Below are 57671 nucleotides of genomic sequence, written 5' to 3'. Positions count from 1 at the left end.
CGAGACGATGACGGTGCGCATCGACGAAGGCGCGCCCTTCCCCAAGTCCGGCGAGACCATGCGCGTGCGTCCTTCCGAAGAGCGTCGCCTGCACTGGTTCGACGCAGAATCCGGAAAGCGGATCTGATCCCCTGAAGGCCGGATCTCCGACCTTTTCCAAGAGAGCCCCAGAGGCTCTCTTTTTCCATCCAAGTTCCCTTCTTTTGACGGACTCGCCATGACCGAGAACCTGAAATCCTGGCCCTACCCCCTGTGGGTGGCCCACCGCGGCGCTGGCAAGCTGGCGCCCGAGAACACCATGGCCGCCTTCCGCCTGGGCGCCGCGCACGGCTATCGCATGTTCGAGTGCGATGCCAAGCTGTCTGCCGACGGCGTGCTGTTCCTGATGCACGACGCCACGCTGGAGCGCACCACCAACGGCCACGGCACGGGTGGCGACCTGTCCATGGGCGAGATCGCCCAGCTGGACGCCGGCAGCTGGCACTCGCGCGCATATGCGGGCGAGGCCCTGCCCACGCTGGAAGCCCTGGCGCGCTGGTGCCTGGCCAACCACTTCTTCCTGAACGTGGAGATCAAGCCCACGCCCGGCCAGGAAGAGGCCACGGGCCGCGCCACGGGCGAGCTGATGAACCGCATCTGGCCCAGGGACCGCATCCAGCCGCTGTTCACCTCGTTCAAGACCGATGCGCTCAAGGGCGCACGCGACACGGCACCGCACATTCCGCGGGGCCTGCTGGTGGACAAGCTGGCCGATGCCACGGGCGATGCCGACCTGCGCACCGCGCTGGACCTGGGCTGCGCGGCCATGGTGCTCAACCATGCGCTGTGGGATGCGGCTCTGGTCGCCAAGGTGCATGGCGCGGGCCTGCGCTGCAGCAGCTATACGGTCAACGATGAATGGGCCGCGCAACGCCTGATCGACCTGGGCACGGACGGCGTCATCACCGACCGTGTCGATATGTTCAGTCCCGCATCGCGCTGAGGCCGCTGCCGGCTGGCGGGCCGGACCTTTGGAAACAACCGTCGCGGCGGCCCGCCGCACAATGTGCGTCCATGACACCGCCCCGCCCGTGCCCTCTCCCGCTGCGCCCTAGGTGGGCGCAGGCCTTGCGCCAATGCCTGGCCACCGGCCTGATGGTCCTGGCCATGCTGGTCCTCACTACGCCCGCTCCGGCCCATGCGCAGGACCGCACGGCAGCGGAGGCCACGGCGGCGCCCGACGGCCGGCCCGCCCTGCCCAGCGTGGACGATCTGCGCAAGCAGCTGGACGCCATTCCCCGCAAGCTGGCCGAGGACGATGACGGCCGCAAGCTGCTGGACGAGGCTGCGGCCATAGGCACTGCGGCCGACCAGGTGGCGGCCCGCCGCACCGAGGAACTGGCCGACATCGATTCGCGCCTGGCCGGCCTGGGCCCCGCGCCCGAAAAAGGCGCCCCTGCCGATGCGCCCGATGTGGCCGAGCAGCGCGCCAGCCTGGCCAGGCAGCGCAGCGCCGTGGATTCCGAACTCAAACTCGCGCGGCTGGTGTCGGTCGATGCCGACCAGCGCGGCAACGAGCTGATACGCCAGCGCCGCGAACAATTCCAGGCCGCGCTGACGGCCCGCACCGACTCGCCGCTGGGCCGGCCCTTCTGGCGCAACCTGCGCGCTGCCGCGCCTTTGGACGCGGCGCGCCTGCAGGGCCTGGGGCGCGAGCTGCGCCAGGCCGTCGCCTCCACCATGGCGTCCGATCGCCGGGGCGGCTTCATCGCCAGCCTGTCCGCCGCCTTGCTGATCGCCCTGCTCGGCCCCTGGCTGGCCGAGCGTCTGCTTGTGCGCGCCGCGCCCGCGCGCCTGCCCAGCGGCCGCCTGCGCCGCTCGTTGCGCGCGGCGGCCACCGTGCTGATCAACACGCTGCTGATCGGCCTGGCAGCGCAACTGGCCTGGAGCGTGCTCAAGGCCGGCGATGGCTTCAGCGAATCGCTGGACGCGCTGGCCAAGGCCAGTGTGCAGGTCACGCTGTTCGGCGCCTTCGTGGTGTCGCTGGGCCAGACCCTGCTGTCGCGCAGGCGCAGTTCCTGGCGCCTGCCCGGCGTGTCGGACGAGCTGGCCGAGCGGCTCAGCCCCTATCCCTGGTGGATTGCCGCCGGAGCCGCGCTCAACGGCCTGGTGACCGAGGTCAACGCCATCATCGGCGCCAGCCTGGCCGCCGAGGTCACGGTGCACGCCCTGTCGGCCCTGCTGATTTCGGCCGTGGTCATGCTGGCCCTGCGGCATCTGCGCGCGCCGGCGCCGGTCGCGCAGGACGACGGCGCCCAGGCAGAGCCCGTGCCGCCCCGGCCCTTGTGGGTAGGCCTGCTCGTAGCCTGTGCGGCGGTGGCCAGCATTGCCACCATTGCACTGGCCGTGACCGGCTATGTGGCGCTGGCCGGAACGCTGGCGCGCCAGATGGTGTGGACCGGCGTGGTCTTTGCCACCACCTACCTGCTATTCCAGCTGGGCGACGATCTGTGCGAGGCCCTGCTGTCGTCCAAGGGCAGCTTCGGCATGCGGCTGAACCAGAGCCTGGGCATCGAGGGCCGGCTGCTGGACCAGGCCTCGGTCCTGGTCTCGGGCCTGCTGCGCGTGGCCCTGTTGTTCTACATGGTGATCGCCCTGCTGGCCCCGCTGGGCACGGGGCCGGACGAGGTGTTTCGCCGCGGCAGCACGGTGAACCACAGCCTCAAGGTGGGCGACTTCACCATGGCGCCGCAGGCCCTGTTCACCGCATTCGCCGTGATCGTCACGGGCCTGATCGTGATCCGCGTGATCAAGCGCTGGCTGACGGACCGCTACTTCCCCAACACCTCGCTGGAGCCGGGCATGCGCAGCTCCATCACCACGCTGCTGGGCTATGTGGGCGGCATCTTCGTGGTGGCCGTGGCGCTGGCGGGGCTGGGCATCAGCGTGGAGCGCATTGCCTGGGTGGCCAGCGCGCTGTCGGTGGGCATTGGCTTTGGCCTGCAGGCCATCGTGCAGAACTTCATCTCGGGCCTGATCCTGCTGGCCGAGCGGCCCGTGAAAGTGGGCGACTGGGTGGTGCTGGGCGATACCGAGGGCGACGTGCGCCGCGTCAACGTGCGCGCCACCGAGATCCAGCTGGGCGACCGCTCCACCGTCATCGTGCCCAACTCGGAATTCATCACCAAGACCGTGCGCAACATGACGCTGGCTGGCGCGCCCGGGCGCGTGCTGCTGCGCCTGCCCGCACCGCTGGACACCGATGCCGAACGCATGCGCAACCTGATATTGGAAGCCTTTCGCACGCATGAAGGCATCCTGGACACGCCCGAACCTCTGGTGCAGCTCGAAGGCATTGCCAACGGCACGCTGACCTTCCTGGCCATCGGCTACGTGGGCAACCCGCGCAATGCGGGCGGGGTGCGCAGCGATGTGCTGTTCAGCATCCTGGCCTCGCTCAAGGGCGCGGGCCTGTACCTGTCGCCACCGGCCACCACCTCGGTGGCGGCGCCGGTGGTGGCAGGCATGCCGGGCTCGCCAGGCACGCCGCCCATGCCCGGCGACCCCGCCAGCCCGGCCTAGCCTCGCCCGGCCATTTCAGCGCGCACATGCGCCGCGACCACGGCCATCAGCTCACGCAGATGGCCGCGCAGCGGCTCGAAGCCCGCGTTGGGCTCGCGCGTGTCCTCGTCCATGTAGACCGGCCGGCGGATCTCGATCTGCAGGCTGTGCCGGCCCAAGTGGGGCTGGCCTATACGGCCGATCAGCTCCACGCCCTTGTAGGGCTCGTTGTAGGCCACGCTGTAGCCAAAGCCCGCCAGCGTCTCGCCCACCAGCTGGATGAACTCGGGCGCGCAGGTCGTGCCGTCGCGGTCGCCCAGCACGAAGTCGGCCAGCGGCGGCGCGTCGGTACGGCCCAGGCGCTTGTAGACATCGTTGGGCATGGAGTGCAGGTTCAGGTGCCAGACGCCGCCAAAGCGCTGCACGCTGTCATCGATGGCCTGCGCCAGCGCCGCATGGTAGGGACGCCAGTAGCGCGCGATGCGGTGCTCCACCTCGGCCACCGTGCGCGGGCGTTCATACAGCGGCGTGGCCACGCCGTCGCGGCTGATGCGCTGCCAGATCAGGCCCAGGCCCTGGCGGGTCTTGACGCTGGGCGCCAGGGGCATGGGCCACTGGCCGTCGATCTGGGCGGGGTCCAGGTCGGCCTCGCTGCGGTTGGGGTCGATGTAGGTGCGCGGAAAGGTGGCCTCGATCAGCGTTGCACCATGCGCGGGCCACTGGTCCCAGAGCGCGGCCACATGCGTGTCCTCGCCACGGCGCAGCAGGGACATGGGCACGGCATGGCCGAAATCCTCGGGATAGGACGTGCCGCTGTGCGGCGAGTCGCAGACGATGGGCAGCACCTCGCCGGTGGCGGGATGCACCACGACCGGGGTGTCCGGCCGGGGGCGCAGAAAATCGGTCTGTGCCATGCGGTCCATCAGTCGAGCTTGATGTTGGCGCGCTTGGCCACGGCCGTGTAGCGCTCGATGGCAGCCTTGATCTGCTTGGCAAATTCCTCGGGCGTGTTGCCCATGGACTCGCCCGAGATGGATTTTTGCTTTTCCAGGTAGTCAGGCATGGCCATGGCCTTGTGCGCAGCCGCATTGAGCTTGTCGATGATGGGGCGCGGCGTGCCGGCAGGTGCGACCAGCCCGAACCAGCCGCCATCACCCATCTGCGGGAAGCCCAGCTCGGTGTAGGTGGGCACGTCGGGCAGCACGTCGGCGCGCTTGAAGGCCAGCACCGCCAGGGGGCGCAGCTTGCCGTCCTTGATGTGGGGCAGCGTGGAGGGCAGGTTGTCCGTCATGGCATTGACCTGGCCACCCAGCGCGTCGGTGATGGCCTGGCCCGCGCCCTTGTAGGGGATGTGCAGCAGGTCGATACCGGCCAGGTTCATGAAATTCTCGATGTTGGCGTGGCCCAGGGAACCTGTGCCCGGCGAGGCAAAGCTGTACTTGCCCGGGTTGGCCTTGGCCAGGGCGATGAACTCCTTCATGGTCTTGGCGGGCACGCTGGCGTTGATCACGAACACGCTGGGCACGGACATCACATTGGTGATGGGCGCGAAGTCCTTGATCGGGTCGTAGGGCAGCTTGCGGAAGATGGCCGGGTTGGAGCCATGCGTGCTCACCGTAGCCATGCCGATGGTGTAGCCATCGGCCGCAGCACGCGCAATTTCGGAGGCGCCAATGGAGCCGCCCGCCCCGCCCCGGTTGTCCACCACCACGGACTTGCCCAGGATCACGCTCATCTTCTCGGCCAGCAGACGCGCCACCATGTCGGTGGAGCCGCCCGCGCCAAACGGCACGACCAGGCGGATCGGCCGGCTGGGATAGTCGGCAGCCGGGCCCTGGGCCCAGGCGACGGGAGCCAAAAGAGCAGTGGCGGCGCAGGCGGCCAGGCTGGACAACAGGGTGCGGCGCATTGCCATGGTGTGTTTCCTCTCGTGATGGATGAAAGAGCGGCCTGCTGCAGGGCAGGGCTTCGCGGAACAGGCGCCGATTCTGGACAGCCGCCGCACGCGCGAAAAGAGACAAGACGGCAAGCAACTATGACAAACCGTCATAATTGCGCCCGTCATGCGCATGCACTCCCCCTCGCTTTCCGAGCTGCACGCCTTTGCGGCGGCGGCGCGCCTGGGCAGCTACTCGCTGGCAGCCCAGGAGCTGTATGTCACCCAGGGCGGCATTAGCCGCGCCATCGCCCGGCTGGAAGAGCACCTGGGCTTTGCCCTCTTCGAGCGCCAGGGCCGACGCAGCGTACTGACCGAGGCTGGCCGTGAATACCTGCAAGCCGTGGAGCCCTCCGTACACGCCATCGAATCGGCCTCGGCCGCCGCACGCAGGCGCCACTTCGGCCCGCAACTGCGGTTGTCGGTCGTTCCCACGCTGTTCAGCCACTGGCTGATTCCACGCCTGCCGCGATTCAATGCCCTGCATCCGGGCATCGTCCTTTCGTTCGCCCCCTACCGGCGCGATGACCCGCTGTCCGCCGCCGAGATCGACGGCTGGCTGCGCGTGGGCAGCGAGCCCTGGCCCGCCCATGTGGTGGCCGACTATGTGGTGGGCCGCGATCTGGTGCCCATCTGCCATCCGCGGGAATTGCAGGGCCCGCAAGCCATTCGCAGCGCAGCAGATGTGCTCGCGCGCCCCTTGCTGTTTCACACCAACTATCCGGGCAACTGGGCGCGCTGGATGAGCCACCTCGGCCTGCCCGGGCCGTGCCCCGCGCCTGCGGCGGACTTCGAACTGGTGGCCCTGCTGGTCCAGGCCGTGGCCGCCGGCATGGGCGTGGCCCTGGTGCAGCGCTGCCTGGTGGAGGAAGACCTGGCCGCCGGCCGCGTGGCCCTTGCCTTGCCTGTACCCGTCCACATCGAACGCGGCTACTTTCTGTGCCGCCCGACCGCGCGGGCGCCTTCCGAAGCGTTTGTGCAGTTCCGCGCATGGCTGCTGGAGCAGGCCGCGCCGGGTGCCGTGCCTGCGCAAACGGTGACCCCCTCGCCATGAAAAAGGCCCCGGGGCCCGCCACACATTCGGCGGGCCCCGGGGCTGGCAGGCTCAGTCCAGAGGGCTGGCTTACCCAGGCCGTCGGGCAGACCTGCCGCGCAGTTGCAGCGCGGCAAAGGCTGCCAGCGCCATGCCCAGCAGACCCAGCATGCTGCGCGAGTCCACCGGCACCGGCCTCGCGCCGGGCGCGGGCAGCGAGAAGCTCGCGCTCGCTGAGCAAGGCGATGCCTCGGTACACGCGGGATCTCCGCCGCCCCACACCTGGACCGTATTGCCGCCCGAAGTCGCGCCAGGTGTCACGGTCACGGGAATGGTGAACCTGATCTCTGCCGCCCGGCCAACCGCAGTGACTGCACCTGGCGCCCGCCCAGGCAGGCCCGCAGCGATCTCGCAGCTCACCGTCTGCCCGCTCGCCGTGCAACCGGCAGGCAAGCTGCCGAGAGTCAGCCCTGCAGAGACCACATCCCTCACCTGGATGGGAGCCGTTGTCGCCACCGGCCCGGCATTGCCCACGGTGATGACGTAGTTGACCGTCTTGCCGGGTTCGGAGTGCTTGGCGCTGGCCTCCAGCCCCACCACCAGCTTGGGCGGCCTGGCCGTGCTCACCACGGTGCAGTCCAGCAAATCGCCTGCGGCAGGCGTGATGGAGGGCCATTGCAGCGCGGAGGCCGTCGCCGTGCCGGCCCCGCTCGGCAGCGCCGTGGTGGAGCCTGCCGAGCCGTTGGTGCAGCTCAACTCAGTTACGTAGCCATCTGGCACCAGATCAGGCCCGGAGCCATTGGCCTTGAGCACCTCGGTGAACTGCAGCGCCGCGCCCGCAGGCACCACGATTTGCGCGGTGGATGCGCTGGTAGCAGCACCCGCCGTGGTAGCCATGCCGGCTGTGGCGCCGCCCGAGGTTATCTTCACCTGGAACTGGTCCGTGGATGCGACCCGGCTTGCCACCTGCTGCGTCAGCATGACGCGCGCAGTTGGCGGCGTATCGACGCAGGCCTCGGACTGCACGCTGGCTGGCGTGCCATTGAGAACGGTGGCCGTTGCCAGCCCGAACAAGCCGGTTCCCGCACCCGCGCAGGCCCGCACGCCGGCGGCCGGCAGGACGCTGAAGCGCACGACCAGAGTGTAGGTATCCACAGCCCCGCTCTCCAGTGAGCGCCGCGTCTGGTTCAGCTTCCATGGGCCCGCGCCTGCCGGCAGCTTGCCAGGCAGATTGTCGCCACAACTGGAAACCGAACCCGAGCTGGAACAGGACAAGGACTGCACGCTGACGGAGCCGATGCCGGGATCCGTGGCCAGGGCATCGCTCAGGTCATAGGCCAGTTCGGCACCCGTTGCATTGCTGGCCCTGACCGTGTAGGCAACGTCGTACTGGGACAGCGATCCGGCAACCGGCACAGGCTCGCCAACGGCTCTGGCAAGATCCAGCCCCCCGTCAATAATGGTGTACTCGGACTCCACCACCGGTGCATCGCCGCAGGCCGCATTCGACGCACGCAGGTAGCTGGGAAGCGGGCCGGGAGCTTCCTGGATCGCGAAGCGGATGGTCTTGCCGGGCTCCGCGACCGAATCCTTGATGATGCTCACCGGCAGCGCGATCAGCGATCCGGCGCCGGCGCCGTCGTACAGGCCCGCCGGTATGCGGATGGTCAGCGTATCCGTTCCACTCGGCGTGGAATAGTCCACCGCCGCTCCGGTGGCGCCACCGGGGCCGATGGCCGTTCCGCCCACAATGCGCACGACGACGTCGAAGGCCGTGGTCACGTTGCCGTTGATGCGCAGCCGGGGCAGGTTGTTGCCCTCCGATTCGCGTGCCGCCGTGGCGGCGCTGACGAAGTCGACGAAGGGCGTGATGCCAATCTGCACACCGTCGAGGAAGTTGCCGTAGGCCTTGTCTCCACCGGCAGCGCTGATGGATTCAAATCCCAGGCTTGCCGCGCCCGTCTCCCCTCCATAGGCGAAACTGCCGGCGTAGTCCACCCAGCCAGTGGGGTTGGCGCCTGCCATGTGGGGCTGCGCAGACACATCATGATGGAAAAGCACCAGGTTGTTCTGGTGCTGGGTGGGTACCTCAAACGTGCCGTCCGTTCCGGAAGTGATATCTACCACCGGCTCTGTCGACGAATTGCCACTGGTAATGTTGAGTTGTGCCACATCGGTGCCCAAGCGACCGCGGTGGCTGAATTGCCAGCGGATGGTTTCACCTTTTTGCAGGCAGATGTTCTGATAGATCCGTGATGGCAAGCTCGCATTCAGCTCGGCAAACCCAATCCCTTCGCGCGCTACGACGCCCCCGCCCGAGCTGGCGCCCTTGCGCAGTTCGATCAAGCGGCCGCTCTTGTGACTGGGGCTGGCGCAGTTTCCGCGGCCATTCATATCAGGATGCGTCGTCTCCCAGCCCGGCACCTCGTCGCTGGAGGTTTCCACGAAGCACTCGGCTCCGTCCGTGGCCGAACTCAGTACCGGCAATTCAAAGCCTTCATTGATGAAGCTGCGCTGCACTTGCGCCCAGCCCGGTGACGCCACGCCGGACAAGACCATTGCGAGCGATAGCACACAGCGGCGCGAAGCCGCATTCCCACAAAAATACCGTTGAGGCATTGACCCTCCCATGAGTCGATTCAGATCCAAAAGGAATCCATCGATGAGAGGCTGCGCCCCGCAGTGCGGCATTTGCCCATCCACCCAGTACAGCCTGGCACTACCGAATTCGGGAGAGACGATGCGGGGATGGCAGATAGAAGAGCTGCTGATGTGCAGCAAGCGTGCGCTACTGTGCGCCTAGCGCCACTCATCGATAGAAAAAGGCTTTCGATAATCAATGAGCGGCGCAAGAAAATCTATCAGACTGCTCTGAAAATAACTCTAGGAATGCTCCGGGCCTGCAGTGCTGCGCCATGGACCCGGCAAAGTGGCTGCGGGCGCATGGCCGGCCGCCCCACGGATCCGTTGATCTGGATCAATCTTCTGTGTCGGGGTTTGGTCTCGCTGATCAGCGCCAGCCTCGTGAAAACACCCACTGGCAAAGCGCCATCACCACGACCAGCGCGGCGTAGGTGGCCATCTTTGCATCGCGCCCGAACCACCACAGGCCCGCCAGCAGCACCAGCGCGCCAACAATGAAATTGATAGCAACCTGCAACCACCAGGCCAGGGATTGCTGCGATTTCCCATAGATCAAAAGCGCGCACAACATCAGGGCCGGCGACAGGAAAAGTGCAGGCGCCAGGAAGTTCAGCCAATGATTCGTACTCGCAATCCATCCCATGTGCGGGCTCCGATTCCAGGGTGTTGTGATCAGGGATGCCTGAAACTGCGCGAAATTTTATAATCCCGGGTTATGGCAGTCTGGGCACTCGGCATCAACCACCACACGGCTCCGCTTGATATGCGGGGACGTTTCGCGTTCGCGCTTGACCAGATCGTGCCCACGCTGCAGGGTCTGCGCGAATCGCTGACCGGCCCCGGCCGCCAGCACAGCGCCGTCGAGACCGCCATTCTCTCCACCTGCAACCGTACCGAGATCTACTGCGCGGCCGAAATGCCGGCCATGGACCATACCCTGCACTGGCTGGCCAACAGCGGCGGTATTTCGTCCGAATTGCTGCGCTCGCACTCCTATCTGCTGGAAGACGGCCATGTGGCGCGTCATGCCTTCCGCGTGGCCAGCGGACTCGATTCCATGGTGCTGGGCGAGGCCCAGATCCTGGGCCAGATGAAGAATGCCGTGCGCGCCGCAGAGAACGCAGGCGCCCTGGGCAGCACGCTGAACCAGCTGTTCCAGCGCAGCTTCGCGGTGGCCAAGGAAGTGCGCAGCTCCACCGAGATCGGCGCCCACAGCATCAGCATGGCCGCTGCCGCCGTGCGGCTGGCCGGCCAGCTGTTCGAAGACCTGTCCCAGATCCGCGTGCTGTTCGTGGGCGCGGGCGAGATGATCGAGCTGGTCTCCACCCACTTCGCGGCCCGCCACCCCAAGCAGATCATGATCGCCAACCGCACGCTGGAGCGCGGCGAGAAGCTGGCTGCCCAGTTCGGCGCCGGCACCATGCGGCTGGCCGACCTGCCCGACCATCTGCATGAATACGATGCCGTGATCAGTTGCACGGCGTCCAGCCTGCCCATCATCGGCCTGGGCGCCGTCGAGAGCGCGCTCAAGAAGCGCAAGCACCGTCCCATGTTCATGGTCGATCTGGCCGTGCCGCGCGATATCGAATCCGAGGTCAAGGACCTGCGCGACGTCTACCTCTACACCGTGGACGATCTGGCCACCGTGGTGCGCACGGGCCAGGCCCAGCGCCAGGCAGCGGTCGAGCAGGCCGAAGTCATCATCGACCATGGCGTGCAAAGCTTCATGCACTGGCTGGACCAGCGCCGCCCGCAGGCCGGCGTTGTGCCGCTGATCCGCCAGCTCAACACCCAGACCGATGAATGGCGTGCGCTGGAGATTGCGCGCGCCAAGAAGCTGCTGGCCAAGGGCGAAGACATCGACACCGTGCTGGAGGCCCTGTCGCGCGGCCTCACGCAGAAAATGCTGCACGGCACCCTGGCCGAGCTGCACAAGGGCGATGCCGACCAGCGCAGCCAGACCATGGACACGGTCTCGCGCCTGTTCCTGCGCTCGGCCCAAAGCGGCCCGCGCGGCACGGCCCCCGACAAGGCGCTCTAGCGGCGCTCGCCGCCCCTGCGCAGGGCTGCGTGCCAGCGGGCCTGTGGCGCCCCGGCCGCACTTGAGGCCCCTCCCCGCCCCTCCCGGTTTTTACGGCCCATCCGCCCTTCCAGGCCCCCACGTTTCCCGCCGCAGTGCTGCCCGAGCAGCCCTTCGTATCACCGCCCCACACCATGCAAGACTTTCTGCGCCAACAACTGGAGCGCTACGCCCAGCGCCTTGAAGAACTCAACTTCCTGCTCTCGCGCGAAGACATCATGGGCGACATGAAGCAGTACCGCGCCATCTCGCGCGAGCACGCGGACGTCACCGCCATTGCAGGCCGCTATGCGCGCCACCGCCAGCGCGAGGCCGATCTGGCCGCCGCGCGGGACATGCTCTCCGACCCCGACATGGCCGACATGGCGCAGGAGGAAATCGCCAGCGCCGAGGCCGAGCTGGTCCAGCTGGAGGACGAGCTGCAGCGCCTGCTGCTGCCCAAGGACCCCGATGACGCGCGCAACGCCTACCTCGAAATCCGCGCAGGCACGGGCGGCGACGAATCGGCCCTGTTCGCAGGCGACCTGGCCCGCATGTACACGCGCCACTGCGACGCCGTGGGCTGGAAGGTCGAGATCATGAGCGCCAACGAGAGCGAGCTGGGCGGCTACAAGGAAGTGGTGCTGCGCGTGGAAGGCACGGATGTCTACGGTCGCCTGCGCTTCGAGTCCGGCGGACACCGCGTGCAGCGCGTGCCGGCCACCGAGACCCAGGGCCGCATCCACACCAGCGCCTGCACCGTGGCCGTCATGCCAGAGCCGGACGAAACCCAGGCCATCACGCTCAACCCGGCCGACCTGCGCATCGACACCTTCCGCGCCAGCGGCGCCGGCGGCCAGCACATCAACAAGACCGACTCGGCCGTGCGTGTGGTCCACCTGCCCACGGGCATCGTCGCCGAGTGCCAGGACGGCCGCAGCCAGCACAGCAACAAGGCCAAGGCACTGCAGGTGCTGCAGGCGCGCCTGCAGGAGAAGGAACGCAGCGAGCGCGAAGCCAAGGAGGCCGCACTGCGCAAGGGCCTGATCGGCAGCGGCGACCGCAGCGACCGCATCCGCACCTACAACTTCCCGCAGGGCCGGCTCACGGACCACCGCATCAACCTCACCATCTACAAACTGCTGGCCGTGATGGAAGGCGATCTGGGCGATGTGCTCGACGCGCTGCAGGCCGCACGCGAGGCCGAACTGCTGGCCGAGCTGCAGGTCAACAACTGAGGCCCGGGCCATGGCCAATCCACCCATCGTCAAAGAAGCGCTGCAGCAGGCCCAGGCCCTGGGGCTTGCGCGCATCGACGCGCAAATGCTGCTGCTGCACGTGCTCGGGCGCCAGTCTGGCGGCCGCGCCTGGCTGCTGACCCATGACGAGGACATGCTGACCGGGCCCCAGGCCGAGGCCTATGCCGCGCTGTGCGCACGCCGCCTTGGCGCGGAACCCGTTGCCTACCTGCTCGGCCACAAGGAGTTCTACGGGCTCGATCTGGCCGTGGACGCGCGTGTGCTCGACCCACGCCCCGATACCGAGACCCTGGTGGACTGGGCGCTGGAGCTCATGCCTGCCCAGACCCAGGCAGGCCCCGCTTGCCGCGTGGTGGACCTGGGCACCGGCAGCGGCGCCATAGCCCTGGCCCTGCAAAGCCAGCGCCCCGGCGCCACGGTCTGGGCCGTGGATGCCAGCGCCGACGCACTGGCCGTGGCCAGCGCCAATGCCACGCGCCTGCAACTGGGCGTGCAGTTCGCGCATGGCAGCTGGCTCCAGCCGCTGGCAGGGCAGGCACCGTTCGACCTCATCGTCAGCAACCCGCCCTATATCCGCGACGACGATCCGCACCTGCAGGCCTTGGCGCATGAGCCGCTGTCGGCGCTGGCCAGCGGTGCCGATGGCCTGGCCGATATCCGCGCCATCATCGCCCAGGCGCCCGCGCTGCTGGCCCGGGGCGGCTGGCTGCTGATGGAGCATGGCTGGGACCAGGCCGATGCCGTGGCCGCCCTGCTGCGCCATGCCGGCTTTGGCGACGTGCAGCATCGCCACGACCTGGGCGGCATTGCCCGCTGCACAGGCGGGCAATGGCAAGGGCAGGCCAGAGTTCTGACCTGAGCTCTGGCCTGGGCGCAGCAATCCCGCATGCTTTCAAAGTCCGCGCCGAGAGTGAAATAATCCCATCCATGCCGCCGCGCCTGCGGCGCCCACCACGACCCCGGAGCACCACACAGATGAGCGACACCCAGCAACGCATCGACCAACTGGTCAAGAGCAACAACATCCTGCTGTTCATGAAGGGCAGCGCCAGCTTTCCCATGTGCGGTTTCTCTGGCCGCGCCATCCAGATCCTCAAGGCCTGCGGCGTGGAAACCAAGGACATCTCCACCGTCAACGTGCTGGAAGACCAGGAAATCCGCCAGGGCATCAAGGACTACAGCAACTGGCCCACGATCCCCCAGCTCTACGTGCAGGGCGAGTTCATCGGCGGCTCGGACATCATGATGGAGATGTACGAGTCGGGCGAGCTGCAGCAGCTGCTGGCACCCAAGGCCTGAGCCTTCTCGCACCACGCGCCTTCGGCGCAGCATCGAGCCACCTTCGGGTGGCTTTTTCTCGCCTGTGCCGCGCTGCCGGCGGACTCCCCGGGCATGCCTCAGGGCCAGGGGCATGCGATGTGTGGTCGAATGGTCACATCTTTCACATCCGGAAAAGCGCGCCTGCGCCCGCTTCTCCGCCCTGCCTATGAGCCTGTCCCAAAGTCTGCTGTTGATCGTCGCGCTGATATTGACCAGTGCCTTCTTCTCCGTGGCCGAGATCTCGCTGGCCGCCTCGCGGCGCCTGCGACTGCGGCAGATGATGGAGGACGGCGAACCCCGCGCCGAACTGGTCATGAAGATGCAGGCCCAGCCGGGCGAATATTTCACGGTCACGCAGATTGGGCTCAATGCCGTCGCCATCCTGGGCGGCGTGGTGGGCGAAGGGGCATTGACCCCCTATCTGGCCGAGCTGCTGATGCTCTGGCTGCCCGACAGCCGTGCGCAGACCGTGGGCTTCCTGCTCTCGTTCGCCAGCGTCACCTCCCTGTTCATCCTGTTCGCCGACCTGCTGCCCAAGCGCCTGAGCATGGCCGAGCCCGAGGCCCTGGCCATCCGCGTGCTGCGCCCCATGCTCTGGTGCATGGCGGTGCTCAAGCCCTTGGTCTGGTGCTTCAACCATCTGGCCGACGCCGTTGCCAAGCTGTTCGGCCTGCCCACGGTGCGCGATGACCGTATCACGCACGAAGACATCCTGGCCATGACCGAAGCCGGAGCGCGCGCAGGCGTGCTGGCCGCGAAGGAGCAGCAGGTGATCGCCAACCTGTTCGAGCTGGACTCGCGCACCATCGGCTCGGCCATGACGCAGCGCGACCGCATCGCCTACTTCCACCGCGACGACCCCGATGAACTGATCCGGGTCCGCATTGCCGAGGAGCCTTTTTCCACCTACCCCGTCTGCGACGGCGACATCGACCACATCGTCGGCTATGTCGATGCCAAGGACCTGTTCCAGCGCGCGCTGAACAACCAGTCCCTGTCGCTCATGGACGATTCGCTGGTCCACAAGGTGCTGGTCGTGCCGGACCGCCTGACGCTGGCCGAGGTGCTGGAGCAGTTCCGCCAGGTGCATGAGGACTTTGCCGTCATCGTCAACGAATACAGCCTGGTGGTCGGCGTGGTCACGCTCAATGACGTGATGAGCACGGTGATGGGCGGCCTCGTCAGCCCCGGCGACGAGGAACAGATCCTGCGCCGCGACGAGAACTCCTGGTTGATCGATGGCGTCACGCCGGTCGAGGATGTGATGCAGGCCCTGGAGCTCGACGAGCTGCCGCATTCCGAGGACTACGAAACCCTGGGGGGCTTCCTCATGGTCATGCTTCGGCGCATTCCCAGGCGCACGGACACCGTGCAATGGGGCGGCTACCGCTTCGAGGTCATGGATGTGGACAGCTACCGCATCGACCAAGTCCTGGTCACGCGCATGTCCGGCAGCAGCCCGGCCGCGCCGCCCAATGCAGGCGATACGGCCGCCGCCGTGGCCAAGGTGTCCAGCATGTCGCCGGACACGTCGTCCTGAAAACGCAGCAAGACAGGCCTGCAGGACTGCCGCCAGGCGCCAGCCTGCGGCCCCTCAGGCCGAGCGCGAGGGCTCGATCTCCCAGCGGCGCTGCGCAGCAAACACCGCATTCGGGTATTGGGGCTGCCCCCGGCTGCCGTTGTAGCGGCCCAGCGCCATGTAGGCATCGCCGTTTTCACGGTCCAGATAGTGGCGCAGGATGACGCAGCCAAAGCGCAGATTGGTCTGCATATGGAACAGCTTGCCGATGTCGCCATCGCCGATCAGCCGCATCCAGAACGGCATGATCTGCATGTAGCCGCGCGCGCCCACGCTGGAGATGGCGAACTTGCGGAACGCGCTCTCCACCTGCACCAGTCCCATCACCAGCGAGACTTCCAGGCCGGCACGCTTCGCCTCGTACCAAACGGTCTGCAGGAACTCCAGCCGTGTTGCAAGTTCGGGCTTGCGCGAGCGCAGGCGCTCGCTGCTGGCGGTGAGCCAGCGCAGGTAGTCCATGCGGGCCTCGGTGGAGGCAAAGCGCAGCTCGGGCGGCGCCGATCCCGTGACGGCCGAACTCAGCGCGGTGCGCACCGAATCGGCCAGCGGCTCTTCCAGCTGCCCGCCGGCCCAGGCGGGCGCGGCCACCGCGCCCAGCAACGGCGCAGCACCCAGCGAAGCCGCCAGGCGCAGGCAATCGCGGCGCGCCATCACGGGGGCCTGGCTCACAGACCCAGCCTCTGCTTGAGATGGCCCAGCACATCGGCAGCGGCCATCTTGGTCGCTTCCGTGTCGCGGCGATGCTGGTACTCGACCTGGCCTTCCTTGAGGCCGCGGTCGGACAGCACCACGCGGTGCGGCACGCCAATCAGTTCCCAGTCGGCAAACATGGCGCCCGGGCGTTCGCCGCGGTCGTCCAAGATCACGTCCACGCCCAGTGCCAGCAGCTCGGCATGCAGCTTCTCGGCGGCTTCCTTCACGGGCTCGCTGCGGTCCATGCCGATGGGGCAGACCACCACGGTGAAGGGTGCAATCGCGTCGGGCCAGATGATGCCGCGCTCATCATGGTTCTGCTCGATGGCGGCAGCGGGCAGGCGTGTCACGCCAATGCCGTAGCAACCCATTTCAAACAGCGAGGGCTTGCCGTTCTCGGCCAGGAAGGTGGCGTTCATGGCCTGGGAGTACTTGGTGCCCAGGTAGAACACATGGCCCACTTCAATGCCGCGCTCGATGGCCAGCTCGCCCGCGCCATCGGGGGACTTGTCGCCGGCCACCACATTGCGCAGGTCGGCCACGACATCAGGCTCAGGCAGGTCACGGCCGAAGTTCACGCCGGTGATGTGGAAGTCGGCCTCGTTCGCGCCGCAGACCCAGTCGGCCATCACGGCGACCTCGCGGTCCACGACCAGCTTCACAGGCTGCTTCAGGCCGATGGGGCCCAGGTACCCGGGCTGGCAACCGAAGTGCTCCTCGATCTCGGCCACCGTGGCAAAGCGGAAGCCCACGTCCAGGCCAGGCACCTTGGCCACCTTGATCTCGTTCATCTCATGGTCGCCACGCAGCAGCAGCAACCAGACCTGGCTTCCCGCCACATCGCCCTTGTCGTCGAGCTTGTCGGTGGCCAGCACCAGGGACTTCACCGTCTGCGACAGCGGCAGGCCCAGCTGGGCAGCCACGGATTCGCAGGTGCTGTTGCCCGGCGTTGCCACACGGGCCATGGCCTGGGCTGCAGCGGGACGGGGGCCTACAGGCGCCAGGGCCTCGGCCTTCTCGATATTGGCGGCGTAGTCGCTGCTGGGGCAGTAGACGATGGCGTCTTCGCCCGTGGAGGCGATCACCTGGAATTCCTCGCTCAGATCACCGCCGATGGCGCCGCTGTCGGCACGCACGGCACGGTACTGCAGGCCGAAGCGATCGAAGATGCGCTTGTAGGCCGCGCGCATGGTCTGGTAGCTGATCTGGGCGGTGTCGCGGTCCTTGTCGAAGGAATAGGCGTCCTTCATGATGAACTCGCGGCCGCGCATCAGGCCAAAGCGCGGGCGGCGCTCATCGCGGAACTTGGTCTGGATCTGGTAGAAATTCTTGGGCAGTTGCTTGTAGCTCTTGAGCTCCTGGCGCGCAATGTCCGTCACCACCTCTTCGCTGGTGGGCTGGATCACGAAGTCACGGCCATGGCGGTCCTTGATGCGCAGCAGCTCGGGACCCATCTTCTCGAAGCGGCCGGTCTCCTCCCACATCTCGGCAGGCTGGACCACGGGCATGGTCACTTCCACGGCACCGGCACGGTTCATTTCCTCGCGCACGATGGCCTCGACCTTGCGGATCACGCGCAGCCCCATGGGCATGTAGTTATAGATGCCTGCGCCCAGCTTCTTGATCAGGCCGGCCCGCGTCATGAGCTTGTGGCTGACCACTTCCGCATCGGCCGGAGCTTCCTTGAGAGTGGAGATGAAAAATTGGGAGGCTTTCATGGATCAGGGGCTTCGCGGGAATCGGGGCAGCGTGCTTGCCGCTGGCAAGGCACCGTGCATAATGGACACAATTCAGAAAATTGGGGTTCGATTATGCTTGACCGGGACGGATTTCGCCCGAACGTCGGCATCATCCTGCTCAACCAAAAGAACCAGGTGTTCTGGGGCAAGCGCATCCGCACCCACAGCTGGCAGTTTCCACAGGGCGGCATTGACCGGGGGGAGACACCCGAACAGGCCATGTTCCGGGAACTGCATGAGGAAGTGGGGTTGATGCCCAACCACGTTCGCGTGGTCGCCCGCACCCGGGACTGGTTGCGCTACGAGGTGCCAGACCGGTACATCCGCCGCGATGCGCGCGGACACTACAAAGGCCAGAAGCAGATCTGGTATTTGCTGCAACTCATGGGTCACGACTGGGATTTGAACCTGCGTGCCACCGACCACCCCGAATTCGACGCCTGGCGCTGGAATGACTACTGGGTGCCACTGGATGTGGTGGTGGAGTTCAAACGCGGCGTCTACGAGATGGCCCTGACCGAGCTGGCACGCTTTCTGCCACGGGGCGAGCAGCAGCGCAACCGCTATCTTCGCAGCGGCATGCGCCCCAGGGAAGCCCATGAAACAGGTCCCGAAACCTATGGCGCTCCAGGCTTGCATCCGGCGCGCTCAGGCAGCTTTCGCGTCAATCCCGGTATGGAGTTGCCGCCTGGTGCCTGCTTCGACCCTGATCCACAGTCAGGGCAGCAGCAGATCTTGCACCCCGATCCAGGCAAGGCCTGAAGCCAAAGGCTCCATGCAAAAGCGCACCCGAGGGTGCGCTTTTTCTTTGCCCCGATTGCGCAGGCATCAGTGCCCGGCAATCACCATGTTGTCGCGGTGCACCATCTCCGGGCCTGCGGAATAGCCCAGCAGGCGCTCGATCTCCACCGAGCTCTTACGACAAAGCAGACGCGCCTCGGCACTTGCATAGTTGGCCAGACCACGCGCCACCTCGATGCCCAGCGCATCGCGCACGGCAATCACATCGCCGCGGGCGAATTCGCCATCCACATTCACCATGCCGATGGGCAGCAGGCTCTTGCCTTCGTCGCGCAGCTTGGCCACGGCACCGGCATCCACGGACACGGAACCGCGCAGTTGCAGATGGTCGGCAATCCACTGCTTGCGCGCCTGGTTCTTGTGGGTCTGCGCAACGAGCAGCGTGCCAATGGACTCGCCCGCAGCCAGACGCACCAGCACGTCCTGTTCACGCCCCCAGGCGATGACGGTTGAAGCACCCGAGCCCGCCGCACGCTTGGCCGCGAGGATCTTGGTGATCATCCCACCCTTGCCGATGGACGAGCCCGCGCCGCCCGCCATCTCCTCCAGTGCAGGATCGCCGGCATTTGCCACGTCGACGAAACGCGCATCGGGATTGCTGCGCGGATCGGCGCTGTAAAGGCCTCGCTGATCGGTGAGGATGACCAGGGCATCGGCCTCGATCAGATTGGCAACCAGAGCGCCCAGGGTGTCGTTGTCGCCGAACTTGATCTCATCGTTGACCACGGTGTCGTTCTCGTTGATCACCGGCACGATGCCCAGCTCCAGCAGCGTCAGCAAGGTGTTGCGCGCATTCAGATAGCGCTCGCGGTCCGCCAGGTCGGCATGCGTGAGCAGCACCTGGGCACTGCCCATGCCCTGCTCGCGCAGCTTGGACTCGTACATCTGTATCAGCCCCATCTGGCCCACGGCTGCAGCGGCCTGCAGCTCATGGATCTCCTTGGGCCGCGCGGCCCAGCCAAGGCGCTTCATGCCTTCGGCCACCGCGCCGCTGGAGACCATGATCACCTCGCGCCGCTGACCGCCATGGCTCTCATCCCCGCGCACCAGGGCCGCCAGTTGGCGACTCCATTCCTGGATGGCGGCTTCATCAAGACCGCGACCTTCATTGGTCACCAGGCTGGAGCCGACCTTGACCACGATGCGATGGGCATCACGCAACAAGTTGGAAGACATGGATGGATAGTGATTCTTGCAGCACAGGCCCAGGCAGGCCGCGCCGCTGTTGTGATCAAGGCGATGGGAGCGGCAGGCGACTCTTACTCGGAATCGCGAGGGGCAAAACGCGGATCGGTGAGATCTAAGCCATCACCCTCGACTTCGACGAAGCGCGGATCGATTTCCTTGGGACCGGCCTCGATCTGCTGCTGCTCATGCACATGTTTGTAGATGGTGCGGATCAGCACTTCGCAGCCTTCGCGCGTCAGGGCGGAAATCTCGAAGACCGGCCCCTTCCACTTGAAGCGCTTGACGAAGTCCTTGACGCGTGCAGCGCGCTCCTCGGCCGGCACCATGTCCAGCTTGTTGAGCACCAGCCAGCGCGGCTTGTTGTACAGCTCGGCATCGTACTTCTGCAGCTCGCCCACGATGGCCTTGGCCTGGGCCACAGGATCCACGCTGTCATCGAACGGCGCCAGGTCCACCACATGCAGCAGCAATCGGGTGCGCTGCAGATGGCGCAGGAACTGGTGACCCAGGCCCGCACCTTCCGAGGCGCCTTCGATCAGGCCGGGGATGTCGGCCACCACAAAGCTCTGCTCGGCAGCAACGCGCACCACGCCCAAATTGGGATGCAGCGTGGTGAACGGGTAGTCGGCAATCTTGGGGCGTGCATTGGAGACCGCGGCAATGAAGGTGGACTTGCCCGCATTGGGCATGCCCAGCAGACCAACGTCGGCCAGCACCTTGAGCTCCAGCTTGAGATTCTTGCGCTCGCCAGGCCAGCCCGGTGTCTTTTGCCGAGGCGCGCGGTTGATGGCGCTCTTGAAGCGCAGGTTGCCGTAGCCGCCGTCGCCACCCTTGGCAATGGTGACCACCTCACCGGCCGTCAGCAGCTCGTAGAGCACCTCGCCGGTTTCGGCATCACTGATGATGGTGCCAACCGGCATGCGCAGCGTGATGTCGTTGCCCGCCGCACCAAACATGTCCGAGCCCTTGCCGTGCTCACCGCGCGTGGCATCGTGCCGGCGCGAGAAGCGGTAGTCCACCAGAGTGTTGAGGTTGACATCGGCCACCGCGTAGACATGGCCGCCACGGCCACCGTCTCCACCATCGGGACCGCCAAATTCCTTGTATTTTTCGTGCCGGAATGACACGCAGCCATTGCCGCCGTCACCGGCGGAAATGTCGATATAAGCTTCGTCGACGAACTTCATGAGGCATCCAGTTTACAAAAAGCAGTGTGCACCAGACAGCCCCAGGCCACACCTCAGAGACGGAAAAGAGGGCGAAGGCACGATGCACAACCCTCCTGAAACGACAAAGCCCCGACAGGTCGGGGCTTCGAGCGTCGAAGTGACAGGGCTTAGGCAGCCGTCACATTGACCGTGTGCTTGGACAGTGCACCCTTGACAGCAAACGACACGTGGCCGTCCACCAGAGCGTACAGGGTGTGGTCCTTGCCCACGCCGACGTTGTCGCCGGGATGGAACTTGGTGCCACGTTGGCGCACGATGATCGAGCCGGCCGTGATCAGTTCACCACCGAAAGCCTTCACGCCGAGCATTTTGGGCTTGGAATCGCGCCCGTTTCGCGTAGAGCCGCCGCCTTTTTTCTGTGCCATGACTCAGCTCCTGAATTAAGCAGCGATCGCCACAATCTGCAGCTCTGTGAACTGCTGGCGATGGCCTTGGCGCTTCTGATAATGCTTACGACGGCGCATCTTGAAGATGTGCACTTTGTCGTGCTTGCCGTGAGCAACCACGGTTGCCTTGACAGACGCACCGGACACCAGAGGTGTGCCGACCTTGATTTCAGCGCCGTTGCCGACTGCCAGAACCTGATCGATCACAACTTCTTGGCCTACGTCCGCAGCAATCTGTTCTACCTTGATCTTTTCGCCGGCTGCAACGCGATACTGCTTGCCGCCGGTTTTTATGACTGCGTACATTTAAACCTCTTGAATTTGAGAGTTCCGCGAACGAATTTCCACGGAAGCCGGAGATTCTAGCACGCGCTCACATTCTTTGCATGAAGCGCTCCCACCCCGCGCCCAAACAACCGCCAGAGCGGGCCGCAGGCGGGATCGCTCTTCCTATAATTGCCGATCCACTTGGCGGCCACAGTACCTTGACCACAGCTCTCTCCACCCCCAATCCGCTTGCCCTGATCACTGACGACATGCGCGAGGTGGATCATGTGATCGCCCAGCGCCTGACGACCACCGTCCCGCTGATTGCCCAGATCTCCCAGTACATCATTGCTGCAGGCGGCAAGCGCCTTCGCCCGGCCCTGCTGCTCATGGTCTGCAATGCGCTGGGCTACGAAGGCAGGGACAGGCATGTCCTGGCGGCCGTGGTCGAGCTGATTCATACCGCCACTCTGCTGCACGACGACGTGGTGGACGAGTCCACCCTGCGCCGTGGCCGCCCGACGGCCAACGAGACCTTCGGCAATCCGGCCAGCGTGCTGGTCGGGGACTTCCTGCACTCGCGCTCCTTCCAGATGATGGTGGAAGTGGGCAGCATGCGTGTGCTCAAGATCCTCTCGGACGCCACCAACGTGATCGCCGAGGGCGAGGTGCAGCAGTTAATCAACACGCACGATGCCTCGCTGGATGAAGCCGGCTACCTGCACGTCATCCGCTCCAAGACCGCCCAGTTGTTCGAGGCCAGCGCCCAGCTGGGCGCCGTGCTGGCCGACGCACCCCGCGAGATCGAACAGGCCTGCGCCATCTATGGCCAGGCCCTGGGCACCGCCTTCCAGATCATTGACGACGTGCTCGACTACACAGGCGACACCCAGGAAATGGGCAAGAACCTGGGCGACGACCTGCGCGAAGGCAAGTGCACCCTGCCGCTGATTGCCGCCATGCAGCGCGGCACTCCGGAGCAGGCTGCCATCGTGCGCAACGCCATCGAGCAGGGCTCAACCGAGCAGTTGTCTGCCGTTGTGGATATCGTGCGCAGCACAGGCGCGCTGGATGTGGCACGCGAAGCCGCCCATGCCGAGGCACGCCGCGCCATTGACGCAATAAATGTGCTCCCGAGCAATTTGCATACGGCAAGTTTGCTACAATTAGCCTCTCAGCTTTTGGAGCGACGCACCTGATTTCAGGCTGCATCGCTTTGTCTAAAAAAGCAACGGGGTGTAGCTTAGCCTGGTAGAGCGCTACGTTCGGGACGTAGAGGCCGGAGGTTCGAATCCTCTCACCCCGACCATTTCTGGTCACTTCATCACCACGCCACCATTGAGCCAGGTTCAAGACCTGGGTGCGCAACAGTGCGTCTGGCCTTTCAAGCCTTCAGGGATGATAGGATAAATGTCCTTTCCTCTCAAACGTCTTGCTACATGGCTGTTGCTGACTCCTCGCTCAAGAATGCTTCCGCTGTTGCATCGCTTCCCGGCATCGGGCGAGCCCTGATATCAGCAGGCAAGGTATCGCAGCAGGCAGCGGAAGCCGCCGCCAGCAAGGCCGGCGCCAACCGCACCTCGTTCATTGCCGAGTTGAGCAACGCGGGCATCCTCTCAGCCCTGGAAGTGGCCGAGACGGTCTCCACCATGTTCAGCGCGCCGCTGCTCGATCTTGATGCCATCAACGCCGCGCGCCTGCCGCATGAGTTGCTGGACGCCAAGATCATCAGCTCCTATCGCGTCCTCCCCTTGAGCAAGCGAGGCAACCGCATCACGGTGGCCACGGCCGACCCGACACAGCAGGAAGCTGCAGAGCAGATCAAGTTCACCACCCAGCTAGGCGTGGATTGGATCATCGTCGAGGCCGACAAGCTGGAACGCCTGATAGCTCAGCAGAGCAAAAGCGCCAGCGAAACCATGGAGAGCTACAGCGGGGGCGGCGATTTCGAGTTCGGCGACCTCAAGCCCGACGAGGTTGCCGAGGAGAAGGACAACACGGCGGCAACGGACGTCGAGGACGCGCCCATCGTCAAGTTCCTGCACAAAATGCTGCTCGACGCCTTCAACATGCGCGCGTCGGACCTGCATTTCGAGCCCTACGAACATCAGTACCGCGTGCGCTTCCGGATTGACGGCGAGTTGCGCGAGATTGCATCGCCCCCCATTGCGATCAAGGAGAAGCTGGCCTCGCGCATCAAGGTGATCTCGCGCATGGACATCTCGGAAAAGCGGGTTCCGCAAGACGGGCGCATGAAGCTCAAGGTGGGTCCGGACCGCGTCATCGATTTTCGCGTGAGCACCCTGCCCACGCTCTTCGGCGAGAAGATCGTGATCCGTATCCTTGACCCGAGCTCGGCCAAGATGGGCATTGATGCCCTGGGCTACGAACCCGAGGAAAAGGCACGTCTGATCGAAGCCATCGGGCGCCCCTACGGAATGATTCTGGTGACAGGCCCCACGGGCTCGGGCAAGACGGTGTCGCTGTACACCTGCCTGAACATGCTGAACAAGGCCGGGGTGAACATCGCGACGGCAGAAGACCCCTCGGAAATCAACCTGCCCGGTGTCAACCAGGTCAATGTGAACGAAAAGGCGGGCCTTACCTTTGCGACGGCGCTCAAGGCCTTTCTGCGCCAGGATCCCGACATCATCATGGTCGGTGAAATCCGTGACCTGGAAACCGCCGACATCTCGATCAAGGCCGCGCAGACCGGTCACTTGGTGCTGTCCACGCTGCACACCAACGACGCACCGACCACGTTGACGCGCATGCGCAACATGGGCATTGCCCCCTTCAACATCGCATCGAGCGTGATCCTGATCACCGCCCAGCGGCTGGCCAGGCGCCTGTGCCCCCAGTGCAAGGAGCCTGCGGATATCCCGCGGGAGGCGCTGCTGGAGGCGGGCTATGACGAGGCGGACATCGATGGCAGCTGGGTCACCTACAAGCCCGTGGGCTGCCAGGCATGCAACAACGGCTACAAGGGACGTGTCGGCATCTACCAGGTGATGCCGATCAGCGAAGAAATCCAGCGCATCATCCTGCAGGACGGCAGCGCGCTGGAGATCGCGGCACAGGCCAAGCGGGAAGGCGTTCGGTCTCTGCGCGGATCCGGACTGCACAAGGCCAGACTAGGACTGACCTCGCTCGAAGAAGTGCTGGCAGTTACCAATGAGTAAATAGCGCGGACAGCGCAGACAACAAAAGAGGGAGCACGATGGCCACAGCCGCGTCCAAGGGAATCAAGGAATTTGTCTTCGAGTGGGAAGGCAAGGATCGCAACGGCAAGATCATTCGAGGCGAAACCCGGGCCGGAGGCATCAACCAGGTCCAGGCCATGCTGCGCCGCCAGGGCGTGCTTCCCAGCAAGATCAAGAAGCGCCGTACGCGCGGCGGCAAGAGGATCAAACCCAAGGACATCGCGCTGTTCACGCGCCAGATGGCCACGATGATGAAGGCTGGTGTCCCGCTGCTGCAGGCCTTCGACATCGTCGGGCGCGGCAACACCAACCCCAGTGTCACGCGCCTGCTGGCCGATATCCGCTCCGACGTGGAGACGGGCACCTCGCTGAATGCGGCCTATCGCAAGCACCCCATGTACTTCGATAGCCTCTACTGCAATCTGGTGGAGGCCGGGGAAGCGGCCGGTATCCTGGAGGCCCTGCTCGATCGGCTGGCCACCTATATGGAAAAAACCGAGGCCATCAAGTCCAAGATCAAGTCCGCCTTGATGTATCCGATCTCGGTGATCGTCGTGGCCTTCATCGTCGTGACCATCATCATGATCTTCGTGATTCCCGCCTTCAAGGAAGTGTTCAGCTCCTTCGGCGCGGATCTGCCGGCACCGACGCTGTTCGTGATGGGTATCAGCGACATCTTTGTCCAATGGTGGTGGGTGATCTTCGGCGTGATCGGAGGCGGCTTCTACTTCTTCATGCAGGCCTGGAAGCGCAATGAGCGCATGCAGCAGTTCATGGATCGTGCAATGTTGAAGATGCCGGTCTTTGGCGTGCTGATCGAGAAATCCTGCGTTGCACGCTGGACGCGCACGCTGTCGACAATGTTTGCGGCAGGCGTTCCGCTGGTCGAGGCACTGGATTCCGTCGGCGGCGCCTCCGGGAATGCCGTCTACGCCAATGCCACCGAGAAGATCCAGCAGGAAGTCTCCACCGGCACCAGCCTCACGGTGGCCATGACCAATGCCAACGTCTTTCCCTCCATGGTGCTGCAGATGTGCGCCATCGGCGAGGAATCCGGCTCCATCGACCACATGCTTGGCAAGGCGGCCGATTTCTACGAAGAGGAAGTCGATGACATGGTGGCCGGCCTGTCCAGCCTGATGGAACCCATCATCATCGTCTTCCTGGGCACCCTGATCGGCGGCATCGTGGTTTCCATGTACCTGCCCATCTTCAAGCTGGGCCAGGTGGTTTGATGCCCTTGGATCCCTGGATGCAGGCCGCGTTGGGCGGCCTGCTTGGCCTGCTGGTGGGCAGCTTTCTCAACGTGGTGGTGCACAGGCTGCCACGCATGATGGAACAGCAATGGAACGCGGAATGCGCCCAATGGGCACAGGAGCAGTCCGGTGCCGCACCTCCCTCTGCTGCTGCGACTGACCCTGCCGAGGCTCCCCTGAGCCTGAGCCGCCCCCGCTCGCGCTGCCCGCATTGCGGCCATGCCATCCATTGGTACGAGAACATTCCCGTGCTCAGCTATCTGGCACTGCGGGGCCGGTGCTCGGAATGCAAGGCATCGATCAGCATCCGCTACCCGCTGGTGGAACTGGCCTGCGCTGCGCTATTCGCCTACTGCACGATGCAATGGGGCATCACGCCCACGGGCGCCATCTGGTGCCTGTTCAGCGCCGCCTTGCTGAGCCTGGCATTGATCGACTGGGATACCACACTACTCCCCGACGACATCACCCTGCCCTTGCTGTGGGCCGGGCTGCTTTCATCGGCACTGCACTGGACCGCTGTGCCTCTGGCCGACGCGGTCTGGGGTGCCGCAGCGGGCTATCTTTCGCTGTGGCTGGTCTACTGGGCCTTCAAGCTGGTCACCGGCAAGGAAGGCATGGGCTACGGCGACTTCAAGCTGTTTGCCGCGCTGGGGGCCTGGTTCGGCTGGCAGGCTCTTGTGCCCATCATCCTGATCTCGTCCGTGATTGGCGCCATCGTGGGCATTGCGCTGAAGATCAACAGCCGCCTGCGCGAAGGTGGCTATGTTCCCTTTGGCCCCTTTCTTGCGGGCGCCGGCTTTGCCGCCATGGTGTTCGGACCCCAGCAGATGCTGCAATCCCTGTTGGCGGCCATCGGTCTTTGATCCGACACTGCGGCATGGAATCCAGCAACGCCCCGCCACCACGTCCGCACCCGCGCCCTTTCCGGCTGGGCCTGACCGGCGGCATCGGCAGCGGCAAGAGCACCGTGGCCGCACAGCTTGCCTTGTGCGGAGCAAGCATCATCGATGCCGACCAGATCTCGCGCAGCCTCACCGCCCCGGCAGGCGCCGCATTGCCCGAGATTGCGCGCCGTTTCGGGCCTGAACTGATCGATGCGAACGGTGCTCTGGACCGTGCGCGAATGCGCGAACTGGTCTTCCAGCAGCCTGCCGCACGCCAGCAGTTGGAAGCCATCATCCACCCTCTGGTGGCTCGGCAAACGGCCCTTGAAGTCCAGCAGGCCACCGATGCCGGATGCGCGCTCATCGTGCATGACATCCCGCTGCTTGTGGAGTCCGGCCGCTGGCCTGCCCTGCTCGATGCCGTGCTGGTCGTGGACTGCCGGACGGAAACACAGATCGCACGCGTCATGGCCCGCAACGGATTGCCCCGCGATGCTGTGCAAGCCATCGTCGCCGCCCAGGCCACCCGCGCGGCACGGCTGGCTGCGGCCGACTGGGTGATCTACAACGACGAAGCCATGACGATAGAGGCTTTGCGCGCATGCAGCGATCGAATCTCGGCATGGTTCGGGCTATGATGCACGCCATGGCTTGGCCTGTGCGTGTAATTCAGCATGTGCACGACGTAGACAGCTGATTCCTGAGCACCCCGAGGAGCCCAGCAAGCGTGATCCTGTACGAATATCCTTTCAATGAGCGCCTGAGGACCTACCTCAGGCTGGAGCAGCTGTATCGCCGCCTGGGCGAGCTGCTGTCGCGCGCTCATTCCATCGATCACCATTTCGCGCTGGTCACCATCTTCGAGATCATGGACGTGGCAGCACGCACCGACCTCAAGACGGACGTGCTCAAGGACCTCGAACGCCACAAAAGCCTGCTCGACAGCCTGCGCGGCAACCCCGATATCGCCGAGCACATGCTCGACCAGGTGTCCCGCCATGTGGAGCAGTGCTTTGCCCAGCTCAACGCCCAGAACGGAAAGGCCGGCCAGTCCCTGACCGACAACGAATGGCTGATGGCCGTGCGCAGCCGCATCGGCATCCCTGGCGGCACCTGCGGTTTCGATTTGCCGGCCTATCACGCCTGGCAGTTCCATGACCCCCAGGTGCGCCTGCGTGATCTGGAGGACTGGGCCAGCACACTGACCCCGCTGGGTCAGTCGCTGCAGCTGCTGCTCAAGATGCTGCGCGAAACAGGCGTGCCGCAATGGGTGGCCGCAGAAAAGGGCGTGTTCCAGCAGGCCATGCCGCCCGGTCGCAGCTTTCAGCTGCTGCGCCTTCGCATAGACCCTGCGTTGAATCTTGTTCCGGAAATCAGCGGCAACCGCCTGTTGGTTTCAGTGCGCCTGCTTCGCCCCGAGAGCGGCGCCAAACCCCAGCCTTGCAACGAAGATGCCTCGTTCGAGGTCACGCTTTGCAGCTGATGGAAAAGACTGCCGGCATGTCCACGAAAGCCACGCCCTCTGTCGATGCATCATCCGCATCCGCAGGGCCCACGGTGCGCTGCCCGACCTGCAGCGGCCCCAGCCTGTTCGCGCCGGCCAACCGCTTTCGGCCCTTTTGCAGCGAGCGCTGCTACCAGATCGACCTGGGCGCCTGGGCCAACGAGGAATTCCGCGTGCCTGCGCCCATGCCCCCGGAGGATTCGCCCTTCGGCGATCCTCGCACTGAACCTTGATCAGGTCTGATCAGACTTTCGGTTGACCTGCCTCATAGAAGCCGGCATCAAAAGGCAGCCCACGTTCCTCGCTGAGCCATTGCAGCACCGGATAGGCGCCAGGCAGCACCGGCTGCACCTGCAGCGGAAGTTGCTGCCAGGCCATCTGCTGGCCTTCTCGCATCTCGAACTCCCCACTCCAACGCGTGATCTTGCACCAGTGCAGGCGCACCAGGGCATGCGGATAGTCATGCTCGGTCACCTTCCAGACGGGGGCTGCTGCGATCTCGACGCCCAGCTCTTCCTGAAGCTCGCGATGCAATGCCTGCTCCACGGTCTCGCCGGATTCGATCTTCCCGCCAGGGAACTCCCAATAGCCGGCATAGGGCTTGCCAGGCGGCCGACTGGTGATCAGCAGCGCGCCATCGGACTCGCGCAGGAGCACGCCAACAGCGACTTCGGTGTGCTTGCGCTGGGCCGGCGCTTGAGACGGCGTTTGAGACTGGGCAGCATCAGCGCCGGTGTTCAGGGAGATTTCTTTTTCAGTCACTTGATCTTTCGCAAAAAACCGCCCGGCCCCAAGGCCGGGCAGCAGGCTTGTCAGAGTTCGGCCTCTTCGGCCAGCCCTTGGACATCGGCGATGCCAGTCTGGCGCTGGTTCGGGCGCTCGGCGCGGCCCGCATAGTCACGCGCGAACTGATGGGCCACGCGGCCGCTGCGCGAGCCACGCTCCAGCGCCCAGACCAGGGCCTCAGGGCGCGCGGCCTCGATCGTGGCCTGGTCCAGTCCCAGGGCCTCCAGCCATTGCGCCACCACGCGCAGGTACTCGTCCTGGCTGAAGGGATAGAAGCTCACCCACAGGCCGAAGCGCTCGGACAGGGAGATCTTTTCCTCAATCACCTCGCCGGGATGCAGCTCCCCATCCTCGCCGCGCTGGTAGGTCAGATTCTCGGACTGGTACTCCGGCAGCAGATGGCGACGATTGCTGGTCGCATAGACCAGCACGTTCGGGCTGGCGGCGCTGACCGATCCATCCAGAATGGACTTCAGGGCCTTGTAGCCAGGCTCGCCTTCCTCAAAGCTCAGATCGTCGCAATAGATGATGAACTTCTCGGGCCGGCCGGCCACCACATCGACGATGTCGGGCAGATCGGTCAGATCGGCCTTGTCCACTTCGATCAGGCGCAGGCCCTGCGAAGCAAAGGCATGCAGGCAGGCACGGATCAGCGAGGATTTGCCCGTGCCGCGCGCGCCGGTGAGCAGCACGTTGTTGGCCGTGCGGCCGGTCACGAACTGCTCGGTATTGCGCGCGATCTTGTCCTTTTGCACATCGATGTTCTGCAGGTCGGACAGTTGCATGGCGCCGACGTGGCGCACGGGCTCCAGCAAACCGCAGCCGTTGGCGCGCTTGCGATAGCGCCAGGCGATCGCGGTATTCCAGTCTGCGGGGGATTGCAGCGGCTGGGGCAGGATGGCCTCGATGCGCTGCATCAGCTGCTCGGCGCGCTGCACCAATTGCAGCAAAGGGGCGGCGACGGCTTCTGTGGGCAATGTCATGGATGTCTCTCGAATACGGATCTCACGGCTGCCGACGCTGGATATACCCGGGAATCGAGATGGATCTCATGCCAACGCCAGAGCTTTTGCGCGCCGGCCGCCATTGAAAGCTGGCAGCAGCCAGGCACAAGGCCTGCGGCTGCCGGCGGCACGGTGGGTGGAGAGTCAGGAGCGGTAGTCGGCGTTGATGCTCACGTAGTCGTGGCTCAGATCGCAGGTCCACACGGTCTGCTCGGCCTCCCCTCGGCCCAGTAGCACGCGCACGATGATCTCCTGCTGCTTCATCACGCGCTGGCCGTCTTCCTCCTGATAGGCAGGGTTGCGGCCGCCATTGACTGCGACATGCACATCGTTCAGGTACAGGTCGATCTTGGTCTGGTCCAGATCGTCGATGCTAGCATAGCCAACCGCCGCGAGGATGCGGCCCAGGTTCGGGTCGCTGGCAAAGAACGCCGTCTTGACCAGGGGCGAATGCGCGATGGAGTAGGCCACCAGGCGGCACTCGGCCTCGGTCTTGCCACCTTCCACCTTGATGGTGATGAACTTGGTGGCGCCTTCGCCATCGCGCACGATGGCCTGGGCCAGCAAACGCGACACATCCAGCAATGCAGCCTTCAGGGCCTGGCCTTCGGCGCTGGTCAGCGAAGTGATCTGCGCATTGCCGGCCTTGTGCGTGGCCACCAGCACAAAGGAATCGTTGGTCGACGTGTCGCCGTCGATGGTCACACGGTTGAACGAGCCGTCGGCCAGCTCCTTGACCAGGGGCTGCAGCAGCTCGGGAGCGATGGCCGCATCGGTGGCCAGAAAGCCCAGCATGGTCGCCATGTTGGGGCGGATCATGCCCGCGCCCTTGCTGATGCCGGTGATGCTCACGCGCTTGCCGCCAATGTCCACGGCCCGGCTGAAGGCCTTGGGCAGGGTGTCGGTGGTCATGATGCCCTCGGCAGCCGTACCCCAGTTGTCGGCCTTGGCTGCAGCAATGGCGGCCGGCAGGCCGGCTGCAATGCGGTCCACAGGCAGCTCTTCCATGATCACGCCAGTGGAGAACGGCAGGATCTGCTCGGGCTTGAGCTGCAGCAGCGCTGCCAGATCTGCGCAGGTACGGCGCGCACGTGCCAGGCCGTCGGCGCCGGTGCCCGCATTGGCATTGCCTGTGTTGATGACCATGGCACGGATGGCGCCCGCTGTCTGAACCAGATGCTCGCGGCTGACCTGCACAGGCGCTGCGCAGAAACGGTTCTGTGTGAACACGCCAGCCACCGAAGCGCCCTCGTCGAGCAGGAACACGGACAGGTCCTTGCGGTTGGCCTTGCGCACACCGGCTTCGGTGACGCCGATGCGAACGCCGTCGATCGCCAACAGGTCGGCGTGCACGGGAGCGGAGAGATTCACAGGCATTGAGGGGCTTCCTACAGTGAAAGAAAAACGCGCTCCATTATCGGAACAAACCGGAGCGGCACATATTTCATCGACCTTAAAAAAGAAAACGGCACGGAGTGCATCCGTGCCGTTTTCCGTGTCTTGCGGCGTCTTACGACGCCGGCCGCATCACGACAGCTTGCCGTGGCACTGCTTGTACTTCTTGCCGCTGCCGCAGGGGCAGGGATCATTGCGGCCCACGCGAGCGCCTTCGGGCAGCTCCAACGGCTCATCTTCGACGGAGCCGCCGATGTCGCCATCCGACGGAGCGCCATAGGTCATGTGCTCCAGGCTGTGGGCGCTGCGCTGCTCCAGGGCCTCGGTGGCCTGCTCCACCTGTTCGCGCGACTGCACCTGCACGGTCATCAGCACGCGCGTGACTTCGGTCTTGACCTGGTCGATGAGCTGGCGGAACAGCTCGAAGGCCTCGCGCTTGTATTCCTGCTTGGGCTGCTTTTGCGCATAGCCGCGCAGGTGGATGCCCTGGCGCAGATAGTCGAGTGCAGACAGGTGGTCACGCCAGTTGGTGTCGAAGCTTTGCAGCAGAACGGCGCGCTGGAATTGCGTGAAGTTCTCGCGGCCGATCAGCTCGACCTTGGCATCGAACACTTCGCGGGCGGCCTGCAGCACCTTTTCGAGGATTTCCTCGTCGGTGATGGCGTGCGCGGACTGCACCTGCGACTGCAGCGGCAGCTGGATGCGCCATTCGCTTTCCAGCGCCTTTTCCAGACCGGCCAGGTCCCACTGCTCTTCCATGGACTCGGCAGGAACGTACTGGCGCACCAGATCGGACACCACGTCGTCGCGCATCACCGTGATCATCTCGTACAGGTCCGAGGCGTCGAGGATCTCGTTGCGCTGCTGGTAGATCACCTTGCGCTGATCGTTGGACACGTCGTCGTATTCGAGCAGCTGCTTGCGGATGTCGAAGTTGCGGGCCTCGACCTTGCGCTGAGCGCCTTCGATGGAGCGGGTCACGATGCCGGCTTCGATGGCTTCGCCATCGGGCATCTTCAGGCGGTCCATGATGGCGCGCACACGGTCGCCCGCGAAGATGCGCATCAGCGCATCGTCCAGGCTCAGGTAAAAGCGCGAGGAGCCGGGATCGCCCTGGCGACCCGAACGGCCACGCAGCTGGTTGTCGATACGACGCGATTCATGGCGCTCGGTGGCGATGATGCGCAGGCCACCCAGGGCCGAGACCTTGTCGTGCTCGATCTTCCAGTCGGCGCGCATTTGTTCGATGCGCTGCTGGCGTTCGGCTTCGGACAGGGATTCATCGGCCTCGACAGCAGCCACCTGCTTTTCGATGTTGCCGCCCAGCACGATGTCGGTGCCGCGGCCGGCCATGTTGGTGGCGATGGTGATCATGCCGGGACGACCGGCCTGGGCCACGATGTCGGCCTCGCGCTCGTGCTGCTTGGCGTTGAGCACCTGGTGGGGCAGGTTTTCCTTGTTGAGCAGCTCGTCGATGATTTCGGAGTTCTCAATCGAAGTCGTGCCCACCAGCACAGGCTGGCCGCGCTCATGGCATTCACGGATATCGCGGATCGCCGCCTCGTACTTCTCGCGCGTGGTCTTGTAGACACGGTCGAGCTGGTCGTCGCGCTTGCTGGGACGGTTGGGCGGAATCACCATGGTCTCGAGACCATAGATTTCCTGGAATTCGTAGGCCTCGGTATCGGCCGTGCCCGTCATGCCAGCCAGCTTGCCGTAGAGACGGAAGTAGTTCTGGAAGGTGATCGAGGCCATGGTCTGGTTCTCGGCCTGGATGGTCACGCCTTCCTTGGCCTCGACCGCCTGGTGCAGGCCGTCGCTCCAGCGCCGGCCTGCCATCAGGCGACCCGTGAACTCGTCAACGATGACGATCTCGCCGTTCTGCACCACATAGTGCTGGTCACGGTGGTAGAGGTTGTTGGCACGCAGCGCCGCGTAGAGATGGTGAACCAGGGTGATGTTGGCCGGGTCGTACAGCGAGGCGCCCTCGGCAATCATGCCGGCGTGGCCCAGCAGGCGCTCTGCGGCCTCGTAGCCCTGGTCGGTCAGGAACACCTGGTGGCTCTTCTCGTCCACCGTGAAGTCGCCGGGCTTGGTCACGCCCTCGCCGGTGCGCGGGTCGGCTTCGCCTTCCTGGCGCACCAGGTTGGGAACGATCTTGTTCATGGCCACGTACATGGCCGTGTGGTCTTCGGCCTGGCCGCTGATGATCAGCGGCGTGCGGGCCTCATCGATCAGGATGGAGTCCACCTCGTCGACGATGGCGTAGTTGAGCACGCGCTGAACGCGGTCGCCCGACTCGTAGACCATGTTGTCGCGCAGGTAGTCGAAGCCGTATTCGTTGTTCGTGCCGTAGGTGATGTCGCTGTTGTAGGCGGCCTGCTTTTCCTCGCGCGGCATGTTGGGCAGGTTGATGCCCACCGACAGTCCGAGGAAGTTGTACAGCTTGGCCATCCAGGTCGCATCGCGATTGGCCAGATAGTCGTTCACGGTCACCACGTGCACGCCATTGCCCGACAGTGCGTTCAGGTAGACCGGCAGCGTGGCGGTCAGCGTCTTGCCTTCGCCGGTGCGCATTTCGGCGATCTTGCCGTAGTGCAGCGCCATGCCGCCCAGCAGTTGAACGTCGAAGTGGCGCATCTTCATGACGCGCTTGGAGCCCTCGCGCACCACGGCGAAGGCTTCGGGCAGCAGGTCGTCCAGCGACTCGCCCTTGGCCACACGTTCCTTGAACTCCTGCGTCTTTGCACGCAGAGCCTCGTCGCTGAGCTTCTCGTAGTCGGGCTCCATCGCATTGATGCGAACAACCGTCTTGCGGTATTGCTTGAGAAGCCGATCGTTTCGGCTGCCGAATAGTTTGGTGAGGAAGTTGGTGGCCATGCGAAAAAGACACACCGCCGCCCGCTGAAGCGGACTGCGGTGTGCCTGGAATCCCTAGATTGTTGGATTTCAGATGGGGCCGCTCCACCTGCCTGCAAGTGCTCTTCTGAAGAACACATGCGACCGGGCCGAAGCGAGAACCGAACAATTGATTCTAACTGCCTCTGTCCAACCCTCTTTCAGGCAGGACGACGCATGCAGCCGCACAGCCCCGAACCCGAATCCCCGGACCCGCGCCACCCGGCAGATGCTGCTATAACGACCCTCCGGGCCGGCGCATGCCAACGCTGCCAGTCCAGCCCTTCAAGCCCATGACCTTCACACGCCGCCACCACGCCGTCACCGCCCTGCACGCCGTCGAGAACTCGCCCACGCTGGCGCGGCTCGCACAGCTCACCCGGGACTCCAGCAATCGCCTGACGGCCATCCTGCCCCTGGTGCCGCCGCTGCTGCGCGCCAGCCTGCAGGCGGGCCCCATCGAGGGCAGCACCTGGTGCCTGCTGGTGCGAAACAATGCGGCAGCCGCCAAGATCCGCCAGTTGCTTCCCGCCATGGCCGCCCACCTGCGCACCAAGGGGTGGGATGTGACCGAGATCCGGCTCAAAGTGCAGGCCTGATCGGCCGCTGAAACAAACGCGGCCGGAAATGAAGAAAGCAATGAAAAAAGGCCTCCGAAGGAGACCTTTTGGTGCCGGTTGTCGGATTCGAACTGACGACCTACCGCTTACAAGGCGGGTGCTCTACCAACTGAGCTAAACCGGCGAAGCACGAATTCTAGCGCAGAAAAAGACTGCTTCAGCCGTTCCCGGCGTCTGCGAACACGCTTGCGCGCGTAATCGCAGGCCCGGGATACGGAAAACCTACTTCACCAGCTTCAGCGAGGGCCGCGTGCCCGAGGGCGGCGGCGTGCGCGGGGGCTCTTCATCATCACCCTCGTTCTGGATACTCACCAACTGCACCACGCGTTCGTCGGCAGCTGGCTCGGCCGGCACTTCGGCAACTGCGTCCTGCGACACAGGCTCATCGGATTCCTGCTCGACCGAAACTTCGTTGTCGGCGTCGGCATCCGACTCCGGCGCCGGGAAAGCCATGCCTTGGCCGGTCTCCCGTGCGTAGATGGCCATGACCTGCTCGACAGGCACCATGATTTCGCGTGGCTTGCCGCCAAAGCGGGCCGTGAAGCTGATGAAGTCATTGCCCATCTGCAGGCCGCTGGTGGCGTCGTAGCTGACGTTGAGCACGATCTCGCCGTCGCGCACGAACTCGCGCGGCACCTGCACGTTGCGGTCCACGCGCACTGCGATGTGGGGTGTGAAGCCGTTGTCGGTGCACCACTCGTACAGGGCCCGGATCAGGTAGGGGCGGGTGGAAGTTGCTTCGGGGGCAGTCATGACGATCCCAGGAAAAGAGTGGTCGTAATACGAAAACGGGCAGGATGGCGACCGGTTGACCGCCTTCCCTGCCCGCGCAATCAGTCGTCAACCGATGCGAATTACTTGCGCATCACCTTCTCGGAAGGCGTCAGCGCTTCGATGTAGGCAGGGCGCGAGAAGATGCGCTCGGCGTACTTGAGCAGCGGGGCGGCGTTCTTGGACACCTCGATGCCGTAGTAGTCCAGGCGCCACAGCAGCGGGGCAATGGCCACGTCCAGCATGGAGAAGTTCTCGCCCAGCATGTACTTGTTCTTGAGGAACACGGGAGCCAGTTGCGTCAGGCGGTCGCGGATGTGGGCGCGCGCCTTTTCGATGGCCTTTTCGTTGCCCTTGACGTTGCGCTCCTCGAGCGTGCTCACGTGCACGAACAGTTCCTTCTCGAAGTTCAGCAGGAACAGGCGCACGCGGGCGCGGTCCACCGGGTCGCCGGGCATCAGTTGGGGATGCGGGAAGCGCTCGTCGATGTACTCGTTGATGATGTTCGATTCGTACAGGATCAGGTCGCGCTCGACCAGGATGGGCACCTGGCCGTACGGGTTCATCACGCTGATGTCTTCAGGCTTGCTGAACAGGTCCACATCGCGGATCTCGAAGTCCATGCCTTTTTCGAACAGGACGAAACGGCAACGGTGTGAAAAGGGGCAGGTCGTTCCCGAATAAAGCACCATCATGGTGGAGGCTCCTAAAAATCAAAAAGAGTGGGTCGCTCGCGGCGCCCACTCTGCACACAGTTCAGCCGCGCAATCGCTTGCACGACCTTCTGCAGTCACGGTTTTATTTGACGTCTTTCCAGAACGCGGCGTTGAGGCGCCATGCAATGAAGATGAAGACCGCCAGGAAAAGCAGCACGCCCACGCCAATGCGGATGCGGCTGTTCTGTGCCGGCTCACCCATCCATTGCAGGTAGTTCACCAGATCGCCAACTGCCTGATCGTACTGCACTGGGCTCATGGAGCCGGGAGAGACCTGCTCCCACCCCTTGAAAACCTGGGTCTTCACGCCGTGCTCTTCGGCTTCTTCGAAGATGGCCCGGCGCTCGCCCTGCAGTTGCCACAGTGCATGGGGCATGCCCACGCTGGGGAAGGCCAGGTTGTTCCAGCCCGTGGCCTTGGTGTCATCGCGGTAGAAGGTGCGCAGGAAGGTGTAGAGATAGTCGGCACCCGTGCCGTTGTGGCCTGCGCGCGAGCGCGCGATCACTGTCAGATCCGGCGGATTGGCTCCGAACCACTCCTTGGCTTCCTTCGGGTTGATGGCCGCCTTCATGGTCTCGCCCACCTTGTCGGTGGTGAACAGCAGGTTGTCCTTGATTTCCTGCTCGGTCAGCCCGATGTCCTGCAGCCGGTTGAAGCGCATGAATGCGGCCGAGTGGCAGCTCAGGCAGTAGTTGACGAACAGCTTGGCGCCGTTTTGCAGCGATGCCGTGTCATTGGTCTTGCCCGGGGCCTTGTCCCAGGCGATGCCGCCTTCGGAAGCCTGTGCACCGGTCATGATGCCCAGGGCCGCGATCAACGTGAGAATCAGTTTCTTCATTGTTGTTCTCTCCAGCTTCAGTGCGGCTTGAACGTCACACGATCGGGAACGGGTTTGGTCTTGCCCAGGCGGCTCCACCAGGGCATCAGCAGGAAGAAGCCGAAGTAGAACAGCGTTCCGACCTGGGACACGCGCTCGCCGATGGGCGAAGGCGGCTGCACACCGAGATAGGCCAGGATCACGAAGTTGATCACGAAGATGCCGTAGAGGTACTTGTGCCAGCTCGGACGGTAGCGAATGGACTTGACCGGGCTGCAATCGAGCCAGGGCAGCGCGAACAGGATGATCACGGCGCCACCCATCACCAGCACGCCCCAGAACTTGGCGTCGATGGACAGCATCATGGCGATGACGCCCAGGGCCACGATGGCGACCACGCCCTTGACGGCGGCCGGCAGGCGCGACTTGAGCACGCCAAAGCCCGCACCCAGCAACACGCAGGCGATCAGCACATACATCATCTCGCTGGTGATAGCACGCAGCATCGAGTAGAACGGCGTGAAGTACCAGACCGGCGCAATGTGCGAAGGCGTCTTCAGCGGATCGGCCGGGATGAAGTTGTTGTACTCCAGGAAGTAGCCACCGAACTCGGGCGCGAAGAACACCACGGCCGAGAACAGGAACAGGAACACCGTCACGCCGAAGATGTCGTGCACCGTGTAGTAGGGATGGAAGGGAATGCCGTCCAGCGGATGACCCTTGGCGTCCTTGGGCGCGTTGGGGCCCTTGATCTCGATGCCGTCCGGATTGTTGGAGCCCACGTCGTGCAGCGCCAGCAAGTGGGCCACGACCAGGCCCAGCAGCACCAGGGGCACGGCGATCACGTGGAAGCTGAAGAAGCGGTTGAGCGTGGCATCGCCCACCACGTAGTCGCCACGGATCAGCAGCGCCAAGTCAGGGCCGATGAAAGGGATCGCCGAGAACAGGTTCACGATCACCTGGGCGCCCCAGTACGACATCTGGCCCCAGGGCAGCAGGTAGCCCATGAAGGCCTCGGCCATCAGCACCAGGAAGATGGCGCAGCCGAAGATCCAGACCAGTTCACGCGGCTTGCGGTACGAACCGTACAGAAGGCCGCGGAACATGTGCAGATAGACGACGACGAAGAAGGCCGACGCGCCCGTGGAGTGCATGTAGCGGATCAGCCACCCCCAGGGCACATCGCGCATGATGTACTCGACCGAGGCGAACGCCTTCTCGGCGTCCGGCTTGTAGTGCATCACCAGGAAGATGCCGGTGACGATCTGGATCACCAGCACCAGCAGCGCCAGCGAGCCGAAGATGTACCAGAAGTTGAAGTTCTTCGGAGCGTAGTACTCCGACATGTGCACACGGTAGGCGTCGAAAGCCGTTGGAAAACGGTTCTCGAACCAGTTCGTGAGCTTGGCGCCTGCGGGCGCGTTCGGATCGATGTCCTTGAATTCGTGGGCCATTGTTCTTGTCTCCCTCAAGCCTTGTCTTCACCGATGAGGAGCTTGGTCTCCGACAGGTACATGTGCGGCGGCACCTGCAGGTTGTCGGGGGCCGGCTTGTTCTTGAAGACACGGCCAGCCATGTCAAAGGTCGAGCCATGGCAGGGGCACAGGAAGCCGCCCTTCCAGTCATTGGGCAGCGAAGGCTGCGCGCCGGGCTGGAACTTGTCGGAAGGCGAGCAGCCCAGGTGCGTGCAGATGCCGACGACGACCAGCACTTCGGGCTTGATCGAGCGGGCTTCATTCATCGCGTAGGGCGGCGTGAACTCTTCAGGGTGGCGCTTGGACTGGGGATCGGCCAGCTGGCTGTCCAGCTCGGGCAGTTCCTTGATCTGTTCCGGCGTGCGCTTGATGATCCAGACTGGCTTGCCGCGCCACTCGACCGTGAGCTTCTCGCCGTCCTTGAGTGCGGAGATATCGACCTCCACTGCAGCCCCGGCGGCCTTGGCCTTCTCGGATGGCTGGAAGGTGCTCACGAACGGGACGGCTGTCGCCACGCCGCCCACCGCGCCAGCACACGCCGACGTGATGATCCACGTCCGCTTGCTGGAGTCGATTGGAGTGTCACTCATGGGGTTCCTCGAACTACGTCGCTTGAGTTGGGGTCAACAATAAATTGTAGCGGGGCGAGTATGGTTATTCCATACCGACTCCGACATTGACAGGCTCCAAAGCCGCGCAATACTGCGCTATCTCAAACTCTTTCCAGATGGAGCCAGCCATGGGCATGATGCAGGAATTTCGTGAGTTCGCAGTTAAGGGAAACGTGGTAGATCTCGCCGTGGGCGTCATCATCGGCGGAGCGTTTGGCAAAATCGTCGATTCCGTGGTAAACGACCTGATCATGCCGGTCGTTGGCCTGGTTTTCGGCAAGCTGGACTTCTCCAATCTGTTCGTCGTGCTGGGCAGCGTGCCCCCCGGAACAGCGATGACGCTCGATGCGCTCAAGAAGGCCGGCGTCCCCGTATTTGCCTATGGAAACTTCATCACGGTGGCGGTGAACTTCATCATCCTGGCCTTCATCATTTTCATGATGGTCAAGCAGATCAACCGCCTGCGCCGCGAGGCCCCGGCCGCCCCCGCGCCAGCTCCCGTCACACCCGAAGACATCGTGCTGCTGCGCGAGATTCGCGACAGCCTCAAGCGCTGAAATCCGTGTTTTGACGCAAATCAAAACGCCCGTGGCATGGTTGCCACGGGCGTTTTCCATTACTGCAGATTCCCGGTGCTTGGGCTAGCCATTCAAGCCGCCAATTTGCGCGCCATTCGCACGGACTCAATCAGACTGCTCGCCTCTGCAAGGCCCTGCCCTGCAATATCGAAAGCCGTGCCGTGGTCCGGGCTGGTGCGCACCAGCGGCAGCCCCAATGTGACATTCACGCCTTTTTCCACGCCCAGGTACTTCACGGGAATCAGTCCCTGGTCGTGGTACATGGCCAGCACCACGTCGAACTCGCCGGGATGGCCGGGCGCATTGCGGGCCCGCATGAACACCGTATCGGGCGCAAAAGGTCCGTGGGCGTCCAGGCCCTCGGCGCGCGCCTGGGCGATGGCCGGGGCGATGATCTCGACCTCCTCGCTGCCGAACAGGCCGCCCTCGCCCGCATGCGGGTTCAGCCCTGCCACACCGATCCGCGGCGGGCGGCCCAGGCTGCGAGACAGGGCCTCATGCGTGATGCGCAAGGTCTGCAGCAGGTTGTCCTTCGTTACCGCATCGATCGCCTTGCGCAGCGAGGTATGGATGCTGACCAGCACCGTGCGCAGCTCATCGTTGGCCAGCATCATGCGCACCGGCATGCGGTCCAGGCCCACACCCGCATGCTGCGCAGCCTCGAACTGCAGCAGCTCGGTATGACCAGGAAAGTCCACGCCCGCAGCATGCAGCGCCTCCTTGTGCAGAGGCGCCGTCACAAGAGCCGCGATCTCGCCGCGCAAGGCAGCCCGCGCGGCCCAGACCACGCAGCGCGCAGCCGCGTCACCGGCGCTGGCACTCACCTGGCCCCAGGACGCAGGACCGGGCAGCCCGGGCAGCTCCAGCAAAGGGATGCAGTGGCGCGGCACCTGCCACAGTTGCTCAGCCGACTCGATGACGGCCACGGGCAGGGGAATGGCGTTGTCGCCATCGCGCGCACGCGCCGCCACGGCGGCTGCCCGGCGCAGCGTCTGCAACTCGCCGACGACGAAGCAGCCGCGCATGACCTCGGGCACTTCCATGAATGCCTTGGCGATGGTCTCGGGCCCTACGCCTGCAGAGTCGCCCTGGGTGATGGCAATCGCGGCTTGGGGGTGTGTGAAATCAGGCATTTTCGGTATCCGGATCAGGCAAGCCGGTCATTCGCACCGCGCTTGCAGCAAAAGGCCTCGCCCCTTGGGCGGGCCGATAGTAGGCGAACAACGGGCCAATAACAGGCCAGCATCAGGCCGGATTGTCGATCTCGATGAAACGGTGCTCCAGCCCCAGCTCCAATGCCACCTGGCCCGCAAGGGCCGGCGCGCCGTAGCGCTCCGTGGCATGGTGGCCTGCCGCCAGGAAGGCCACGCCTGTCTCGCGCGCCAGGTGCGCCTGCGGCTCGGAAATCTCGCCCGTGATGAAGGCATCGGCCCCAGCGGCAATCGCGGCCTCGAAGAAACCTTGCGCACCGCCCGTGCACCAGGCAATGCGGCGAATGGGGCGCAGGCGCTCTCCCCCCACGCAGACAGGCGTGCGCCCCAGCGCCTGCTCCACATGCCTGCCCAGCGCCGCCGCGTCGGCAAACTCCGCTGCCGCCATCCAGCCCAGGTTCTGCTCGCCAAACGTTGCCTGGCCCTCAAGCCCCAGCTGCACGCCCAACTGCGCGTTGTTGCCCCATTGCGGATGGGCATCCAGCGGCAGGTGGTAGGCAAAGAGATTGATGTCGTGGGCCAGCAGCAGGCGGATGCGCTCCTTGAGCCAGCCCGTGATGCGGCCATCCATGCCGCGCCAGAACAGGCCGTGGTGCACGAAGATGGCATCGGCCTGCGCCTCGATGGCCGCCTCGATCAGCGCGCGGCTGGCCGTCACCCCGCTGACGATGCGGCGGATCTCGCCGCGCCCCTCCACCTGCAGGCCGTTGGGACCATAGTCCTTGAAGCGCTCGGGCTGCAGCAAACCGTCGAAGTGGGCGAGGAGTTCTTGTCGCGTGGTGCTCATGAAAGGATTGTCAGCGATCCATGCGGCGCCCAACAAAAAGGGCAGCCATGCTGCCCTTCATTCCACTGCCAAGCTCAGCCGCGCCTGGGTTGCCAACCACGGCAGGCCAGGGGCCAGAAGCCGATGGCCGCGCCCAGGATGCCCATGGCCGCCACATAGTGGGCCGGCGCCATCACATCCACCTGCTGCCACACGGACACCAGCATGGGCGTCATGCCGCCGAACACCGCATAGGCCATGTTGTAGGCAAAGGACAGGCCCGTGAAACGCACCTCGGCCGGGAAAGCGCGCACGCCCACCACCGGCAGCAGCGCAATGCTGCCCACGAAAAAGCCCACCAGCGCGTAGCTCCACACCAGCGAGGACGCCGTGCCCGGCAGGTTCAGATAGAACGCATAGGCCGTCACCGTCATGCCCAGCCAGCCCGTGACCATGGCCACACGCGTGCCCATCTTGTCGGACAGCCAGCCCCAGAACACGCAGCCCAGCGTCAGCGTCACCGTGGCCACGGCGTTGGCCTTCATGGCCAGGGCCGCGTCGATGTGGAAGACCTTCTGCAGATAGGCCGGCGTGAACAGCACCACCACCACGATGGCCGTGGACAGCACCCAGGTCATCAGCGCCACCAGCACGCAGGCCTGGCGGTGGTCGCGCACGATGGTCTTGAGCGGCAGTTCGCGGTCGGCCTGCTTGCGTGCCATCAGCTCCTGGAAGATGGGTGTCTCGTGCAGGAACTTGCGCAGGTAGACCGAAACCAGGCCAAACACGCCGCCCAGGATGAAGGGCATGCGCCAGGCCCAGTCGTGGATCTCCTCGGCGCTGTAGGTGCTGTTGAGCCAGACACCGATGATGGAGCCCAGGAAAATGCCGCCCGTGATGCCCGAAGTCAGCGAGCCGATGGCAAAGCCATAGTGACGCGCCGGCGCATGCTCGGCCACGAAGACCCAGGCGCCCGGCATCTCGCCGCCAATGGCCGCGCCCTGCAGCACGCGCATGGCCAGCAGCAAAATCGGCGCGGCAATGCCGATGGAGGCGTAGGTGGGCAGCAGGCCGATCACCAGCGTGGGCACGGCCATCAGGAAGATGGACAGCGTGAACATCTTCTTGCGGCCCAGGATGTCGCCAAAGTGCGCAATCAGAATGCCGCCGATGGGCCGGGCCAGATAGCCCGCCGCAAAAATGCCCAGCGTCTGCAGCTGGCGCAGCCAGTCCGGCATCTCGGCCGGGAAGAACAGCTTGCCGATGACGTTGGCGAAGAAAACGAAAACGACGAAGTCGTAGAACTCCAGGGTGCCACCCAGGGCCGACAGGCCCAGGGTCTTGTAGTCCTGTCGGTTGAGAGGACGTGCGGTCGCAACAGCGGGGGCCATGCCCGGCTGCGCTTGGTCAAGCGTAGTCATGGTTTTTTTCCAGGGATCGAACAGCAGGACGGCGCGGTGGATGCCACGGCAACGGATGAGCGTGCAGCGGCAGATCGTTCTGCAAGACTTCGGGATCGGAGGACTTGGCTCTCTCTTGGGGCCGGCTTGTGGGCCGGCGCAACAGCGAACGCGGCGTGGCGCAGTCGTCCGGGGATTCTAGGGTTTGTACTGTAGCTGTGTGGGGAGCGCGGCTTTGGCGCCGTTGGGCGCAACATCACGGCGGACCGTCTACCCGCTCTGGCGTATGGGTCATGGGAGGGCGGGCTTGCCGGCAGGCGCGCAAACGCCCTTCAACAGTGCAGCGCTTGCATCGCGCCAGCCAGATGAAATTGATCGTTCATAACCCTTGCGGCGTCTGTTGCGAGTCGCAGGCAAGAAGCCTTTGAATCGGCCCTGGATCGGCTTCCTTCACACGCCCTCCAGACTCTGCCCGCGAAAAGGCATGACGGTCAGACCAATCCTATTTTTGCGGACATGAACAGGCTGCTGCGTGAGCATCTGGTTCGCTGATCACCGCCGCTCGCCGACGCAGGTATTCCCGATGAAGGGTCACGGCCGTCAATTTCACTCTTCAAGAAGTCCAGCCCAGCCGATTCCAGCGGAACGCAAAAGCCATGGCCCGCATATTGCAAAAAAACGACAACCAACAAATACCAAGAATGGGTATGCGGACTGTACTTCATCCATACTTGCGTTCCGGTTGGTTCAACACACAGAGGTCGTGCGGTGAGTGAATTGTTCAAAGTGAAGCGCATAGCCCGTCAAGCTGGCGCTAAATTTCTTTTACTGCTCGCAATGCTGGCGAGCAGCAGTCAATCTATAGCCCAAAGCCTCACAGAAATCACTGGCCGCATTGAAAGCAATATCACACTGCGCGCCGCACAGTCGCCTTATACATTCCAAGGCGCCGTCGTGCTGGGCAATGACGCAACCATGAGCGTCGAGCCCGGCGTGACGATTCGCATGGCACGGAATGCCAGCTTTACTCTTCAAAAAGGTGCCTTCAACGCTGTTGGCACTTCAACCAAGCCGATCGTGATCACCTCTGCCGAAAGCACTCCAGCTGCTGGGGATTGGGGGACATGGCGCTTTACTGCTGGCACCAACAATTCGCTGACACGGTTGGCCTATGTACATTTTGAATATGGTGAGGGTATCGCCATCGAGGCTTCGTCTCCACAAATATCCAATACGATCATTCATCATCACAACGCGCCTGCAGTGATAATGGATCTGGAGTCTTCTCCCGTGGGAAACGGCAACTCGGCTTACGGAAATCTTCTGAATGCGATCGTTGTGCCATCTGGCCATATCCGAAATTCAATAACTTGGGGTTTGCTGGGCATTCCCTATCTCGTACAACAGGGCTTGATTCATGTGGGTCAAGAGGCTCTTGCTATTAAGCCCGCCAGCCTCAAACTCAATCCTGGTACTGAAAGCTCTCTTCAGATATCAATCGATACAGCGGCGCCTTCTGGCGGCATGACTCTGGACGCAGGCAGCAGCAATCCTTCAGTTGCCTCAACAAGCACCAGCATCTTCATTCCGGAGGGGCAACATAGCGCGGATCTTAAAGTTCAAGCCAAAAATCTTGGCCTCGCAAAGATCACCGTCAGTCATGTCAGTCTGGGCATTGCGGAGGCTCAGGTTGAAGTGCGAGATATGCCTTTGCTAAGTCTGGCGCCTTCGAGTGCCGTGCTCAATCAAGGCGTTCGCACTGCCATGACTGTGTGTCTGCCGAATCCCGAAGCTCGCGACGTCCCCGTTCAGCTGACAGTGGCAAATCCTTCGTTACTGAATGTATCTGCATCGGTTGTCTTGCAGGCTGGGCAGCAATGTGCCGGTTTTGATGTGACTGGTCTGGCTGCCGGTGCGACCCGTTTGACCGCTCACGCCGAGAACTTCTCCTCTGTACTCGCAACCCTCGTCGTGCGTGGCGAGACGACAGTGTCGGTGCCGACGGACAAGCGCCTTCTGGTTTCTGCGGCACGGGGAGAGAGCTATTTCAGCCAGCTTTCCGGCCAAGTTGTTTCGTCTGCATCTTCTTCTGTTGTCTGGATGCTTGCTGCAGGAACACTGCCGGACGGGCTAGCGCTGAGTGCGCAAGGCCTCATCAGCGGCGTGAGTACCGCTGCCAATGGGTACTACAGGTTCGCGGTTCAGGCTTTTGATCCCGACAGCAATGTATTGGAGTCATTTGACGTCGAAATGGGGGTTGGTGCAGTCGTACTGCTGATGCATTTTGACGGCGAGAATTCTGGAACCACCTTTTTCGAAGAGACGGGAAAAAATGTATCCAGAAACGGTACGGTGCTCACGATGGGGGATGTGAAAAAAGTAGGCACTGCGAGCGTGCGCTTTGATGGCAGCGGATCGATGTTGCATGTTCCATATTCGGAAGACATGAATCTCTCCAGTTCAGACTTCACCATTGAGTTTTGGCTGTATTTGCGAGCCTGGAGTGGAACGTCGCTGTACGGGACGGTGCTTTCCAAAAGAACCAGTGGAGTCGATCATGACTACAGCATCATCAACAACGATGCAGAAATTGGTTTTCAATATGCCAGCCCAACGGCAGGCAACGCATGGTTTAGCATGGGGCTGCATGATGTGGCACAGAATCAATGGGCTCACTTTGCAGTGTCACGCCTGGGCAATCAGCTCTACGGCTACCGCAATGGAGTAGAGATGAACCGAGTGACACTTTCACGTAATTTGAACAACTCAGCCCTCATTACACAGTTTGGCCAAAGTCTTGGGTATGGTGATTCGTACCTCAACGCCAATGTGGATGAATTGCGCATCACTAAGGGAGTGGCTCGCTACATCGGTGGCTTCACCCCGCCTACTCGGGCGTCGGATTTTCCGCGATGAGATTTCTCGCGGGCATTTTCCACATATCCGGTCACTTCAAAATTGGAGTTGAGCGACTTTCCAGCTGTTGATCTAATATCTCTTTGACGAATTCGATTAGGGTCAGGTGGCCAAGCAAACCGCGCGGGCGATGATGGTTATAGTCATGCTGCAAGCCTTCAATTTCTCCCGCGCATCCTGCATGGTAATGAGTCCCCGTCTCTTAGATGTACGGTCCCAGGAAGTCATGGTGCAACTGCTCCCAGACACCAGCGGCGTTCCAGTCGCGCAGGCGCCGCCAGCAAGTCATGCCGCTGCCGTACCCAAGGGATTGGGGAAGGTCTTCCCACGGAATGCCTGTTTGCAACACGAACAAGATGCCGTTGAGGGCGGCCTCATCGCTGACTGCGAGTTTGCGCGCACCGCCTTTGGCCGAAGGCACGAAGGCACGAAGGCACGAAGGCTGGGATCAGGGGCTGTAGCTGTCGCCACAGTTCTTTGCTCACGCGTCGTCGTGCCATGAGGGCAGCGAACATAACTGCTCTGCGGGGGCCTGTGACGGAGTGGTGTTAGCCACTCTTAATGCCGTAGAGCTTGGCCAAGGACCGATGCGAGCCGGTCGCTAGCTGGAGTTCTGCACGGATACGCGGCGTTGTGCGGGCACTGCCATGCAGGCGGATTGCCATAGTGCTTTCTCCTCTTCCAGCTGAAGAATGTTCCTGGGACCGTACATCTAAGCACGCTCTCCTCCCATAAATCACTGGCCCGAAGAAATCGGCAGGTCACGTTGATACGGATTTTGCGTAAGTCCTAATTTTCCCCTCCACTTCTGTGCTCGAATAGCGCCTCCCCTAAAACGCTACAATAGTCTTTCGAATCATATTTCTCTCTACCATATTCCTTCACCTTATCAAGATAGCTCAATAAACATTTGTTGTAATCTTCTCTCGACTCAGGTTCCTGAAGAACAATAATAAATAGTGGCGCAAACAAGTCCCATTCATTCCGTTTAACAATATTATCAACCAGAGCACTGGCTGCCACAATATTATCTCGTGCAGCAGAAATATTCCCAGAATTATACATTTCCACAGCTTTCGATTCGTAATAAAACGCTCTTCTGATATCCTCTTCAGCAACCCATAATTTACTAGCTTTGATTGAAAAAAATAAGCAAAATACAAACCCACTCAAAAAGACAATTATAAAAACGGAGCCGACTAATAATTTTTTCATTTATTTCCCCCGAAACTTGCCATGCATGAAGCATATTCAGCTTGGCACTCTGCCACCTTTTTCATCTGTTCGAGGTTTGGCCGGCTCCAGCAGGCGGCGTTTATCGGGTCGCATGGCGATGTGCCATGTCACGTCTCGCTTGGCATTAAGCCGTTTGCCAGTACCTTGGTAGCTCACAAGGTCGGTCCATCTAGTCCAGGAACTCCCGGCACCACATTCGCTTGACTGTTTGTCCCAAGCCCAGGCCGTGCTGCTTCATGCTGCGTATCGTCTCAGTGCTTCACGTCGATGCCAATCAGGTAATGAGGTGATTTATGCAGACCTTCCATAGTGGTTCTTACTGTTAAAGATGTCTTCCTCACTATTGAATCTGACTATCCAATCCTTTTTGCAATATGCAATTATTTTTCGCAATATCAATACAAAAGAACTCTTGCTTTATTTATTTCTCTTAATTTCTTGAAAAATGACGAAAATCCATTTGTGTTGAAATATTTAATTAAATCAATTTAACTCGTGACTTATACTTTCCCAACATTTCATTATAAGCTCACGGTATTCTAGGCTAACTCCTTTGCAGCTCTTGAAGTAACTTTCGTCTATTGGATTTTCCATCCTGTATTTAGCCGCAAAACGCAAATCGTTTCTGTATATACCATCCTTGTAATTTAAATAATCTTTATCCATCATAAATTCGTGAGAAAAGTTCGCTCTGCAAAACTTAAATAGATATTCTGTAGCCCTTATTTCTCCCAAGCAATCCGGAGTACGCGCATTTTTCAGCGAGAAATTCATTTCTTTTATCGCAGAAAATTTCTCTATGTTTTCGCTTTCTATTTTATGGACGCGATACCCTACCCCGCACCCCAAAGCAAAAACAATCCCAACTGTAAAAAAACTAAGTATTCTTTTCATGCCTATTCCCACAAGAGACCTTATCTTCTGGGCAAGTTCCTCCGCCAGGATTAACTATTCTCATACAATGCAACTTACACTCCGACAGTCCAATTAAAGTTTTCTCATTCAAAGCGCAACAGGCGTAGCATGTTGTGCAATTCCCACCTTCATCAACTGCATCATTAGCGCAACTATCATATCCATCAGCACCATCACATTTCCCAAGCAATCTAAGTATAAGAGGGCATGACTTACTCTTCAATCCACGGTCATCAAAGAAAATGATAGGATTATTTTCTGAATAAATATAAAAATTAATACCGCCAATCAGTTTAATTGGGTCTGATTGCATATATCTGGCAATAAAATTTGAATAATCCCTATTGAGATTATTAACTAATCCAGATTCCATATCAAAATACTGCCCCGGAAACCTCAAATTCATCTCCACCTGACTTTGCGGCAATGCCCCTGTGGTTCCAAACGCATCCGCAACACCATTCCAAATGACCGCTCCCTTTTTGCTGGTCCCCAGCACCGGCGTTCCCAGATGATCCGTGTGCAGATAGTGAACGCTGGTGTTCTGGCTCGTCAACTGCGCTTCACTGACGTCCGCCTGCCAGATGGGGTCTGTATTCCATAGCCCTTGTTCGCTTTTTTTAGGATCGAAGGCATACGCCCTTGTCATCAGCCCTTGCTCGTTGGCCTCGCCCAGCAGTCCCGAGTCGCTGTAGAAAAAGTAGGTTATTTTGTAGTTTTGGCCCTCCCTCACCTCTTTGAAGATGCGTCGTCCTAACGGGTCATAGCGATATTGGGCATCAATGCCGGGGGTGCTTTGGCTTGCCTCCGCGCTGGAGTAGCGGATCAAGCGCTCGGCGGCGTTGTAGTTGTAGGTTCGTTCGCCTTTGTCACTGCTTTCCCTGGCCGTGTGCCCCTGCGGCGTGTACTCCACCTGGGTTTGTATGGGCTGTGCTGCTTTGTCGAAGGGTCTGAGCCGGGGATAGCTGGTGAGCTGGTTGTCCGCGTTGTAGCTCCACTGCCCCACCTGGTGGCCACTGAACACTCGGTTGTGCACGGCGTCGTACTGGTATTGCTCCGTGGGCAGGCCCAGGTCCTTGAGCGGCTGGTCTGGGGCGGCCTTGGTCAGCCGGTCCAGGTTGTCGTAGCCATACTCGGTTTTCCCCAGGTCACTTTCGATTTGGGTGATGTTGCCAGCCTTGTCATATTGGTAGTGGCGGCTGACCAGCAGTTCGGAGGCGGCGTTCTTCACTTCGATGGATAGGGGCCTTTGCAGCGCATCGAGGCTGATGGTCTTGGTCGCACCCGGAGTTTCGATGCGCGTGGCCGTGAGCCATTGGTAGTTTCCGTAGCGGATCTGGCTCTGGTCGGGCAGGGTGACCAGGCTCAGGCGACCCTTGTCGTAGCGGTATTGGCCTGCACTGCCATCGGGGTAGCTGTGGCCTGCCAATTGGCCCTCCGCGTTGTAGCTTTGGCCCACCGTGAAGCTGAAGCTGCCCGAGTTGTCGATCTTGCCGTAGGTGACCTTGTTCTGGGTGGTTCGGCCCTGCGCGTCCTTGTCGTAGGTGGCGCTGCTGATCAGGTTCTGCTGGCCGTCCTTTTGTTCGTAGCCTGTCAGCAGGCCGTCGGCGTCGTATTGGTAGGTGACGTACTGGTCTGTTTCCTTTCCGCCTAGCTGGTGCTCTTCCTGCACCATGCGGCCGGCCTTGTCATAGGCGTAGCTGCGGGTGTTGCCGCCTGCGTCGGTGCGTTGAATGAGTTGGCTTGCGGCGTCATAGCTGTATTGGATTGTGCCGCCCATGGGCCGAGTTTCCTTGATGAGTCGGCCGGCCTTGTCGTATTCGAAGCGGTGGGTGTTGCCCTTGGCGTCGGTCAAGCTGGTGAGTTGGTCGTGGGCGCTCCAGGTCTGCTGCGTGGCCTGAGCCAGCGGATCGGTGGTTTTGACAAGGCGACCCAGTCCATCGTATTCGTAGATGGTGGTGCGGCCTGCGGGGTCGATGGTGGCGACACGCTGGCCCAGGCTGTCGTATTGCTGGTGCTGGACGCGGGTTTGGTCCGGCGTCGAGGGAGTCGCTAGATGCCGGGTAACGGTGGTCTGTCGGCCGTTCTGGTCGTACTGGTAGGTTTCCTTGTATGTGGGGTACTGGGAGGCGACGAGCAGCTCGGCCAACGGACTGCCGTCTTTCCCATATTCGTAGCCGATGGTGTTGCCTGCTGCATCAATGCTACTGGCGATGCGGCCCCGCGTGTCGTAGGTGGTCTGGGTGGTGAGGCCGCTGGGGCTGGTGGTGCTCAAGGGCAGACCCGTGCTGTCGTAGGTCAGGCGCGTGCCTGCACCTTGCGTTTCGCCGGGGGCAATGGTTTCGATGACCCGGCCTTGCGGGTCATAGCGGGTTTGCTTTGTTCGGCCTGCCGCACTAGTGGTCTGGGTACGCCGTCCTCTGGCGTCGTATTGGTGGCTGGTCGCTTGGTCCAGTGCATTGGTAGCCTTTGTGAGCCGCCCTGCAGCATCAAAGCTCAGCGTGGTGGTGTTGCCCAGGGCGTCGGTTTGCGTGGTTGGCAGGCCTGCTGCGTTATAGCTGGCCTTGCTGGTATGGCCCAGCGGATCCGTGGCCTCGATCAGGCTGCCGTTGTTGTCGTAGCGGTAGGTGGTGGTGCGGGCATCGTCTGCCGTGCCGTCGCCTGCTCCGGCGCTGCGGCTGGTCAGTTGCCCGTAGCTGTCGTACTGGTAGCGCGTGGTGCGCTGTTCAGGCCGGCCCAGGGCTTGGGTCCAGGTGATGACGCGGCCTTTGTCGTCATGGGTCCAGATGCTGGTGATGCCGCCCTGGTTGATGTGCTTTGTCCTGAGGCCGCGCACGGGCTCGTATTCGTATTGGTCCCGGCTGCCATCGGGGTAAATGATCTGCAGCGGCTGGTAGTTGTAGTCGTAGCTGGTGGTGGTGGTCAGGCCCCGCGCATTGATGGCGCGGGTCTGGTAGTTGCCGTCCCAGAGGGTTTTTGCTGCAGGTTTGCCGTTGAAGGTTCTTTCGAGCTCGTTGCCTTCACGGTCGTAGAGGTAGACGGTGGTGTTGCCTCGGCAGTCCAGATAGGTGACAAGGAATTGGCGTTTCTCTCGCAGGTACTGGTTCTTGCCGGTGGAGGCGCAGCCCTGTCCATCGAATTTGCCGACACGGCCACCGCCCCAGAGGTTGGAGAGTTTGCTGGTGGTGCCGCTGGTGCCCGTGGGGTCCAGGACCTTGCCGGCGGCGCCCAGGGTGAGCAGCGGTGCGGGGGCAGGGATGCTTTGGCTGTACTGGACCGTTACCTGGGCGCCCAGCGGGTCGGTGCGGGTGGTGAGCTGGCCGTTGCCGTCGTAGGTGTAGCTCCAGCGCTGGCCCATGACGTCGGTGGCCTGGGTGAGCAACTGCCCATTCCATTGGTAGCTGACGCTGCGCCCGGCCCGATCTTCGATGCGGGTGATGAGGCCATTGGTCAGGGTGGCCGTGTAGACGGTGCCGCCGTGGTGGTCCAGAATGCGGGCCCGCGTGGCGCTGTCGTAGGCAAAGCGCACGTTGATGCCGTTGGTGTTGGCGTAGCCCAGGATGCGGCCTTGCCCGTCGTAGTCGATGCTGTTGCCCAGGCGGTCGTACCAGCGCCACTGTGCCAAGGGGTTCTGGGCACTGCCGCCTTCGGCAAGCCGCCTGATGAAGACGGGGGCGTTGTTCTTGCCCTTGGCGATGTAGAGGTCGGCCTGGCCGCTGCGCTCGTACAGGACGCCTGCGCGTTCGATGAGCCGGGCGTCACGACCCAGCGGGTCGAGTTCGAAGTTCAGCGGTGCCCAGGCCGGATTGAGCCACCAACGGCCCTGGCTCCAGCTGCGCACGATATCCAGCGGGCCGCCCAGGACCTGTACGCGCAGGTCGATGTGGGTTTCCGTGTATTCGCCGTTGATCCAGCGCACCTGGGGTTCGCTGGCCTGGGTGGTGAGGGAGTAGCCGGGGTCGCCGGGGCGGGTGAAGGCGCTGGGGCTGGTGTAGTCCTGCGCGTTGACCATCGATGGCAGCAGGCTTGCTGCTGCAAGGACTGCGCACAGCCAACCGTGCACAGCATGTTTTCTGTTTTTCATTTCTTCCCCTCTCGTCTCGCGAATCGTTTGCCTTGTTGAATGCATCTCTTGGGCTGACGGCCGGGCGATGTCCGGTCGTGGCTGATGTGTGGTAAATGCTTTTTGCACTAGCGGAAGTCGCCCCCACCTCCTGCGCCTCCGCCGCCCGAACCGCCTCCGCCAGAGCCTCCCCCACCAGGACCCGCGCCACCGCCTGCGCAGCACTGGCCACGGCAGGTGGGCGTGCATTCGGGGGCCAGCGGCAGCGGGGTTCCTTGCGCACCGCCGCCTGCCCCGCCCCAGCCCGGGTAGCCTGGGCCGCAATACTCACGACCATTGATCACCTGGCATCTGGTGTCGGGCTGCCAAGGAGGAGTTGCGCCAGATCCACCTCCGCAAGCCCCGCCGACCAGCCGCCCGAATGTGGAGGAAACCGTGCGCGTTTCTTCCTCTCCATTGGCACAGACCCAGCCACATTCCGCCGTGGCCCACTGCGCATACGACGAGCAGCTGCCCGCATTGCGCGCATTCACCACGATGCTCTGCACAGCCCCCATCTCCGCCGAACGTGCCTGCCTGAAGCCCATGCTGCGTGGGTGCAGCTTGACGGCCGTGATGCGGTAGGGAATGACCACGCGCTGCTTGGCGGCCAGCGACTTGGGGATGTCTGCCAGGAATTCGTAGCGGTAGTACTCGTCGGACTGCGGCGGTGTGAAGACGACCTTGTCGGCCTGGATCAGGCCGTAGTTGGTCAGTGTCAGCTCGCCCGTGAATTCCTCGCCCACCTGCAGCTCGGGCAGGCTGATGGACAGGGGCTCCAGCAGCACCACGGGGGCCGGTACCTGGGTCTGGAAGGTGGCTTCCAGAGTGATCTGGTATTCGTCCTTGATGGTGGTTTCCGTCACGCTGAAGTCGATGCTGATGGTCTGGTACTGTAGGTGCACGCGCTCCGAGGTGGTGACACCCGGGCGCACGAAGATGCGGCCCGACCTGTCGGCATGGCGCGGGCCGCTGGCCCGGTAGGTGTAGGTGCCGGGCGGCAGGTCGGTGAGCACGGCCTTGCCCTGCGCGTCCGTGGTGAGGGTGCGCAGATAGGTGAGCACGGCATCGTTTTGCAGGCGGATGCGCACGTTGGCCACGCCCGGTATGGGCTTGCCGCCCGCGTCCAGCGTTTCCGTGAACAGGTCGGTGGCATGGAAGCTCAGCCCGCCCTGCCCGCTTTGCGTGACGGCCACCGAGACGGGAATGGTGCCCGTGCCCTGGTTGCTGGCCGTGATCTGCAGGCGGTAGTTGTAGATGCCATCGGCCACGTCCTTGCCAGGGCTTGCCGTGACCTGGATGGGCACCTGGGCGCCCACGTCCACGGCGCCGATGTGACTGGCGCTGGACAGGAAGATCCAGGAAGGCGCGGCCCGGCCATCCTTGTCCACCAGCTGGACCTTCACGTCCTGGGCCGCCACCAGGCCACGGTTGCCGATGGTGATGCCTTCCGTGACGGTTTTTTCCTGCTGTACCCCGGTTTCTATGTAGGTGGGGTTGGCAAACAGCTCGGGCAGGGCCTGCACCAGCCGGTAGTGGATGGTGAAGCTTCCCCGGGGCGTATCCCCTGTCTCGCTGGCGTAGGCCGTGAGCACGACGGTGCCCGTCTCCCCGGCCGATGCACTGCCCGTGAAGCGGATGACCATGGGCACCGAGGCGCCTGCGGCCACGTTGACCGGCGCACCCGGCTCCACGCTGATGCCCGGCGGCAGGCTGCCGCTGGGCTGCTGTGCCGGAACCACGGCCCAGCGCACGCCGGTGGCGCCTGTGCCGGCGCTGGCACGCGCGTTGACCGTGATGCTGGCGGCAAAGCCGCGCGGCGCGGTGAGCTGGTAGCTGGCCAGGTCGAAGCTCAGGCGGTTGATGGTGAAGCGCCCCTGCTCTGTGGTGACGGTTTCTTCCGGATGGATGACGGAGACGATGTAGGTGCCGTTGTCATTGGCCGTGGGCACGAATTCGTAGCGGTACTGGCCGCTGTCGTCGGTGGCGATGCCTATGCGCCGCTTGAAGCCCGAGATGTCCAGCACCATGCGCAATGCTGCGTTGGGCATGGGCTGTCCGCTGGCGCGTGACACGGCGGCACCGGCAATGACGACGCGTTGCGCGCCGTACGAGACCGCCGGGCTGACGGAGCTGACCGTGCCCGTGTAGGGTGTCTTGGGCTGCTCAGGCTCGGGCGGCTTGTTTTTCACGGTGACGGAGCGCGTGGCTTCACCGGTCTTGCCTGCCTTGCTGGTAGCCACGACCCTGAGCGTGAAGGCACCGTTGGCCACGCCCGACGTATCCCACTGCATGCTGTACGGAGCCTGCGTGGCCGAGCCGATCAGGCTGCCGTTGGCGAAGAAATCGACCTTGGCAATGCCGTCCGGTGCCGAGGCGGCGACACCGACGGCCGTGCTGCCGACCACGATGGCATCCCGGCCGGGCATGGTGAAGTTCACCGTCGGAGCCGCGATGGCATAAGTCACGGCAACCGCCGCGCTCCTGGGGCTGGTGCCGCGCGCATTGCTGGCCGTGGCCTCGATGCGGTGCGCGCCTTCGGCTGGCAGGGTCAGGCTGCCGGAGAAGCTGCCATTGGCTGGCACGGCCATCGGCGTGCCAGCGGCCTGTCCGCCCAGATACAGCTGCACTTGCGAGCCCGCCATGGCCGTGCCGGAGACGGCAATCTGCGGCGTGGACACCTGCGCGTTGTGGGCTGGCTGCGCGATGACGGGAGCCGGCGGCGCGCTGAGGCTGAGCGTGAACGGGATGTCCAGTACCGCTGCGACCCCGTCCACGTCGGTGGCCGTGATGCCGAACCTGTGCGTGCCGTTGGGCAGTTGCGCAAAGTCGATGAACTGGTTGTGGCTGAAGGAACTGCTGGCGTCGCCGCTGCGCTCGAAGATCTGCAGGCCGTTGATGGTGGCCTTGACGTTGGCAATGCCGATGGGGCTTTGCGCGGACACGGCCAATTCGCCTGCGGCGGAAATGGTCGCATCGGGCACAAGCGCCGCGCCTGCCAAAGTGGCGGTGATGACCGGACCTTGACCACCCTTTTTCTGCACCTGCACGGGGCGCGTTGCCGTGTTGCTCAGGCCTATGCCATTGGTGGCCCTGGCCTGCAGGGTGTAGTTGCCGTTGCGCACGGCAGCCAGCGCCCAGGTGGTCTGGAAAGGTGCTTCGGTCAGCAGGGCCAGGCGCTGGCTATCCACCAGGATTTCCACCTGCTGCACGCCTTCAGGATCGGCCACGTTGATGGCGATGGTCGTGTCCTGCTCCAGCACGGCACCAGCGGCCGGCTGGGCGAACTGCACCAGAGGACCTTCAGGTGCGTATGCAATGGGTTGTGGCAGCGAGAACTGGTTGATGCCACCCTGTGCCGTGCGGAACTGCACATGGATCATCTTGTTCCCCGCCCCCATGGACAGCGTGTAGCTTGCCAGCATGGGGTGGCCGGTCATGCTCTGCCATGCAGCACTGTCGAACTGATCGCTTTCCTGCAGGCGGAATTGCGAGGCCTGCGGGCAGTCAAGGCGCAGCTCCACGGCACGCACGCGCGTGGCATAGCCTTGCGTGGGCGCGATGGTGCAGGCCAGTACGGGCTCGGCCGTCAGGTAGGAGCCATAGTCCACGCCCGTGCTGACCGCATTGCCCTGCCCTGCCGGATTGCCCACGGCATCGCGCGGACCACTGGCGTGGCCCCACCAGTTGCCCTGGGCCTGGACGATGCTGGCCGGGCTGGTGTTGCGTATGCCGAACTGGCTGTTGCCCGAAATATCGGATTCACCGATGGACGGGGTGGCCCCCTGCTCGGCCAGCAGACCCACGCCGTTGCCTGCGATACGCGAGCGTGTGATGCGGGGGATGCCGCTGCCGACGATGCGGATGCCAACGGCGTTGCCAGCAAGTTGCAGCCGGTCGAAGCTGTAGCTGGCGCCCGCCAGCACCAAACCCGCACCGCCTGCCATATGGGTTGGCAAGCCATCGGTACCACCGGCATGGTGGATGGACAGGCCATCCAGCTTCAGGTTGGCGGGAAGGGCTTCAGGTGCCACCAGCACACCCAGCCAGTCGCCGGCCTGCGGCGCCCGGGTTTGCGGCCCCTGCGGCTGCACCGGGCCCAGTTGCGAGTCGTCGTGACTGCTGGTCAGCACAACGGCAGATCCCGTGTGCAGGCCGCCGCGCACGCTGATGCCGGCGCCCTGGCCGAATTTGACGATCACGCCATCGGCAATGGTCAGTTGGGCCGTATCGGCTGCGATGGCCGTGCTCATGCCCAGGACGACGGCCAATGCCGCCACGGACCGCCGCTGCAGCACTGTCAGCGGGTTGAGCCAGCCGGGCTCCGACAGGATGAAGCGGGCATGTTGGAAAAATCGGGAGCGTTGCATGGTCATCTCCTTCTTATGGATTCACCGTGATCGACGCACTGGTGGCAGGCGTGAACCCGGGCGAGCTGGCCGTGATCTGGGTGGTACCGGGGGCGACGGCCGTGAAGGTGGCGTAGGTAGAACTACCAGTGTTGGCGTTCCAGGTCACGGTGTCTGTGACGTTGCCTATGGAAGGAACGGAACTGGTGAAGGTGATGGTCAGGGGGTCTGACGGATATTGGCTTGTTGACCAATAGGCCCCGGGTACTTCGGCAGACACATAGATGGAATTCGCTTTCTGTCCGGCTTTCAGCGAAGCCGGAACTGACTGCAGACGCAACGTCGGTGCCACTGTTTCCACGTTGATATAGATGGAATCCATCCCCGCAGCGGAAGCTTCGATCTGCGTGGAGCCCAACTCCAGGCCGCCCACGTTGATGTAGGCCCGGCTCTGTCCCGCAGGAATCGTCACCGTCGCCGGCGTCTCGCAGATCTCCGCCGCCACGCAGCGCAGGTTCACCGTCACCGCATCAGCTCCGTTGCTGACCACGCCGTTGATCAGCCGCTCCACGTACAACTCGTT

At 63.3% G+C, this 57671-nt stretch carries 47 protein-coding genes, 2 tRNA genes and 3 pseudogenes (1 of these 52 only partly in view); 21 read left to right on the top strand and 31 right to left on the bottom strand.

The window, feature by feature from the left end; all coding sequences use genetic code 11:
• The 3 genes from ugpC to LGR64_RS02765 form a co-directional block, all read left to right on the top strand.
• A protein-coding gene (gene ugpC, locus LGR64_RS02775; protein ID WP_141835066.1) for a sn-glycerol-3-phosphate ABC transporter ATP-binding protein UgpC crosses the window boundary here: on the top strand, positions 1 to 127 show its 3' end. 884 nt of this gene lie to the left of the window's left edge; the window shows 127 of its 1011 coding nt (coding positions 885–1011); the start codon falls outside the window, past its left edge; it ends in the stop codon at positions 125 to 127.
• Between the two features lie 90 nt (positions 128 to 217).
• Positions 218 to 982, top strand: a complete 765-nt coding sequence (gene ugpQ, locus LGR64_RS02770; RefSeq protein WP_141835068.1) for a glycerophosphodiester phosphodiesterase — start codon at positions 218 to 220, stop codon at positions 980 to 982.
• 152 nt (positions 983 to 1134) lie between these two features.
• On the top strand, positions 1135 to 3561 hold the full coding sequence (locus LGR64_RS02765) for a DUF3772 domain-containing protein (RefSeq protein WP_141835249.1): 2427 nt from the start codon (positions 1135 to 1137) through the stop codon (positions 3559 to 3561).
• Here LGR64_RS02765 and LGR64_RS02760 read toward each other — a convergent pair.
• Positions 3558 to 4463 (bottom strand): N-formylglutamate amidohydrolase, encoded by a 906-nt coding sequence (locus tag LGR64_RS02760; RefSeq protein ID WP_141835071.1) that lies wholly within the window; start codon positions 4461 to 4463, stop codon positions 3558 to 3560. The genes LGR64_RS02765 and LGR64_RS02760 overlap by 4 nt on opposite strands.
• Positions 4463 to 5455 (bottom strand): tripartite tricarboxylate transporter substrate binding protein BugE, encoded by a 993-nt coding sequence (locus LGR64_RS02755; protein WP_012207270.1) that lies wholly within the window; start codon positions 5453 to 5455, stop codon positions 4463 to 4465. Before LGR64_RS02755 ends, LGR64_RS02760 begins: the two co-directional genes overlap by 1 nt.
• Before the next feature lie 148 nt (positions 5456 to 5603).
• Between LGR64_RS02755 and LGR64_RS02750 the strand changes: the two genes are divergently transcribed.
• Complete coding sequence (locus LGR64_RS02750) at positions 5604 to 6530, top strand: LysR substrate-binding domain-containing protein (RefSeq protein WP_141835074.1); 927 nt, start codon at positions 5604 to 5606, stop codon at positions 6528 to 6530.
• Between the two features lie 69 nt (positions 6531 to 6599).
• On the opposite strand, the gene LGR64_RS02745 is transcribed toward LGR64_RS02750, so the two are convergent.
• Entirely contained in the window at positions 6600 to 9068 is a 2469-nt protein-coding gene (locus tag LGR64_RS02745) for a DUF11 domain-containing protein (protein WP_185751007.1), read from the bottom strand.
• A 451-nt stretch (positions 9069 to 9519) separates the two neighbouring features.
• Entirely contained in the window at positions 9520 to 9795 is a 276-nt protein-coding gene (locus tag LGR64_RS02740) for a hypothetical protein (RefSeq protein ID WP_034396904.1), read from the bottom strand.
• A 72-nt stretch (positions 9796 to 9867) separates the two neighbouring features.
• Here LGR64_RS02740 and hemA point away from each other — a divergent pair, with 72 nt between their 5' ends.
• From hemA to LGR64_RS02715, 5 genes are all read left to right on the top strand, one after another.
• A complete protein-coding gene (gene hemA, locus LGR64_RS02735) occupies positions 9868 to 11193 on the top strand; it encodes a glutamyl-tRNA reductase (RefSeq protein ID WP_012207273.1) in 1326 nt (441 codons plus the stop codon).
• A gap of 173 nt (positions 11194 to 11366) precedes the next feature.
• On the top strand, positions 11367 to 12449 hold the full coding sequence (gene prfA / locus LGR64_RS02730; RefSeq protein ID WP_063328226.1) for a peptide chain release factor 1: 1083 nt from the start codon (positions 11367 to 11369) through the stop codon (positions 12447 to 12449).
• 10 nt (positions 12450 to 12459) lie between these two features.
• Positions 12460 to 13329, top strand: a complete 870-nt coding sequence (gene prmC, locus LGR64_RS02725; RefSeq protein ID WP_141835080.1) for a peptide chain release factor N(5)-glutamine methyltransferase — start codon at positions 12460 to 12462, stop codon at positions 13327 to 13329.
• Positions 13330 to 13445: 116 nt separating this feature from the next.
• Positions 13446 to 13769 carry a Grx4 family monothiol glutaredoxin gene (gene grxD, locus LGR64_RS02720; protein ID WP_012207276.1) on the top strand — a complete coding sequence of 108 codons (324 nt, stop codon included), beginning with the start codon at positions 13446 to 13448 and terminating at the stop codon, positions 13767 to 13769.
• A gap of 187 nt (positions 13770 to 13956) precedes the next feature.
• Complete coding sequence (locus tag LGR64_RS02715; protein WP_034396907.1) at positions 13957 to 15330, top strand: hemolysin family protein; 1374 nt, start codon at positions 13957 to 13959, stop codon at positions 15328 to 15330.
• A 54-nt stretch (positions 15331 to 15384) separates the two neighbouring features.
• On the opposite strand, the gene LGR64_RS02710 is transcribed toward LGR64_RS02715, so the two are convergent.
• Together LGR64_RS02710 and LGR64_RS02705 are read right to left on the bottom strand one after the other, a co-directional pair.
• Positions 15385 to 16038 (bottom strand): lytic transglycosylase domain-containing protein, encoded by a 654-nt coding sequence (locus LGR64_RS02710; RefSeq protein ID WP_071956726.1) that lies wholly within the window; start codon positions 16036 to 16038, stop codon positions 15385 to 15387.
• Positions 16035 to 17780: a proline--tRNA ligase gene (locus LGR64_RS02705; protein WP_141835083.1), complete on the bottom strand. Its 1746-nt coding sequence runs from the start codon at positions 17778 to 17780 to the stop codon at positions 16035 to 16037. The genes LGR64_RS02710 and LGR64_RS02705 overlap by 4 nt, the downstream gene beginning before the upstream one ends.
• Positions 17781 to 17873: 93 nt before the next feature.
• Here LGR64_RS02705 and LGR64_RS02700 point away from each other — a divergent pair, with 93 nt between their 5' ends.
• Positions 17874 to 18563 (top strand): RNA pyrophosphohydrolase, encoded by a 690-nt coding sequence (locus LGR64_RS02700; protein ID WP_013800822.1) that lies wholly within the window; start codon positions 17874 to 17876, stop codon positions 18561 to 18563.
• 66 nt (positions 18564 to 18629) lie between these two features.
• On the opposite strand, the gene proB is transcribed toward LGR64_RS02700, so the two are convergent.
• The 4 genes from proB to rplU all read right to left on the bottom strand — a co-directional run bounded on the left by proB (position 18630) and on the right by rplU (position 21711).
• On the bottom strand, positions 18630 to 19778 hold the full coding sequence (gene proB, locus LGR64_RS02695; RefSeq protein WP_141835087.1) for a glutamate 5-kinase: 1149 nt from the start codon (positions 19776 to 19778) through the stop codon (positions 18630 to 18632).
• A gap of 83 nt (positions 19779 to 19861) precedes the next feature.
• A complete protein-coding gene (gene cgtA / locus LGR64_RS02690; RefSeq protein ID WP_141835090.1) occupies positions 19862 to 20977 on the bottom strand; it encodes an Obg family GTPase CgtA in 1116 nt (371 codons plus the stop codon).
• Positions 20978 to 21126: 149 nt separating this feature from the next.
• Complete coding sequence (rpmA, locus tag LGR64_RS02685; RefSeq protein WP_012207283.1) at positions 21127 to 21384, bottom strand: 50S ribosomal protein L27; 258 nt, start codon at positions 21382 to 21384, stop codon at positions 21127 to 21129.
• Between the two features lie 15 nt (positions 21385 to 21399).
• Positions 21400 to 21711 (bottom strand): 50S ribosomal protein L21, encoded by a 312-nt coding sequence (gene rplU / locus LGR64_RS02680; protein ID WP_012207284.1) that lies wholly within the window; start codon positions 21709 to 21711, stop codon positions 21400 to 21402.
• A 230-nt stretch (positions 21712 to 21941) separates the two neighbouring features.
• Here rplU and LGR64_RS02675 point away from each other — a divergent pair, with 230 nt between their 5' ends.
• The 8 genes from LGR64_RS02675 (at position 21942) to LGR64_RS02640 (ending at position 28755) form a co-directional block, all read left to right on the top strand.
• On the top strand, positions 21942 to 22871 hold the full coding sequence (locus LGR64_RS02675) for a polyprenyl synthetase family protein (RefSeq protein ID WP_034396917.1): 930 nt from the start codon (positions 21942 to 21944) through the stop codon (positions 22869 to 22871).
• Positions 22872 to 22904: 33 nt separating this feature from the next.
• Positions 22905 to 22981: transfer RNA gene (locus tag LGR64_RS02670), tRNA-Pro, on the top strand.
• Positions 22982 to 23111: 130 nt separating this feature from the next.
• On the top strand, positions 23112 to 24854 hold the full coding sequence (gene pilB / locus LGR64_RS02665) for a type IV-A pilus assembly ATPase PilB (RefSeq protein WP_034396919.1): 1743 nt from the start codon (positions 23112 to 23114) through the stop codon (positions 24852 to 24854).
• Positions 24855 to 24892: 38 nt separating this feature from the next.
• Positions 24893 to 26110 carry a type II secretion system F family protein gene (locus tag LGR64_RS02660; RefSeq protein WP_043822319.1) on the top strand — a complete coding sequence of 406 codons (1218 nt, stop codon included), beginning with the start codon at positions 24893 to 24895 and terminating at the stop codon, positions 26108 to 26110.
• A complete protein-coding gene (locus tag LGR64_RS02655; protein WP_141835094.1) occupies positions 26110 to 26997 on the top strand; it encodes a prepilin peptidase in 888 nt (295 codons plus the stop codon). Before LGR64_RS02660 ends, LGR64_RS02655 begins: the two co-directional genes overlap by 1 nt.
• Positions 26998 to 27011: 14 nt before the next feature.
• Positions 27012 to 27656 carry a dephospho-CoA kinase gene (gene coaE, locus LGR64_RS02650; RefSeq protein WP_141835097.1) on the top strand — a complete coding sequence of 215 codons (645 nt, stop codon included), beginning with the start codon at positions 27012 to 27014 and terminating at the stop codon, positions 27654 to 27656.
• 89 nt (positions 27657 to 27745) lie between these two features.
• On the top strand, positions 27746 to 28501 hold the full coding sequence (gene zapD / locus LGR64_RS02645) for a cell division protein ZapD (protein WP_063328234.1): 756 nt from the start codon (positions 27746 to 27748) through the stop codon (positions 28499 to 28501).
• 17 nt (positions 28502 to 28518) lie between these two features.
• The gene (locus tag LGR64_RS02640) at positions 28519 to 28755 is read left to right on the top strand and encodes a DNA gyrase inhibitor YacG (protein ID WP_123691054.1); all 237 of its coding nucleotides are present in this window, start codon (positions 28519 to 28521) and stop codon (positions 28753 to 28755) included.
• A 10-nt stretch (positions 28756 to 28765) separates the two neighbouring features.
• Here the strand turns inward: LGR64_RS02640 and LGR64_RS02635 are convergent, their stop codons facing one another.
• The 4 genes from LGR64_RS02635 to secA all read right to left on the bottom strand — a co-directional run bounded on the left by LGR64_RS02635 (position 28766) and on the right by secA (position 34587).
• The gene (locus LGR64_RS02635) at positions 28766 to 29284 is read right to left on the bottom strand and encodes a (deoxy)nucleoside triphosphate pyrophosphohydrolase (protein ID WP_230354952.1); all 519 of its coding nucleotides are present in this window, start codon (positions 29282 to 29284) and stop codon (positions 28766 to 28768) included.
• Between the two features lie 50 nt (positions 29285 to 29334).
• Positions 29335 to 30291 (bottom strand): ATP-binding protein, encoded by a 957-nt coding sequence (locus tag LGR64_RS02630; protein ID WP_012207293.1) that lies wholly within the window; start codon positions 30289 to 30291, stop codon positions 29335 to 29337.
• 165 nt (positions 30292 to 30456) lie between these two features.
• Positions 30457 to 31689: a bifunctional glutamate N-acetyltransferase/amino-acid acetyltransferase ArgJ gene (gene argJ / locus LGR64_RS02625; protein ID WP_013800814.1), complete on the bottom strand. Its 1233-nt coding sequence runs from the start codon at positions 31687 to 31689 to the stop codon at positions 30457 to 30459.
• A 150-nt stretch (positions 31690 to 31839) separates the two neighbouring features.
• The gene (secA, locus tag LGR64_RS02620; protein ID WP_013800813.1) at positions 31840 to 34587 is read right to left on the bottom strand and encodes a preprotein translocase subunit SecA; all 2748 of its coding nucleotides are present in this window, start codon (positions 34585 to 34587) and stop codon (positions 31840 to 31842) included.
• A gap of 311 nt (positions 34588 to 34898) precedes the next feature.
• Between secA and LGR64_RS02615 the strand changes: the two genes are divergently transcribed.
• On the top strand, positions 34899 to 35204 hold the full coding sequence (locus tag LGR64_RS02615) for a hypothetical protein (RefSeq protein ID WP_034396930.1): 306 nt from the start codon (positions 34899 to 34901) through the stop codon (positions 35202 to 35204).
• Between the two features lie 69 nt (positions 35205 to 35273).
• On the opposite strand, the gene LGR64_RS02610 is transcribed toward LGR64_RS02615, so the two are convergent.
• The 6 genes from LGR64_RS02610 to petA all read right to left on the bottom strand — a co-directional run bounded on the left by LGR64_RS02610 (position 35274) and on the right by petA (position 39594).
• Positions 35274 to 35349 (bottom strand) — tRNA-Thr (locus tag LGR64_RS02610).
• A 98-nt stretch (positions 35350 to 35447) separates the two neighbouring features.
• Positions 35448 to 35978, bottom strand: coding sequence for a ClpXP protease specificity-enhancing factor (locus tag LGR64_RS02605; protein ID WP_043822309.1), 531 nt, complete (start codon positions 35976 to 35978; stop codon positions 35448 to 35450).
• A gap of 101 nt (positions 35979 to 36079) precedes the next feature.
• Positions 36080 to 36691, bottom strand: a complete 612-nt coding sequence (locus LGR64_RS02600; RefSeq protein ID WP_012207298.1) for a glutathione S-transferase N-terminal domain-containing protein — start codon at positions 36689 to 36691, stop codon at positions 36080 to 36082.
• Between the two features lie 103 nt (positions 36692 to 36794).
• Positions 36795 to 37550, bottom strand: a complete 756-nt coding sequence (locus tag LGR64_RS02595) for a cytochrome c1 (protein ID WP_012207299.1) — start codon at positions 37548 to 37550, stop codon at positions 36795 to 36797.
• A 17-nt stretch (positions 37551 to 37567) separates the two neighbouring features.
• Complete coding sequence (locus tag LGR64_RS02590) at positions 37568 to 38983, bottom strand: cytochrome b (protein WP_013800811.1); 1416 nt, start codon at positions 38981 to 38983, stop codon at positions 37568 to 37570.
• A 14-nt stretch (positions 38984 to 38997) separates the two neighbouring features.
• On the bottom strand, positions 38998 to 39594 hold the full coding sequence (gene petA, locus LGR64_RS02585; protein ID WP_012207301.1) for a ubiquinol-cytochrome c reductase iron-sulfur subunit: 597 nt from the start codon (positions 39592 to 39594) through the stop codon (positions 38998 to 39000).
• Between the two features lie 149 nt (positions 39595 to 39743).
• Between petA and mscL the strand changes: the two genes are divergently transcribed.
• Positions 39744 to 40172, top strand: a complete 429-nt coding sequence (gene mscL, locus LGR64_RS02580; protein WP_012207302.1) for a large conductance mechanosensitive channel protein MscL — start codon at positions 39744 to 39746, stop codon at positions 40170 to 40172.
• 92 nt (positions 40173 to 40264) lie between these two features.
• On the opposite strand, the gene pdxA is transcribed toward mscL, so the two are convergent.
• The 3 genes from pdxA to LGR64_RS02565 all read right to left on the bottom strand — a co-directional run bounded on the left by pdxA (position 40265) and on the right by LGR64_RS02565 (position 43591).
• The gene (gene pdxA / locus LGR64_RS02575; RefSeq protein WP_141835103.1) at positions 40265 to 41326 is read right to left on the bottom strand and encodes a 4-hydroxythreonine-4-phosphate dehydrogenase PdxA; all 1062 of its coding nucleotides are present in this window, start codon (positions 41324 to 41326) and stop codon (positions 40265 to 40267) included.
• Between the two features lie 112 nt (positions 41327 to 41438).
• Positions 41439 to 42191: a Nif3-like dinuclear metal center hexameric protein gene (locus LGR64_RS02570; RefSeq protein WP_099751245.1), complete on the bottom strand. Its 753-nt coding sequence runs from the start codon at positions 42189 to 42191 to the stop codon at positions 41439 to 41441.
• Positions 42192 to 42265: 74 nt separating this feature from the next.
• Positions 42266 to 43591, bottom strand: a complete 1326-nt coding sequence (locus LGR64_RS02565; RefSeq protein ID WP_043789739.1) for an MFS transporter — start codon at positions 43589 to 43591, stop codon at positions 42266 to 42268.
• Positions 43592 to 44338: 747 nt separating this feature from the next.
• Here LGR64_RS02565 and LGR64_RS02560 point away from each other — a divergent pair.
• Positions 44339 to 46486 (top strand): LamG domain-containing protein, encoded by a 2148-nt coding sequence (locus tag LGR64_RS02560; protein WP_230354951.1) that lies wholly within the window; start codon positions 44339 to 44341, stop codon positions 46484 to 46486.
• Between the two features lie 217 nt (positions 46487 to 46703).
• On the opposite strand, the pseudogene LGR64_RS02555 reads toward LGR64_RS02560, so the two are convergent.
• The 8 genes and pseudogenes from LGR64_RS02555 to LGR64_RS02520 all read right to left on the bottom strand — a co-directional run.
• Positions 46704 to 47001: pseudogene (locus LGR64_RS02555) on the bottom strand (transposase); the annotation flags it as partial.
• Positions 47002 to 47046: 45 nt separating this feature from the next.
• Positions 47047 to 47151: pseudogene (locus tag LGR64_RS02550) on the bottom strand (integrase core domain-containing protein); the annotation flags it as partial.
• A 124-nt stretch (positions 47152 to 47275) separates the two neighbouring features.
• On the bottom strand, positions 47276 to 47701 hold the full coding sequence (locus tag LGR64_RS02545; protein ID WP_141835109.1) for a hypothetical protein: 426 nt from the start codon (positions 47699 to 47701) through the stop codon (positions 47276 to 47278).
• A gap of 72 nt (positions 47702 to 47773) precedes the next feature.
• Positions 47774 to 47872: pseudogene (locus LGR64_RS02540) on the bottom strand (IS5/IS1182 family transposase); the annotation flags it as partial.
• Between the two features lie 333 nt (positions 47873 to 48205).
• Positions 48206 to 48616: a hypothetical protein gene (locus LGR64_RS02535; protein ID WP_141835112.1), complete on the bottom strand. Its 411-nt coding sequence runs from the start codon at positions 48614 to 48616 to the stop codon at positions 48206 to 48208.
• Positions 48600 to 52721: an RHS repeat-associated core domain-containing protein gene (locus LGR64_RS02530; protein ID WP_230354950.1), complete on the bottom strand. Its 4122-nt coding sequence runs from the start codon at positions 52719 to 52721 to the stop codon at positions 48600 to 48602. The genes LGR64_RS02535 and LGR64_RS02530 overlap by 17 nt, the downstream gene beginning before the upstream one ends.
• Before the next feature lie 107 nt (positions 52722 to 52828).
• Positions 52829 to 57109, bottom strand: coding sequence for an Ig-like domain-containing protein (locus LGR64_RS02525; protein ID WP_230354949.1), 4281 nt, complete (start codon positions 57107 to 57109; stop codon positions 52829 to 52831).
• Positions 57110 to 57122: 13 nt separating this feature from the next.
• Positions 57123 to 57671 (bottom strand): hypothetical protein (locus LGR64_RS02520; protein ID WP_230354948.1); only part of this gene is annotated, 549 nt, incomplete at its 5' end.

The sequence above is a fragment of the Delftia sp. Lp-1 genome (assembly GCF_020523835.1).
GTDB classification, from domain to species: Bacteria; Pseudomonadota; Gammaproteobacteria; order Burkholderiales; family Burkholderiaceae_C; genus Comamonas; species Comamonas acidovorans.
The sequence above is the reverse complement of the archived record's forward strand: the minus strand, read 5'-3'. Positions and strand labels throughout refer to the sequence as shown.

Bases quoted from the DNA above. Each gene is read 5' to 3' on its own strand.
- LGR64_RS02705 (WP_141835083.1), bottom strand. From the start codon at position 17,780: ATGAAAGCCTCCCAATTTTTCATCTCCACTCTCAAGGAAGCTCCGGCC.
- LGR64_RS02675 (WP_034396917.1), top strand. From the start codon at position 21,942: ATGCGCGAGGTGGATCATGTGATCGCCCAGCGCCTGACGACCACCGTC.
- grxD (WP_012207276.1), top strand. From the start codon at position 13,446: ATGAGCGACACCCAGCAACGCATCGACCAACTGGTCAAGAGCAACAAC.
- hemA (WP_012207273.1), top strand. From the start codon at position 9,868: ATGGCAGTCTGGGCACTCGGCATCAACCACCACACGGCTCCGCTTGAT.
- mscL (WP_012207302.1), top strand. From the start codon at position 39,744: ATGGGCATGATGCAGGAATTTCGTGAGTTCGCAGTTAAGGGAAACGTG.
- pdxA (WP_141835103.1), bottom strand. From the start codon at position 41,326: ATGCCTGATTTCACACACCCCCAAGCCGCGATTGCCATCACCCAGGGC.
- LGR64_RS02570 (WP_099751245.1), bottom strand. From the start codon at position 42,191: ATGAGCACCACGCGACAAGAACTCCTCGCCCACTTCGACGGTTTGCTG.
- LGR64_RS02530 (WP_230354950.1), bottom strand. From the start codon at position 52,721: ATGAAAAACAGAAAACATGCTGTGCACGGTTGGCTGTGCGCAGTCCTT.
- pilB (WP_034396919.1), top strand. From the start codon at position 23,112: ATGGCTGTTGCTGACTCCTCGCTCAAGAATGCTTCCGCTGTTGCATCG.
- LGR64_RS02605 (WP_043822309.1), bottom strand. From the start codon at position 35,978: ATGACTGCCCCCGAAGCAACTTCCACCCGCCCCTACCTGATCCGGGCC.
- cgtA (WP_141835090.1), bottom strand. From the start codon at position 20,977: ATGAAGTTCGTCGACGAAGCTTATATCGACATTTCCGCCGGTGACGGC.
- rpmA (WP_012207283.1), bottom strand. From the start codon at position 21,384: ATGGCACAGAAAAAAGGCGGCGGCTCTACGCGAAACGGGCGCGATTCC.
- LGR64_RS02545 (WP_141835109.1), bottom strand. From the start codon at position 47,701: ATGAAAAAATTATTAGTCGGCTCCGTTTTTATAATTGTCTTTTTGAGT.
- ugpQ (WP_141835068.1), top strand. From the start codon at position 218: ATGACCGAGAACCTGAAATCCTGGCCCTACCCCCTGTGGGTGGCCCAC.
- secA (WP_013800813.1), bottom strand. From the start codon at position 34,587: ATGGCCACCAACTTCCTCACCAAACTATTCGGCAGCCGAAACGATCGG.
- LGR64_RS02740 (WP_034396904.1), bottom strand. From the start codon at position 9,795: ATGGGATGGATTGCGAGTACGAATCATTGGCTGAACTTCCTGGCGCCT.
- LGR64_RS02535 (WP_141835112.1), bottom strand. From the start codon at position 48,616: ATGAAAAGAATACTTAGTTTTTTTACAGTTGGGATTGTTTTTGCTTTG.
- rplU (WP_012207284.1), bottom strand. From the start codon at position 21,711: ATGTACGCAGTCATAAAAACCGGCGGCAAGCAGTATCGCGTTGCAGCC.
- LGR64_RS02590 (WP_013800811.1), bottom strand. From the start codon at position 38,983: ATGGCCCACGAATTCAAGGACATCGATCCGAACGCGCCCGCAGGCGCC.
- prfA (WP_063328226.1), top strand. From the start codon at position 11,367: ATGCAAGACTTTCTGCGCCAACAACTGGAGCGCTACGCCCAGCGCCTT.
- LGR64_RS02745 (WP_185751007.1), bottom strand. From the start codon at position 9,068: ATGGTCTTGTCCGGCGTGGCGTCACCGGGCTGGGCGCAAGTGCAGCGC.
- LGR64_RS02615 (WP_034396930.1), top strand. From the start codon at position 34,899: ATGACCTTCACACGCCGCCACCACGCCGTCACCGCCCTGCACGCCGTC.
- prmC (WP_141835080.1), top strand. From the start codon at position 12,460: ATGGCCAATCCACCCATCGTCAAAGAAGCGCTGCAGCAGGCCCAGGCC.
- LGR64_RS02600 (WP_012207298.1), bottom strand. From the start codon at position 36,691: ATGATGGTGCTTTATTCGGGAACGACCTGCCCCTTTTCACACCGTTGC.
- argJ (WP_013800814.1), bottom strand. From the start codon at position 31,689: ATGCCTGTGAATCTCTCCGCTCCCGTGCACGCCGACCTGTTGGCGATC.
- LGR64_RS02655 (WP_141835094.1), top strand. From the start codon at position 26,110: ATGCCCTTGGATCCCTGGATGCAGGCCGCGTTGGGCGGCCTGCTTGGC.
- LGR64_RS02630 (WP_012207293.1), bottom strand. From the start codon at position 30,291: ATGACATTGCCCACAGAAGCCGTCGCCGCCCCTTTGCTGCAATTGGTG.
- LGR64_RS02595 (WP_012207299.1), bottom strand. From the start codon at position 37,550: ATGAAGAAACTGATTCTCACGTTGATCGCGGCCCTGGGCATCATGACC.
- LGR64_RS02565 (WP_043789739.1), bottom strand. From the start codon at position 43,591: ATGACTACGCTTGACCAAGCGCAGCCGGGCATGGCCCCCGCTGTTGCG.
- LGR64_RS02760 (WP_141835071.1), bottom strand. From the start codon at position 4,463: ATGGACCGCATGGCACAGACCGATTTTCTGCGCCCCCGGCCGGACACC.
- LGR64_RS02755 (WP_012207270.1), bottom strand. From the start codon at position 5,455: ATGGCAATGCGCCGCACCCTGTTGTCCAGCCTGGCCGCCTGCGCCGCC.
- LGR64_RS02715 (WP_034396907.1), top strand. From the start codon at position 13,957: ATGAGCCTGTCCCAAAGTCTGCTGTTGATCGTCGCGCTGATATTGACC.
- LGR64_RS02660 (WP_043822319.1), top strand. From the start codon at position 24,893: ATGGCCACAGCCGCGTCCAAGGGAATCAAGGAATTTGTCTTCGAGTGG.
- proB (WP_141835087.1), bottom strand. From the start codon at position 19,778: ATGTCTTCCAACTTGTTGCGTGATGCCCATCGCATCGTGGTCAAGGTC.
- LGR64_RS02750 (WP_141835074.1), top strand. From the start codon at position 5,604: ATGCGCATGCACTCCCCCTCGCTTTCCGAGCTGCACGCCTTTGCGGCG.
- LGR64_RS02640 (WP_123691054.1), top strand. From the start codon at position 28,519: ATGTCCACGAAAGCCACGCCCTCTGTCGATGCATCATCCGCATCCGCA.
- coaE (WP_141835097.1), top strand. From the start codon at position 27,012: ATGGAATCCAGCAACGCCCCGCCACCACGTCCGCACCCGCGCCCTTTC.
- LGR64_RS02525 (WP_230354949.1), bottom strand. From the start codon at position 57,109: ATGCAACGCTCCCGATTTTTCCAACATGCCCGCTTCATCCTGTCGGAG.
- LGR64_RS02700 (WP_013800822.1), top strand. From the start codon at position 17,874: ATGCTTGACCGGGACGGATTTCGCCCGAACGTCGGCATCATCCTGCTC.
- petA (WP_012207301.1), bottom strand. From the start codon at position 39,594: ATGAGTGACACTCCAATCGACTCCAGCAAGCGGACGTGGATCATCACG.
- LGR64_RS02765 (WP_141835249.1), top strand. From the start codon at position 1,135: ATGGTCCTGGCCATGCTGGTCCTCACTACGCCCGCTCCGGCCCATGCG.